General features: G+C 67.0%; 46 protein-coding genes and 2 pseudogenes (2 of these 48 cut by a window edge). 24 read left to right on the top strand and 24 right to left on the bottom strand.

What is annotated here, in order from left to right:
* A protein-coding gene (locus tag CYFUS_RS27570; RefSeq protein ID WP_095987947.1) for a trifunctional serine/threonine-protein kinase/ATP-binding protein/sensor histidine kinase crosses the window boundary here: on the top strand, positions 1–3,056 show its 3' portion. It extends 2,233 nt beyond the left edge of the window; only the last 3,056 of its 5,289 coding nucleotides appear in the window; its start codon lies beyond the left edge, outside the window; it ends in the stop codon at positions 3,054–3,056.
* A gap of 30 nt (positions 3,057–3,086) precedes the next feature.
* Here CYFUS_RS27570 and CYFUS_RS27565 read toward each other — a convergent pair whose 3' ends face one another.
* From CYFUS_RS27565 to CYFUS_RS27545, 5 genes are all read right to left on the bottom strand, one after another.
* The gene (locus CYFUS_RS27565; RefSeq protein ID WP_095987946.1) at positions 3,087–4,193 is read right to left on the bottom strand and encodes a VWA domain-containing protein; all 1,107 of its coding nucleotides are present in this window, start codon (positions 4,191–4,193) and stop codon (positions 3,087–3,089) included.
* Positions 4,194–4,300: 107 nt separating this feature from the next.
* Entirely contained in the window at positions 4,301–5,125 is an 825-nt protein-coding gene (locus CYFUS_RS27560) for an SRPBCC domain-containing protein (RefSeq protein ID WP_095987945.1), read from the bottom strand.
* Entirely contained in the window at positions 5,122–5,478 is a 357-nt protein-coding gene (locus CYFUS_RS27555; protein WP_095987944.1) for an ArsR/SmtB family transcription factor, read from the bottom strand. The genes CYFUS_RS27560 and CYFUS_RS27555 overlap by 4 nt, the downstream gene beginning before the upstream one ends.
* A 140-nt stretch (positions 5,479–5,618) precedes the next feature.
* Positions 5,619–6,866 (bottom strand): imm11 family protein, encoded by a 1,248-nt coding sequence (locus tag CYFUS_RS27550; protein ID WP_232536834.1) that lies wholly within the window; start codon positions 6,864–6,866, stop codon positions 5,619–5,621.
* Positions 6,867–6,868: 2 nt separating this feature from the next.
* Positions 6,869–8,191: an AHH domain-containing protein gene (locus CYFUS_RS27545; RefSeq protein WP_095987943.1), complete on the bottom strand. Its 1,323-nt coding sequence runs from the start codon at positions 8,189–8,191 to the stop codon at positions 6,869–6,871.
* Between the two features lie 272 nt (positions 8,192–8,463).
* On the opposite strand from CYFUS_RS27545, the gene CYFUS_RS27540 reads away from it, so the two are divergent.
* Together CYFUS_RS27540 and CYFUS_RS27535 are read left to right on the top strand one after the other, a co-directional pair.
* A complete protein-coding gene (locus tag CYFUS_RS27540; protein WP_095987942.1) occupies positions 8,464–11,499 on the top strand; it encodes an error-prone DNA polymerase in 3,036 nt (1,011 codons plus the stop codon).
* Positions 11,500–11,530: 31 nt separating this feature from the next.
* A complete protein-coding gene (locus CYFUS_RS27535; protein WP_095987941.1) occupies positions 11,531–12,373 on the top strand; it encodes an alpha/beta hydrolase in 843 nt (280 codons plus the stop codon).
* A 71-nt stretch (positions 12,374–12,444) separates the two neighbouring features.
* Here CYFUS_RS27535 and CYFUS_RS27530 read toward each other — a convergent pair whose 3' ends face one another.
* Positions 12,445–12,981 carry a hypothetical protein gene (locus tag CYFUS_RS27530; RefSeq protein ID WP_232536833.1) on the bottom strand — a complete coding sequence of 179 codons (537 nt, stop codon included), beginning with the start codon at positions 12,979–12,981 and terminating at the stop codon, positions 12,445–12,447.
* A 269-nt stretch (positions 12,982–13,250) separates the two neighbouring features.
* On the opposite strand from CYFUS_RS27530, the gene CYFUS_RS53020 reads away from it, so the two are divergent.
* From CYFUS_RS53020 to CYFUS_RS27505, 5 genes are all read left to right on the top strand, one after another.
* Positions 13,251–14,669 (top strand): hypothetical protein, encoded by a 1,419-nt coding sequence (locus CYFUS_RS53020; protein ID WP_232537912.1) that lies wholly within the window; start codon positions 13,251–13,253, stop codon positions 14,667–14,669.
* Positions 14,662–16,002 (top strand): hypothetical protein, encoded by a 1,341-nt coding sequence (locus tag CYFUS_RS27520; RefSeq protein ID WP_095987939.1) that lies wholly within the window; start codon positions 14,662–14,664, stop codon positions 16,000–16,002. Before CYFUS_RS53020 ends, CYFUS_RS27520 begins: the two co-directional genes overlap by 8 nt.
* 16 nt (positions 16,003–16,018) lie before the next feature.
* A complete protein-coding gene (locus CYFUS_RS54035; protein WP_269770158.1) occupies positions 16,019–17,437 on the top strand; it encodes a hypothetical protein in 1,419 nt (472 codons plus the stop codon).
* A gap of 607 nt (positions 17,438–18,044) precedes the next feature.
* Entirely contained in the window at positions 18,045–18,767 is a 723-nt protein-coding gene (locus CYFUS_RS53010) for a hypothetical protein (RefSeq protein WP_232536831.1), read from the top strand.
* Positions 18,768–18,924: 157 nt separating this feature from the next.
* On the top strand, positions 18,925–19,482 hold the full coding sequence (locus tag CYFUS_RS27505) for a Uma2 family endonuclease (RefSeq protein ID WP_095987938.1): 558 nt from the start codon (positions 18,925–18,927) through the stop codon (positions 19,480–19,482).
* Here the strand turns inward: CYFUS_RS27505 and CYFUS_RS27500 are convergent, their stop codons facing one another.
* Positions 19,483–21,144, bottom strand: a complete 1,662-nt coding sequence (locus CYFUS_RS27500; protein WP_095987937.1) for an acyl-CoA dehydrogenase family protein — start codon at positions 21,142–21,144, stop codon at positions 19,483–19,485. It abuts the gene before it with no gap.
* Between the two features lie 59 nt (positions 21,145–21,203).
* Here CYFUS_RS27500 and CYFUS_RS27495 point away from each other — a divergent pair, with 59 nt between their 5' ends.
* Positions 21,204–23,126, top strand: a complete 1,923-nt coding sequence (locus CYFUS_RS27495) for an ATPase (protein WP_095987936.1) — start codon at positions 21,204–21,206, stop codon at positions 23,124–23,126.
* Between the two features lie 24 nt (positions 23,127–23,150).
* Here CYFUS_RS27495 and CYFUS_RS27490 read toward each other — a convergent pair whose 3' ends face one another.
* On the bottom strand, positions 23,151–23,954 hold the full coding sequence (locus tag CYFUS_RS27490; protein ID WP_095987935.1) for a WbqC family protein: 804 nt from the start codon (positions 23,952–23,954) through the stop codon (positions 23,151–23,153).
* A gap of 5 nt (positions 23,955–23,959) precedes the next feature.
* On the bottom strand, positions 23,960–25,096 hold the full coding sequence (locus CYFUS_RS27485) for an endonuclease/exonuclease/phosphatase family protein (protein ID WP_095987934.1): 1,137 nt from the start codon (positions 25,094–25,096) through the stop codon (positions 23,960–23,962).
* 378 nt (positions 25,097–25,474) lie between these two features.
* On the opposite strand from CYFUS_RS27485, the gene CYFUS_RS27480 reads away from it, so the two are divergent.
* Complete coding sequence (locus tag CYFUS_RS27480; protein ID WP_232536829.1) at positions 25,475–27,889, top strand: ATP-binding protein; 2,415 nt, start codon at positions 25,475–25,477, stop codon at positions 27,887–27,889.
* Positions 27,890–27,898: 9 nt separating this feature from the next.
* Here the strand turns inward: CYFUS_RS27480 and CYFUS_RS27475 are convergent, their stop codons facing one another.
* From CYFUS_RS27475 to CYFUS_RS27455, 5 genes are all read right to left on the bottom strand, one after another.
* Positions 27,899–28,471: a hypothetical protein gene (locus tag CYFUS_RS27475; protein WP_095987932.1), complete on the bottom strand. Its 573-nt coding sequence runs from the start codon at positions 28,469–28,471 to the stop codon at positions 27,899–27,901.
* Between the two features lie 162 nt (positions 28,472–28,633).
* Positions 28,634–29,962: a sensor histidine kinase gene (locus CYFUS_RS27470; RefSeq protein WP_095987931.1), complete on the bottom strand. Its 1,329-nt coding sequence runs from the start codon at positions 29,960–29,962 to the stop codon at positions 28,634–28,636.
* Between the two features lie 28 nt (positions 29,963–29,990).
* A complete protein-coding gene (locus tag CYFUS_RS27465; protein ID WP_095987930.1) occupies positions 29,991–30,344 on the bottom strand; it encodes a DUF4180 domain-containing protein in 354 nt (117 codons plus the stop codon).
* Entirely contained in the window at positions 30,341–31,138 is a 798-nt protein-coding gene (locus CYFUS_RS27460) for a phytanoyl-CoA dioxygenase family protein (RefSeq protein WP_095987929.1), read from the bottom strand. The genes CYFUS_RS27465 and CYFUS_RS27460 overlap by 4 nt, the downstream gene beginning before the upstream one ends.
* Positions 31,139–31,140: 2 nt before the next feature.
* Positions 31,141–32,142 carry an aldo/keto reductase gene (locus tag CYFUS_RS27455; protein WP_095987928.1) on the bottom strand — a complete coding sequence of 334 codons (1,002 nt, stop codon included), beginning with the start codon at positions 32,140–32,142 and terminating at the stop codon, positions 31,141–31,143.
* 70 nt (positions 32,143–32,212) lie between these two features.
* Here CYFUS_RS27455 and CYFUS_RS27450 point away from each other — a divergent pair, with 70 nt between their 5' ends.
* From CYFUS_RS27450 to CYFUS_RS27425, 6 genes are all read left to right on the top strand, one after another.
* A complete protein-coding gene (locus tag CYFUS_RS27450) occupies positions 32,213–33,178 on the top strand; it encodes an alpha/beta fold hydrolase (RefSeq protein WP_095987927.1) in 966 nt (321 codons plus the stop codon).
* A gap of 49 nt (positions 33,179–33,227) precedes the next feature.
* On the top strand, positions 33,228–34,016 hold the full coding sequence (locus CYFUS_RS27445; RefSeq protein WP_095987926.1) for an exodeoxyribonuclease III: 789 nt from the start codon (positions 33,228–33,230) through the stop codon (positions 34,014–34,016).
* A gap of 19 nt (positions 34,017–34,035) precedes the next feature.
* A complete protein-coding gene (locus tag CYFUS_RS27440) occupies positions 34,036–34,818 on the top strand; it encodes a lysophospholipid acyltransferase family protein (RefSeq protein ID WP_095987925.1) in 783 nt (260 codons plus the stop codon).
* Between the two features lie 110 nt (positions 34,819–34,928).
* A complete protein-coding gene (locus CYFUS_RS27435; protein WP_095987924.1) occupies positions 34,929–36,086 on the top strand; it encodes an SAM-dependent methyltransferase in 1,158 nt (385 codons plus the stop codon).
* A 181-nt stretch (positions 36,087–36,267) separates the two neighbouring features.
* Positions 36,268–36,750 (top strand): hypothetical protein, encoded by a 483-nt coding sequence (locus CYFUS_RS27430; protein ID WP_095987923.1) that lies wholly within the window; start codon positions 36,268–36,270, stop codon positions 36,748–36,750.
* A 24-nt stretch (positions 36,751–36,774) separates the two neighbouring features.
* Positions 36,775–37,167 carry a hypothetical protein gene (locus CYFUS_RS27425; RefSeq protein ID WP_095987922.1) on the top strand — a complete coding sequence of 131 codons (393 nt, stop codon included), beginning with the start codon at positions 36,775–36,777 and terminating at the stop codon, positions 37,165–37,167.
* An 11-nt stretch (positions 37,168–37,178) separates the two neighbouring features.
* Here CYFUS_RS27425 and CYFUS_RS27420 read toward each other — a convergent pair whose 3' ends face one another.
* A complete protein-coding gene (locus CYFUS_RS27420) occupies positions 37,179–37,637 on the bottom strand; it encodes a universal stress protein (protein ID WP_095987921.1) in 459 nt (152 codons plus the stop codon).
* Positions 37,638–37,828: 191 nt separating this feature from the next.
* Between CYFUS_RS27420 and CYFUS_RS27415 the strand changes: the two genes are divergently transcribed.
* Positions 37,829–38,716 carry an SDR family NAD(P)-dependent oxidoreductase gene (locus CYFUS_RS27415; protein ID WP_232536828.1) on the top strand — a complete coding sequence of 296 codons (888 nt, stop codon included), beginning with the start codon at positions 37,829–37,831 and terminating at the stop codon, positions 38,714–38,716.
* A gap of 27 nt (positions 38,717–38,743) precedes the next feature.
* Here the strand turns inward: CYFUS_RS27415 and CYFUS_RS27410 are convergent, their stop codons facing one another.
* Together CYFUS_RS27410 and CYFUS_RS27405 are read right to left on the bottom strand one after the other, a co-directional pair.
* Positions 38,744–39,340, bottom strand: a complete 597-nt coding sequence (locus CYFUS_RS27410; RefSeq protein WP_157758684.1) for a DKNYY domain-containing protein — start codon at positions 39,338–39,340, stop codon at positions 38,744–38,746.
* A gap of 275 nt (positions 39,341–39,615) precedes the next feature.
* Positions 39,616–40,857 carry a hypothetical protein gene (locus CYFUS_RS27405; protein WP_095987919.1) on the bottom strand — a complete coding sequence of 414 codons (1,242 nt, stop codon included), beginning with the start codon at positions 40,855–40,857 and terminating at the stop codon, positions 39,616–39,618.
* A 994-nt stretch (positions 40,858–41,851) separates the two neighbouring features.
* Here CYFUS_RS27405 and CYFUS_RS27400 point away from each other — a divergent pair.
* On the top strand, positions 41,852–43,459 hold the full coding sequence (locus CYFUS_RS27400) for a cytochrome c family protein (RefSeq protein ID WP_095987918.1): 1,608 nt from the start codon (positions 41,852–41,854) through the stop codon (positions 43,457–43,459).
* A 27-nt stretch (positions 43,460–43,486) separates the two neighbouring features.
* Here the strand turns inward: CYFUS_RS27400 and CYFUS_RS27395 are convergent, their stop codons facing one another.
* A complete protein-coding gene (locus tag CYFUS_RS27395; RefSeq protein ID WP_095987917.1) occupies positions 43,487–44,374 on the bottom strand; it encodes a LysR family transcriptional regulator in 888 nt (295 codons plus the stop codon).
* A 78-nt stretch (positions 44,375–44,452) separates the two neighbouring features.
* Between CYFUS_RS27395 and CYFUS_RS27390 the strand changes: the two genes are divergently transcribed.
* Together CYFUS_RS27390 and CYFUS_RS27385 are read left to right on the top strand one after the other, a co-directional pair.
* The gene (locus tag CYFUS_RS27390) at positions 44,453–45,244 is read left to right on the top strand and encodes an SDR family NAD(P)-dependent oxidoreductase (protein WP_095987916.1); all 792 of its coding nucleotides are present in this window, start codon (positions 44,453–44,455) and stop codon (positions 45,242–45,244) included.
* Between the two features lie 184 nt (positions 45,245–45,428).
* On the top strand, positions 45,429–46,727 hold the full coding sequence (locus tag CYFUS_RS27385; RefSeq protein ID WP_095987915.1) for a hypothetical protein: 1,299 nt from the start codon (positions 45,429–45,431) through the stop codon (positions 46,725–46,727).
* A 42-nt stretch (positions 46,728–46,769) separates the two neighbouring features.
* Here CYFUS_RS27385 and CYFUS_RS27380 read toward each other — a convergent pair whose 3' ends face one another.
* The gene (locus tag CYFUS_RS27380; protein WP_095987914.1) at positions 46,770–47,624 is read right to left on the bottom strand and encodes an NmrA/HSCARG family protein; all 855 of its coding nucleotides are present in this window, start codon (positions 47,622–47,624) and stop codon (positions 46,770–46,772) included.
* Between the two features lie 122 nt (positions 47,625–47,746).
* Between CYFUS_RS27380 and CYFUS_RS27375 the strand changes: the two genes are divergently transcribed.
* Entirely contained in the window at positions 47,747–48,304 is a 558-nt protein-coding gene (locus tag CYFUS_RS27375) for a TetR/AcrR family transcriptional regulator (RefSeq protein WP_095992256.1), read from the top strand.
* A 178-nt stretch (positions 48,305–48,482) separates the two neighbouring features.
* On the opposite strand, the gene CYFUS_RS27370 is transcribed toward CYFUS_RS27375, so the two are convergent.
* A complete protein-coding gene (locus CYFUS_RS27370) occupies positions 48,483–49,388 on the bottom strand; it encodes an NmrA/HSCARG family protein (RefSeq protein WP_095987913.1) in 906 nt (301 codons plus the stop codon).
* Positions 49,389–49,633: 245 nt separating this feature from the next.
* On the opposite strand from CYFUS_RS27370, the pseudogene CYFUS_RS53005 reads away from it, so the two are divergent.
* Positions 49,634–49,783: pseudogene (locus CYFUS_RS53005) on the top strand (transposase); the annotation flags it as partial.
* Positions 49,784–49,971: 188 nt separating this feature from the next.
* On the opposite strand, the gene CYFUS_RS27360 reads toward CYFUS_RS53005, so the two are convergent.
* A complete protein-coding gene (locus CYFUS_RS27360) occupies positions 49,972–50,727 on the bottom strand; it encodes a DUF5953 family protein (RefSeq protein WP_095992255.1) in 756 nt (251 codons plus the stop codon).
* Positions 50,724–51,431, bottom strand: coding sequence for a DUF6310 domain-containing protein (locus CYFUS_RS27355; protein WP_232536827.1), 708 nt, complete (start codon positions 51,429–51,431; stop codon positions 50,724–50,726). Before CYFUS_RS27355 ends, CYFUS_RS27360 begins: the two co-directional genes overlap by 4 nt.
* A 454-nt stretch (positions 51,432–51,885) precedes the next feature.
* Here CYFUS_RS27355 and CYFUS_RS27350 point away from each other — a divergent pair, with 454 nt between their 5' ends.
* Entirely contained in the window at positions 51,886–54,231 is a 2,346-nt protein-coding gene (locus CYFUS_RS27350) for a recombinase family protein (RefSeq protein ID WP_095984307.1), read from the top strand.
* A gap of 26 nt (positions 54,232–54,257) precedes the next feature.
* Here CYFUS_RS27350 and CYFUS_RS53000 read toward each other — a convergent pair.
* Together CYFUS_RS53000 and CYFUS_RS27340 are read right to left on the bottom strand one after the other, a co-directional pair.
* Positions 54,258–54,548: pseudogene (locus CYFUS_RS53000) on the bottom strand (hypothetical protein); the annotation flags it as partial.
* A gap of 841 nt (positions 54,549–55,389) precedes the next feature.
* Positions 55,390–56,532, bottom strand: a complete 1,143-nt coding sequence (locus tag CYFUS_RS27340) for a PQQ-dependent sugar dehydrogenase (RefSeq protein WP_095987912.1) — start codon at positions 56,530–56,532, stop codon at positions 55,390–55,392.
* Positions 56,533–56,761: 229 nt separating this feature from the next.
* Between CYFUS_RS27340 and CYFUS_RS27335 the strand changes: the two genes are divergently transcribed.
* Positions 56,762–57,224: the 5' portion of a dienelactone hydrolase family protein gene (locus CYFUS_RS27335; protein ID WP_095987911.1), read on the top strand. It continues 278 nt past the right edge of the window; the window shows 463 of its 741 coding nt (coding positions 1–463); the start codon lies at positions 56,762–56,764; its stop codon lies beyond the right edge, outside the window.

The raw sequence follows: 57,224 nt of genomic DNA, 5'->3' as shown, positions 1-57,224 counted from the left end.
CCATCGCGCATCGTCCCGCCATCATCTACTTCACCAAGGCGTTCGCGCTCATCCCCGGAGAGCCCTGGGAGACGGATGGCTCGCTGGCCTTCAAGGTGAGGCTCGAGCGCGCGGCGTGCGAGCTGCAGAGCGGCAATGTCGCCGAGGCGAGCCGCCTGGCCGAGGAGCTCCCTCCCCGCGCACGGACCCTCGCGGACATGGTGGCCGCCTGCCACGTGCGCAATGACATCTTCGTCGGGACGGGGCGCATCCAGGAGGCCTGTGCCTGCATGCTGGAGTGTCTGGCCCTGCTGGGCATCGAGATTCCCGCACAGCCTTCCCAGGAGGAGGCGGCCGAGGCCTACGCGGAGGTCTGGGCGCTGCTCGGGACGCGTCCCATCGCGAGCCTCATCGACCTTCCGCCCATGGTCGATCCGGACGTGAAGATGAAGATGATCGCCCTGTGTTCGCTCTTCGCGCCGGCGTACTTCACCAACATCCACCTGCTCGTCATCGTCCTGAGCCGGATGGTCGTCCTCTCCCTGCGTCACGGCTTCACGGAGTCGTCCGTGCCCGGCTTCAGCTGGTTGGGAGTGGTGGCCGGCCCCTTCTTCAAGCAATACCGGGAGGGCTATGCGCTGGGCATGCTCGCCCGCGAGTTCGTCGAGCGCTACAACCTGTCCCATCGACGGTCCAATGTCCTCTACAGCCTTCAGTACATCAGTTACTGGAGCCAGCCCTTCTCCGTCACCCAGGAGATCACCCTCGGCGCCTTCCATCATTCGGTCCAGACCCGTGAGATCCTGACGGCCTGTTACAGCATCATGTCCATCATCCTGAACCGCATCGTCATGGGGAACAACCTGGACGACGTCTATCAGGACTCGGTCGTGCGAGCCGACTTCGCGCGCAAGGCCGGGAACGTGGATGCACAGGACATCCTCCGCGTCTATCAACGCTACGTGCAGCAGTTGCGCGGCAACTCGCTCTCGTTCGACACGCTGAGCGGGGAGGGCTTCGACGAGAAGGCGTTCGAGGCGAACCTCACGTCCACGCGCATGTCCGCCATCCGCAGTGCCTATTTCATCACCCGGCTCCGGTCCCGCTACATGTGCGGCGCCTACGCGGAGGCGCTCGCGTCCGCGGATCAGGCGGTGGGGGTGCTCTGGGTCTTGAAGATCAGCATCAACATGCTGGACTTCCACCTCTTCCGGGCGCTGTCGCTGGCCGCGTGCTGCGAGGAGCAGGGGGCGGAGGCACGGGAGAAGTCCCTGGCGGAGATCCGGCAACACCACGCGCAGCTCGTGGAGTGGGTGGAGAGCTGCCCCGAGACCTTCCGCGCTCCCGAGCGGATGGTGTTCGCCGAGCTGACCCGCCTCACGGATCCGACGGATGCGGCCAACCGCGTCTACGAAGAGGCCCTTCGCGCCGCCCGCGAGAACGGCTTCATCCACTACGTGGGCATGGCGGCGGAGCTCGCGGCGAACTTCTGGCGGGCGCGGCAGTCACCCACCCTGGCCCTGGCCTTCGCGCGCGAGGCCCGGACGGCGTACCTGCACTGGGGCGCCCGGGGCAAGGTGCAGCAGATGGATGCCCGGTGGCCGGGTCTTGCACCGCCCGTGCGCACCGGCGCCGAGGACATCACCAGCAGCACGGACTCCACCCAGATCGACGCGCTCACGGTGGTGAAGGCCCAGCAGGCCATTTCCCGGGAGATCGTGCTGGAGCGGCTGGCGGCCACCCTGATGCAGGTGGCCATCGAGAACGCCGGCGCCCAGCGCGGTGCCCTGCTGCTGCCTGGCGGCGACACCCTCTCGGTCGCGGCCGTCTCCGGCGCCGCGCCGGACGGCGCCGTCCAGCAGTTGCCGTGGACGCTCATCGCCTATGTCAAACGCACCCAGGAGCACGTGCGCATCGACGATGCCACCCAGCCCCATCCGTTCTCGACGGATGAGTACCTGCGGTGCGGTACGGTCCGCTCGGTGCTGTGCCTGCCGTTGATGCGGCAGGAGGTCTTCGCCGGGGTGCTGTACCTGGAGAACAATCTGGCCACCAACGCCTTCGGTCCGGCCCGCATCGCGTTGTTGAGCCATATCGCCTCCCAGGCCGCCATCTCCCTCGAGAACGCGCGGCTGTACGAGGACATCCAGAAGGGAGAGGCGGCCCTGCGCCGCGCCAACGACGAGCTGGAGCAGCGCGTGGAGGATCGCACGCGCGAGTTGAAGGAGGCCCAGGCCCGGCTGGTGGACACGGCGCGTGAGGTGGGGATGACCGAGGTGGCCTCCAACGTGCTGCACAACGTGGGCAACGTGCTCACCAGCGCCGTCATCAACGTCGAGCTGATGCGGCGGTCCGTCGGTTCCTCGCGCGTGGGCCGGGTGAAACAGGCCTCGGCCCTGCTGCTGGACAACCGCGATGATCTGGTGGACTTCCTCACCCGGGATCCACGAGGCGTCCAGCTACCGGACTACCTCGCCAGCCTGTCCGCCGAGCTGCTGCGCGAGCAGGAGAAGCTGATGGGCGACGTGGAGACGATGGCCCGGCACATCGAGCACATCCGCGCCATCGTCCAGGTGCAGCAGACGTATGCGAAGACGTCGGTGCTGGAGGTGGAGTGCGATCTGGCGCAGTTGATAGACGACGCCCTGCGCATCCAGATGGGTTCGCTCAAGCGCCACGGCGTGTCCATCATCCGCGAGGTGGCGGTGCTGCCCAAGGTGCAGGTGGACAAGCACAAGGTGTTGCAGATCCTCATCAACCTGCTGAGCAACGCGAGGAACGCGCTGGATGTGCTGCCCGAGGACCAGCGGGTGCTGCACGTGCGGCTGTCCTCGGATGGAGCCGTGGCGCGCATCCAGGTGGTGGACAACGGTATGGGCATCGCGCCGGGGGTGCGCGAGAAGCTCTTCTCGCACGGCTTCACCACGCGCAAGGACGGCCACGGCTTCGGCCTGCACTCGAGCGTGCTGGCGGCGCAGTTGATGGGGGGCCGCCTCCGGCTGGACAGCGAGGGCCCCGGTAGGGGCGCCACGGCCACCCTGGAGCTCCCCCTGCGGCGCGAGGCCGCCGCGTCCTGAGGGCGGGCCCCCCACGCGGGGAGCTGGCCGTTACGGGGTGCCCGTCCCGCCGCTGTCCACCGAGCAGGTGCCTCCCACGGAGCGGGCGACGTCGAACGTCAAATCCTTCTGCGCGGTCACGCCCTCGTGGCTCACCTTGATGGTGAGCTTGTTCCGGTTGCTCTCCAGCGGCGAGCAGTAGCGCAGTTGGAAGTAGCTGTTGGAGATGTTGCGGATGTTGCCGGCGATCGACTCGAACTTGCTTCCGAGATCCTCGAGCTTCTCGGCCAGCCCGAAGCCACTCTTGCCGAAGCCCTGCAGGCTCTTGACGCTCTGGGTGTCCATGTCGGCGCCCTTGAGGCCGATGGCGAAGATGTTCGCATCGCTCTTGTTCACCGCCTCCTGGGCCTCCGCCTCGGTCGGAACGTTGATCGTGTCGCGGCCGTCCGTGAAGAGCACCACGCTCGCGGTGGTGAAATCCAGGCCCGCGCTCTTGCCCGCGTCCCGGGCGACCTTCACGTCGTCGATGCCCTGCTTCAGCGCGCCGTTCAAACGTGTCCGGGAGTCCTGGCAGATCAGGTTGGCCTTGCAGCTCTGCTCGTCGCGGATCTTCGCGAGCGTGGTGCCGATCAATGCATTGGCATCCGCGGAGAAGTCAGACAGCTTCTTGATCTCACCGTCGAAGGCATAGATGGCGATGCGATGGACGGTGGCCTCCGGGGCGGTTCCCTCGGGGATGAGGATGCGGATGAAGCGGGCCGCGGATTCCACGAGTCCCGGAAGTTGCTGGGACATACTGCCGCTGACATCCAGCAGCAGGACGGAATAGCTGGCGAAATGCTTGGGCTCCGGAACGATCTTCAACTGGCTCTCGGAGGAGATGCGGCGGTCACGCTCGAAGATCTCGAAGGCGTTCGACGGAACCTGACTCGCCAGGGGCCTGTCCAGGCAGTCGAGCACCCGGAAGTTCACCACCACCTTGCCCTCCTGGGCGGTGAGGGTCGTCCCGCTGGTGACATCGAGCTTGATGCACGCGTTCGGTTGGGGCCCGGTGGGTGGGGGGTTGTTGTTGCCACTTCCTCCCCCACACGCGGTGACAGCCGATGACAGCAGGGTCAGCAGCGCGAGCGTCGGGAGCGGGGTTCGGGGGTTTCGCATGAACACTCCAGTGTCTGTCGTTGGGGCGGGCACCTTAGTGTCTCGGAAGGGGGAACGAAAGGCGCGAACACCCTTCCTGGGTCCTTTACGACACCTGGAGCACCCCCCTATACCTGGGGCCTGGCCCGCTCGAGACCCCGGCCGCCGAAGGCATGGAGGGTGCGCGTACCAGCGGCGAACCGTCCCGAGATTCGCGCGCCCTTGGGGACGACGAACTCGCGGCCGGCGTCGAGCTGGATCTCCATCCCATTGATGGTCAACACGTAGCAGCCCTCGAGGACGGTGAGATACTCGTCGAAGTCCCGCCAGTGCTCGCCGGTATCCGCGTCGCTCCTCGCGTGGCAGAGGGTGAGCTGGGTGCCATCGGCGCCGTTGAACACGAAGGACTCGACGCCCGGCAGGCGCAGCGAGGCCTCCGCGACGCGGTTGGCCGGGCCCGTCATGAAGGCGGGGAAGCTGCCCAGGCCGAAGCGCGCGGCGTACTCCGCGTTGAGCGCGGAGAAGCGCTCCTTGTCGAACCCGGCGGCGGGATTCCCGGCGATCGCCGCCTCCAGGTTGTCGAGGCAGAAGTGCCAGCCCGTGGTGTCGCGGGCGACGTGGGCGCGGTCACCGGGAAGGGTGGTGAAGACGAGCAGGCAGCCCGTGCCCTCGGGGTGCAACTCCCACCGCAGGAGGTCTCCGTCCCACGTGTATTCGAGGACGCGCGGCGGATCGAACACCGAGATCTTCCCGGTGCCCGGCTCGCCTTCCGCGAAGAAGAAGCGCAGCTCGGCGCCGCTCTGGCGGGCGCCCTCGATGCGCGCGGGGAACCAGTGGGCCAGTTCCTGGCCGTCGGTGAGTGCGCGCCAGACCTTCTCGGGTGGGTGGGCGAGACGACGCTCGAACCGGAGTTCGACGCGGTCGCCCCGGGTCGTCAGGGTTCCATGCTTCATGGCTTCCTCCTTGGGGCCGGGCTCCGGCGGGTGGGGGCGGGCGGGTCGTCCGCCATGGTGTCCAGGTGGCGCTCGAGCGCATCGAGTCGCCGGGACCAGAGTTCGCGGTACGGCGTGAGCCAGTCGTCCAGCTCGGAGAGGGGCTCCGGACGCAGGCGGTAGAGCCGCCGCTGGGCGTCCTGCTCCACGTCCACCAGCCGAGCATCCTTGAGCACGCGCAGGTGCTTGGACACGGTGGGTTGCGTCAGCCCGAGTCGGTCCACCAACTCCCCGACGGGGCGGCGCCCCTCGCGCAGCAGATCCAGGATGCGGCGGCGGTTGGGCTCCGCCACGACTTCGAACGCGCTCATCATGACCTTTATATGCCGAGTGGGGCATATATCTGTCAAGGCATGTAAAGGCGGCCATCGGGTCGGAGTGGGCGGGCTTGTGCTCAAGCAGGGAAGGGGGCAGGGGCTTTGAGTCGCCTAAGCCCAGCAAGGGGGCCGCAGCCTCACACGACTGGCTTCCTCCACGAGCGAGATAGATGTGGCTCGCCACTTTCCGCAAGTCGGCGAAGCAGTTCCGCTTTGCCTCGCTCCAGGAGGAACGCCAACTCCTTGGGCAGCAGTGCCTTGACAGTCACCAAGCGAACATCTCCGGCCGGCGTGGGAAAAGAGGTGGGCAGCGTGGTGGCCTCCACGCCGAGCAACACTCCCACTCGTTCATCCCTTGTCACGAGTGGTTCGGGCATGTCCTTGCCTGGGACCTCCATCGACAAGACTCCTTTCAAGAGAGCCTTGCTCAAGTGCTCGTGCTGCGCCACTTCGTCGGAAACCCGCCTCAGCAACAGGAGCGTCCATCCCCCATCATCGGTGACAGGTTCGTCTGTTTCGATGGCGAGTTCGAGACCGTAGCCGCATGACGGATCCGTGCTGCCATGGAACGGATCTGAAAGCCCATCGCTTACGCACAAGGTCCATCCATTTGGACGCCGGATGATGCGCCACGCCTGCCGAGCGCTCGGCCATGTATCACCATACGGAACAATCGGGGTGATACTTTCCTCACTCAACTCCCCAAGATTGCGGAAGGCGGCTTTCCGAGCAGATTCCACCTGCCGCAGCAGCTCGGGGTTCTTGTGCGTCTCGGGCAACAGATTGCCGCCAGTTGCTACGGCCTTGGGGCCAGTGACCTCAACGAACCGGCCTCCCGAAATTCCCGTTCGTTCCAGAGCCTCCTTGATGCTCGCATCGACGATGATCGGATGGTAGTAGCCCCAAAGCCGGAACACGCGGGCCTCTCCGACCTTCGACGTGTCGATGCGCAGGCCCATTACCGATCGATACTGACCCGCCAGATCAGACCGCACATCGTCTTGGGTGAAGTATTGCACCTCCTCACAGGCCGCGTCGTCGATGCACCGAATCTCTCGTGTGACGTTCAGGATGTAATAGGGGTCGGCTTGCCCTTCGACCTCGACTGGAAAGAGCTGCACATCGTTCGGTGCCATCTCGCGAAACACCGACGCTACCCGTTCGTTGACAACGGGTGTATTGCCCACGCCGGCAAACTCGATGTCGAGCGGCTTGCCAGGCTTGAAGATGGGGATTCGTAGGGGCCCTGGAGCCGCGACGGGTCTTCCCGCCGAGAACATCCACGGGTCTTCTATCTCTTCTCCCGACGAGGTAGCAGGCTCTGCGAGATACCAGCGGCCGGGAACGTACACGTCGACCCACAAGTCAAAGAAGCGTTGCTCCATGTTCACTCCTCGGCTTTCTTCGTGACGAGCTTACGCAGCTTGGTACCTGCCGTGGAGAGTTCTTTGGCGATCTTCGACAGCTCTTCCACCAATGCAGCCCGGCACTGCGCCTTGCCTCGACAGCCTTGTGTGGCGCTGGTGATACGCTGAAGCACTTCCTCGTGGTACTCACGTGGGTGCGGACCCTGATGCGATTGGATACGCACTCTGTTCGCCAGATCGTCCAACGTCATACCGGCCCGATTGAAGACCCGTTCGAACTGCGGTGTCCACGGGCCACCCGATGCTTCGGAAACCTCGTTTTTGTCCGTGCAGATGTGGTGGATGTTGCCCTCGGGATCTCCCTGAATGGCGCTTCCGGGCCCCATCGCAACCGCTGCGACAGCTGTCGGAGCGAGCGCGACGTTCAGCACCGACGCGGAAGAAAGGGCGATGGACTGCACCTCGCCCGCCAGCGCCCCCGATAGCTGGAAGCCTCCTTCGGTTTGCGCTCGCAAAGCCGCTCGAGTGAACCCCGGCATCTTCGCTCCCCGCGCGGCCATGGCGTTCTCGCCGCCAAGCGCGGCCAAGGCGACGATGACCAGGACACGAGCACCGTTGTCCCCGAGCACCTTCCCGAAACGGTGCCCGGAATCCTCCAGTTCCGAGATGTCGTGGGCGTTCTTCGCTTCTTCCATGAGCCGCAGGAATCCCTGCCCGAGGTTCCACACGGGACCGGTGCCGAGATACGCAATCAGGGATGCCGTCAGCCCAATCGCGATGAGCTTCGTGATGGGCTCGGGTGCAACGAGCATGACGAGCGCGGTTCCGACCATTGATACAACCATCGCGCGGAGGGCGGCCGGATTCGTCAGGTCGCCCACCGCCTCCTCTACCCCGTCCCAGACGGTGTCGAAGGCGAAGAAGAGCGCCATCATGCGCCGCTCCGCGAGCTCCTTCGTGGCTCCACCTGTGAGCAGGCTCAGGCACCCCTTCGGATCGCTCTGCTGTTGGCACATCCGCTCAGATGAAGGGGGCACCGTGCGACCGTGAGCTCCGTCCACGATCCCACCGGTGCTGGCGGACGCGAGCAATGAGAGTCGGTCTCCCTGCTTCGAGTACTCGAGACCCAGGTCCAGCTTCATGTCGAGCACGAGCTGCGCGACAGCGGTCTTGAACTCCGATCCCTCTATCTTGATCGGCTGGGTGTCGACAGGCTTGTAGGTGATGGGCGCTCCCTGTCCGATGTCCAGGTTCACGACCCGCGTCGTTGCGCACCCTGACGCGAGGAGCAACCACAGGAAGGCGCGCAGGCAGGCGGAAGACCAGGGATGGCGGAGTGTCATGGGCACCGGCACTCTAGTCCACGCACATGCGACTGCCCGCGGCGAGCCCCGCCGTCCTGGCGACATCCGTGGCTGCTCGCGGGATCAGGGTTCGTGGTGTCGTCTTTCTCGCGTTGCTCATCGCCCCATGGCTCGCGTATTGGGCGCTGCGTCTTCTGGTGGTGGAACGGAAGTCGGATCCGCCAGGCCCACTTCCGAAGTGACGAGACACACCGGGTATCCTGTCCATACCTACTGGGGCGGACCTTCCGCCTGAACGGCTGCTCAGTAGGGTGGCGGGCGTGTACGCCGAGCTGCTGTGCCGATCGAACTTCTCGTTCCTCCGGGGCGCCTCGCACCCCGAGGAGTTGATCCTCTCGGCGGCCGAGCGGGGGCTGGCGGCGGTGGCGTTGGCGGATGGGGATGGACTCTATGGCGCGGTGAAGGCGCACCTGGCGGCGCGGGCGGCGGGCCTCAAGTACGTGCTCGCCAGCGAGCTGACGCTGATGGATGGGCCCCGGGTGGTGGTGTACGCCCAGGACGCGCGTGGCTATGCCCACCTCAGCCGGCTCATCTCCAAGAGCCGGATGTTGCACCCCAAGGGCGAGGCGGGCCTGCCCTGGCGCGAGCTGGCCGAGGGCAACGAGGGGCTCCTGGCGATGCTCCCGTACCCGGTGCCCACCGCGCAGGTGGCCCCGCTGGCCGAGTCCTTCGCCGATCGCTTCTACGTGGGCGTGTGCCGCACGCTGTCCTCGGGGGACGAGGCCCGCGTGGCCCAGGCCCGGAGCCTCGCGCGGGAGCTGGGCGCGCCGCTGTGCGCGCACAACGACGTGCACACGCACCACCGCGCCCGCCAGCCCCTGCAGGACGTGCTCACGGCCATCCGCTACAAGACGACGCTGGGACAGCTCGGCACGCGGCGCCTGCCCAACGCGGAGCGCACGCTCAAGGGGCCCGAGGAGATGGCCCGGCTGTTCGCCGATTGTCCCGAGGCCCTGGAGCGCACGCTGGAGCTGGCGGGCCGCTGCCACGCCACGCTGGATGGACTGCGCTACCACTTCTCCGAGGAGGATCTCCCTCCGGGACACTCGACGTCCACGTGGCTGCGCGAGCTGACGTACCAGGGGCTCCAGGTGCGCTACCCCTCCGGCGTGCCGCCCGAGGTAGTGAAGCAGATCGAACACGAGCTGAAGCTCATCGCCGCCCTGGACTTCGCGGGCTACTTCCTGGCCATCTGGGACATCGTCCGCTTCGCGCGCTCCAAGGGCATCCTCTGCCAGGGGCGCGGGAGCGCGGCCAACTCGGCGGTGTGCTACGCGCTGGGCGTCACGGCGATCGATCCGGTGCGCATGGGGCTGCTCTTCGAGCGCTTCCTGAGCATGGAGCGCAAGGAGCCCCCGGACATCGACGTGGACTTCGAGCACGAGCGGCGCGAGGAGGTGCTGCAATACGTCTACGAGAAGCATGGCCGGCACCGTGCGGGCATGGTGTGCGAGGTCATCTGCTACCGGGGACGGCTGGCGCTGCGCGAGGTGGGCAAGGCGCTCGGGCTGTCGTTGGATCAGGTGGACCGGCTCGCCAAGGTGGCGGGCTCGCACGGCGGCGAGATGTCCCCGGAGCTGCTCAAGGAGGTGGGGCTGTCCGAGGAAGACCGGCGGGTGCGGCAGACGCTCGCGCTCGCTCGGGAGATCGAGGGCACGCCGCGGCACCTGTCCATCCACGTGGGCGGCTTCGTCATCACCCGCGAGCCCCTGGTGGAGATGATCCCCGTGGAGAACGCGGCGATGAAGGGCCGCACGGTGGTGCAGTGGGAGAAGGACGACCTGGAGGCGGTGGGCGTCCTGAAGGTGGATCTGCTGGGGCTCGGGATGCTCACGGCCCTGGCCAAATGTCTGGAGTTCATCCGGGTGCATCACGGCCGGGAGCTGACGCTGGCCACCATTCCGGCGGAGGATCCGAAGGTCTACGAGATGCTGAGCAACGCGGACTCGATCGGCGTGTTCCAGATCGAGAGCCGGGCGCAGATGAACATGCTGCCGAGGCTCCAGCCGCGCTGTTTCTATGATCTGGTGGTGGAGATCGCGCTCATCCGCCCGGGTCCCATTGTCGGGGACATGGTGCACCCGTACCTGCGGCGGCGCGAGGGGCTCGAGCCGGTGGTGTACCCCTCGGAGGACGTGCGGAGGATTCTGCAGAAGACGCTGGGGGTGCCGCTCTTCCAGGAGCAGGCGATGAAGCTGGCCATGGCGGTGGGCGGCTTCTCGGCGGCCGAGGCGGATGGGCTGCGCCGGGCGCTCTCGCACAAGCGCGCCGAGGAGCGGCTGGGGCCGTTCCACCAGCGATTCATCGACGGTGGCGTGGCGCGTGGGTACCCGGCCGAGTACGTGGACACCCTGTTCAAGCAGTTCCGCGGCTTCGCGCACTACGGCTTTCCGGAGAGCCACTCGGCGAGCTTCGCGCTGTTGGCCTACGCGTCGGCTTGGCTCAAGTGCCACTACCCGGCGGCCTTCACCGCGGCGTTGTTGAACTCGCAGCCCATGGGCTTCTACGCGCCCCATACGCTGGTGGCGGATGCCCAGCGGCATGGCGTGCGGGTGCTGGAGGTGGACGTGAACCACTCGGACTGGGACTGCACGTTGGAGGAAGGAGGGCTGCGGTTGGGATTGCGGATGGTGCGCGGGCTCCAGGAGGCGGCGGGACGGCGGATAGGCGCGGCGCGAGGCGGGCAGCGCTTCACGAGCATTGGAGATCTCGCGCGGCGCACGCGCACGCCCCGGCATGAGCTGGCGCGGCTGGCGCTGGCGGGCGCGCTGGGGAGCCTCAGTGGCTCGCGGCGCGACTCGCTGTGGGAGATCCAGGCGCTGGGCCCGCTGGAGGAGACGGACCTCTTCTTTGGCATGGCGATGGATGGGACGCCGGTGGAGCTGCCCCGGATGAACGTGGTGGAGCGGGTGAGCACCGACTTCGAGACCGTGGGGGTGTCGCTGGAGAAGCACCCGTTGGAGCTGCTGCGGCCCGCGCTGCGCAAGCGGGGCGCGGTGACGGCGGCGGGCCTGGAGCGGGTGCGCGCGGGCAGCCGCGTGGCGGTGGGCGGGATGCTCATCTGCCGGCAGATGCCGCCCACGGCCAAGGGGTTCTGCTTCCTGTCGCTCGAGGACGAGACGGGGATCGCCAACCTCGTGGTGCCGCCGGACGCGTATGCGCGCTTCCGCAAGGACATCCATGGCGCGCTGTTCCTGGTGGGGCAGGGGACGCTGGAGAAGACGGGCAAGGTGATGAACGTGAAGGTGCAGCAGTTGGAGCCGATCGTTTCCTCGGTACGCGTGTAGGGGCGGGCCTCACGTGATAAGGACCCCACCCATGCGACGTGTCTGGCTTCGGGTGAGGCGGGTGATGCTCAAGATCGTGGTGACGCTCGTCATCTGCTACCTGGCCGTGTGCGCCCTGCTGTACTTCAACCAACGCCACCTGGTGTTTCCGGTGCCTCCGGGCGCGCTCGAACCCCAACTGCCCGGAGCCGCGCTCCTTCACATTCCGGGCCCCGAGGGCACGACGGTCTACGCGCTGCACGTCCCGGCGCCGCCGGAGGCCCCCACGGTGGTGCACTTCCACGGCAATGGCGAGCAGCTCGCCCACGAGGCGTGGCTGGCGCAGCGCTACCAGGAGGCGGGGCTCGGGTTCCTCGCGGTGGAGTACCCGGGGTATGGGCTCGCGAAGGGGAAGGAGGATCCCTCGGAGCAGGGCATCTACGCCGCGTCCGAGGCCGCGCTCGGCTACCTGCACCAGGAGCTGGGAGTGCCCCGGGAGCGGACGGTGTTGCAGGGGCAGTCCATCGGCTCGGGGGTGGCGGCGGAGATGGCGAGGCGGGGGCACGGCGCGCGGCTGGTGCTCATCACGCCCTACACCTCCATCGTGGAGCTGGGCGCGAGGCTCTTTCCGTGGGTGCCCGCGCGGCTGCTGGTGAAGGACCGGTTCGACACCGCGTCCAAGGCGCCGGGAATCCACCTGCCGGTGTTCATCGTCCATGGGACGCGGGACCAGGTCGTCCCCGTGGACATGGGAGAGAAGCTGGGCACGCTGTTTCCCCAGGTCTCCGTGCGCATCCTCGAGGGCAAGCACCACAACAACGTGCTCGACACGCACGAGGTTCGTGAAGAGCTGTTCCAGTTCACCCGGGGAGAGGTGCTGCGCGCCGGGCCTTGAGGTGCCACGGGTCCGGCCCGCGCGCGAGGCACGGGCCGGACCTTCGGGGACTCACGCCCGGATGGCGCGTATTACAGCGCGACGCTCGGGGAGGTCACGGAGGTGAACGCGCACGGCACGTTGCTGGACAGCGTGCCGCAGGTCGACGGCTGCGCCGGGGTCCACGTCGTCGCGTTGAGCTTGATCGCCGCCTCGGAGCGCTGGCGGTACGTCCCCGCGGGGTTGGTGGTGGGGGTGGCCGTCTGACCGCCGAAGTCGGTGTTCGTCTCGCCATAGCAGCTGCGGCTGCCCGGCACCGCCGTCCAGGTGACGACGCCCGTGCTGCTCACCGACTTCTTCTCGATGATCGAGCACACGTAGATGATCGGGTAGTCCTGGCTGCAGTCCCAGACAGACGCCTGGGCGCTGATCTGGCCCGTGTACGGACCGCTGTCGTACTTGTAGGGCTCCGTCGCCTCGACCACGCACGTCGTGTTCGGAATGGGAGCCGTCAGCGCTGACTCGGTCCGCGCGACGCCCTCGGCCTGCTTCGACCCTTCGGGAGCGGGACCGCACGCGCTGAAAGCGATTGCCACCATGGCGAGACCACACGTCTTGAAATGATTCATGTTCATTTTCTCGGGGGATGAGATGCTTGGGGGCGGAATTGACCTGATGCGTCAGGGATTACCAACACCATCGGTGATATCGGTGTGGCTGTCCATGAGCGTGGCGGTGAATTAACACATCATCTTTCCATCGTCCATGCGCTCACGGGAAAACCCGACAGCTCGTGGAGCAGGCGAGGCCCCGCATCCTGGTGTGGAGGAGCATGGCCGGGCGGGTTAACGTTGCTGCCCACACGGCTTTTTTTCGGAAGGGCGGGATGAGGTTCCGGTTGAACACCCATTGCGCTTCAGGGCCCCTGTGGCGGGCATGGCTGGTGGTGCTCTCCGTGGTGTTGATGGGGAGCCGATGCGGCGGTGTGGATGCCGTGCCGTCGGAAATGTGGCGGAGGGATGTGGCTCCCCCGTTCGACTATGGGCTGTACAGCGATGCCCGGGGGCGATTGGTTGGCGAGACCTCGGGAGTGCTGCTGGTCCATCGCAGTGCGCATCTTGAAAAAGTCTATGCGGATGCACAGGCCGGGGACGCGCGGGCCCGGAGGCTGCTGGACCAACTGGAGGTGGCGACCGAGGCCGCGGGAGTGGAGCTGGCGGACAAGGCGCTGGGGCTGGGCTGTAGCGCCTTGCCCACGTGTACGGTGCGCTGGGCGGAACTGGGCGAGTTGATTCCCTCGCCGGGCCCGGGGGGCACCCGGCTGCGGGGATTGTTGGCACGAGGCTTCGAGCGGCAGGCCCGGCGCGAGCAGGTGGAGAGCGCCGTCATCACGGCGGCGTTGAATGCCCTGCTCGTGGGGGGCGTGGCGATGGCGGTGGAGGGCCGCGCCGCGAGTGGGGAGGTGAGGGCGGGAGCGGCGGAGGCGGAGAAGCTGGCCCGGGAGGGTGTGGCGCGGCAGCGCGCTCTGGGCCAGGTGGAAGAGGCGGCGGCGCTGGAGGAAGCGGCGGCGCTGGAAGTCCGGCTGCGGGAGGCCGAGGCGGTCGCGGGCGGCGCGCGCCAGTCCAGTGACTTGAAGATGCTGGAACGTCGGCGGCCCTCCTTGCAGGAGCCACCCCCTGGCGTGGCCGCGGACCACCCGAGGTGGGTGGACTACGTCTCCTACTGGGAGAAGCGTTATGAGGAACTGGCGGGGAACCGATCGAGATCGGCGCGGTTGCCCGAGGTGAAGCCGCCGCTGGAGTGGCCGGACTACGCTGTCTTCCGGAGTCAGGTCCAGGGAGGAGTGGACTTCCAGCAGGGGGTGACGCGTGCTCTCCAGAGGGAGACCACGCTGGCCCAGTCGGAGCGGGTGTATCTGCGAGGCATGTCGCGGGCTCGGGTGGATGGGAACCTGGGACTGTCCCATGAGCCTGGGCCCGTGCTGACCTTTGTGGACCAGCTCGCGGTGGACGAGGCATCCTTGGTTCATGGAGGGAAGCCCACGGTGCATTGCTTCAGTAACAAGCAACGTGACTTCACGCGCATGAGCGAAGTGGAAGCACGCTATTGGGTTTCCATGGATGCCAGGGAAGCACTGGAAAAATATGGAGGAATGGTTGAAATACGTCGCCCTGGCCATCCCCTTTTTGGACGCAAGGTCACCATAAGCAAAGTGCATCTTATCTACGATGGTCGGCTCGTTCCTCAAAAAAGGACCAGGGTCGCGATTCAGCAGATCGCCAGAAAATTCAATGTCGAGATCCATTTTCATGAGTAACGATGAGTGGAACGAAGAAGATGATTTTTATCTCGAAATTCACTCTCCAGACAATCCGCTCGACAGAGGATTCGAGGGGCTTGAAGAACTGCTGATCATGATTGAGTCTCTCGATGAGCGCTGGAGACCAGATCGGATCTTCTCCGGAAGACGCAAGCGAAAATACTCTCGTCAGGTTCTGTGGAAGCATCTACAGGAGATGGCCGTTGGTTCATGTATCATGTTCACACTGGACAGGACGGAGCCTCCTGATGTCAGCGTGCACTTGAGCTTCCAACAGGAGCAAAAACCCGATCGTCTTTCTCTCGAATTGAGGGTCAGCCCCTTTTCCCTCGTCCGTGAAGAACTCTTGGCAAAAACGTATGTAGAACAGCTCTTGAGCTTGGTGCGGGTCTTTGCCCAGCGATATTCCATTTCGCATGGCTTGGGCCATAGCTGGGTCGACTACTGTATGGGGGTCGACCTGAACGCCGAGAATCCCTTTGATCGATCTTCTGTTCTTGAGGAGTACTGGTTGAGCGTGTATGGCTCGCGATTATTGGAACAGTTCGGACACGATCGAGTCCTTTCCACTCCTGCCTCACATATCGAGACCCTACCAGGCGGAGCCGTGCTTCTTCTCACCCGGCCGACGCCGGCGGACTTCGACTCTGAGGAAGCACGGCTGGCCCAGGCCCGGGCCCTGGTTCATCTGCGGCCCGAGTTGAAACTGGAAACCACCCTGGACACCCTGCGCCAGCGCAGCCGCGTCTTCGTCCCCATCCCCGTGCACTTCGACGAAGACGTGGCCGACATCCTCCACAAGAAGATCGCCTTCGAGGGACTCGAGAACAAGCGCCGCTTGGTCGAGCGCTTCAACCTCTACCATCCGCCTCCCGTCTTGGAGTGGCTGCCAGCGGAGCAGGCGCCTCCACCGGACGTGGAGGACGTGAAGCAGGCCATCGACACCTACGAGCGACTCTATGCCGAGCAGCTCGTCGCGCTGATGCACTCGCAGCAGGTGCCCGAGGCGACGGAGGGAACGCTGGAGGCGCTCGCCGCGGTGGACTTCGCCCTGTGGCACCTGGGCTGGGGGAAACGCTTCTCGGCGGAGGAAAAGGAGGCGTTGATTCCCGCCCTGGGGGCCTGGCTGGGGATGTTCCTGGTGTCCGCGTTGGGAGGGCAGTGGGTTCCGAGGCGCAAGCTGGAGGAGAGCGCGGTGCGGGTGGGGGACAAGGCGTGGCTGCCCTTCTTGCGTGCCCGCCATGCGCTTGGGCACGGGGAGGCCCCTCTGGACTACTCCTGCTCCCAATTCTTCCGGCAGGCGCAACGCTCCATCCGGCCGGTGGCGTGAACGGAGGAGGTTCCGGTTGAACACCCATTGCGCTTCAGGGCCCCTGGGGTGGGTCTGGCTGGTAGTGCTCTCCGTGGTGTTGATGGGGAGCCGATGCGGCGGTGTGGATGCCGTGCCGTCGGACATGTGGCGGAGGGATGTGGCGCCCCCGTTCGACTATGGGCTGTACAGCGATGCCCGGGGGCGATTGGTTGGCGAGACCTCGGGAGTGCTGCTGGTCCATCGCAGTGCGCATCTCGAAAAAGTCTATGCGGATGCACAGGCCGGGGACGCGCGGGCCCGGACGCTGTTGAGCCAACTGGAGGTGGCGACCGAGGCCGCGGGAGTGGAGCTGGCGGACAAGGCGCTGGGGCTGGGCTGTAGCGCCCTGCCCACGTGTACGGTGCGCTGGGCGGAACTGGGCGAGTTGATTCCCTCGCCGGGCCCGGGGGGCACCCGGCTGCGGGGGTTGTTGGCACGAGGCTTCGAGCGACAGGCCCGGCGCGAGCAGGTGGAGAGCGCCGTCATCTCGGCGGCGTTGAATGCCCTGCTCGTGGGGGGCGTGGCGATGGCGGTGGAGGGCCGCGCCGCGAGTGGAGAGGTGAGGGCGGGCGCGGCGGAGGCGGAGAAGCTGGCCCGGGAGGGCGTGGCGCGGCGGCGGGCGCTGAGCCAGGTGGAAGAGGCGGCGGCGCTGGAGGAGGCGGCGGCGCTGGAGGTCCGGCTGCGGGAGGCCGAGGCGGTCGCGGGCGGCGCACGCCAGTCCAGTGACTTGAAGATGCTGGAACGTCGGCGGCCCTCCTTGCAGGAGCCTCCCCCTGGCGTGGCCGCGGACAACCCGAGGTGGGTGGACTACGTCGCCTACTGGGAGAAGCGCTATGACGAGCTGGCGGGGATCCGGTCGAGATCGGCGCGGTTGCCCGAGGTGAAGCCGCCGCTGGAGTGGCCGGACTACGCCATCTTCCGGAGCCAGGTCCAAGGAGGGCTGGACTTCCAGCAGGGGGTGACGCGAGCCCTCCAGAGGGAGACCACACTGCCCCAGGCGGAGAGGGTGTATCTGCGAGGCATGTCGCGGGCTCGGGTGGATGGGAACCTGGGACTGTCCCATGAGCCTGGGCCCGTGCTGACCTTTGTGGACCAGATCGCGGTGGACGAGGCATCCTTGGTTCATGGAGGGAAGCCCACGGTGCATTGCTTCAGTAACAAACAACGTGACTTCACGCGCATGAGCGAAGTGGAAGCACGCCACTGGGTTTCCATGGATGCCAGAGAGGCGCTGAAGAAATACGGGGGACGGGTGGAGATTCGTCGGCCTGGCCATCCACTATTCGGACGCGAAGTCTCCGTCAGCCAGGTTCATCTTGTTTATGACGCGCGGTTTGTACCAGAAGTTTTCAGGAAAACCCTTCGGTTCGAGGCAAGATCTCGTGGTGTCGAGCTTCATTTCCATGTCGAGTGATGAATGGAACAGCCAAGACGAATTCTGGCTCCATCTCCATTCGCCAGCCTATCCAGTGGAGCAGGGTGCGAAAGGGTTTGAGACGATACTCGATTTCATCGAATCCATGGAAGGAAGCAGTTCGCTAGACACCCTCCTGAGTGGAAGAAGGAGGCGAAAATACTCTCGCAAGGCTGTCCGCGAGATATTCCTCGAGCAATCCAGCGAAGGGCATACGTCGTTCGCCCTTGAATGCTCCAATGCTCCCTGGATGGGGTTGTGGATCAGCCTTTCCGAGAAAGAAAGGAGTGGGCGACTCTTCGTGAGTGTGAACCTCACTCCCTTCTCGATTGTCCGGCAACCGGTGGCCGTTGAGGACCACACGAGACGGATTTTGTCGTGGGTGAGGGGTTTTGCCTCGCGATTCCCCATGACCTATGGCTTCGGGCATAGCTCCACTGACTTTTCCATGGGAACCAATCCCCTGGCGGAAGATCCATTCGCGCCCTACCGGGTGGATGAAGTCTACTGGCTCAATGTGTATGGGCCTCAGATGGTGTCGGAGATGGGGCGTGAGCATGTGTTATCCACGCCCGCCTCGATGGTTGAGGAGTTGCCAGGCGGAGCCGTGCTTCTTCTCACCCGGCCGACGCCGGCGGACTTCGACTCTGAGGAAGCACGGCTGGCCCAGGCCCGGGCCCTGGTTCATCTGCGGCCCGAGTTGAAACTGGAAACCACCCTGGACACCCTGCGCCAGCGCAGCCGCGTCTTCGTCCCCATCCCCGTGCACTTCGACGAAGACGTGGCCGACATCCTCCACAAGAAGATCGCCTTCGAGGGACTCGAGAACAAGCGCCGCTTGGTCGAGCGCTTCAACCTCTACCATCCGCCTCCCGTCTTGGAGTGGCTGCCAGCGGAGCAGGCGCCTCCACCGGACGTGGAGGACGTGAAGCAGGCCATCGACACCTACGAGCGACTCTATGCCGAGCAGCTCGTCGCGCTGATGCACTCGCAGCAGGTGCCCGAGGCGACGGAGGGAACGCTGGAGGCGCTCGCCGCGGTGGACTTCGCCCTGTGGCACCTGGGCTGGGGGAAACGCTTCTCGGCGGAGGAAAAGGAGGCGTTGATTCCCGCCCTGGGGGCCTGGCTGGGGATGTTCCTGGTGTCCGCGTTGGGAGGGCAGTGGGTTCCGAGGCGCAAGCTGGAGGAGAGCGCGGTGCGGGTGGGGGACAAGGCGTGGCTGCCCTTCTTGCGTGCCCGCCATGCGCTTGGGCACGGGGAGGCCCCTCTGGACTACTCCTGCTCCCAATTCTTCCGGCAGGCGCAACGCTCCATCCGGCCGACGGCGTGAAGGGAATGAACAGTGAAGGGTGACGAGTGACCTGAGTGGGCAGCCAGGGCTACCTCATGTCAGAGGTAGGGTGTAGCTTGTTCGGATGAACCCTGAATCCAGCGGCACTCCGTGGACCGCCCTTGAAGAGGCACGTCCGGCTGTTCATCCTCCAGGCATGAGCGGCCAGCGGCGCGAGGCGACCGACGCGGACCTGGAGGCAGTCCCTCCACACCGCGTGGCGGAACGGGTGGACGGCGAGCTGTACGTCAGTCCCCGGCCCGCCTTGCGCCATGCGCGCGCCCAGGGCGCGTTGCACAACGCCCTCTACAACCCCTTTGACCAGGGGAGGGGAGGCCCTGGTGGCTGGCTACTCCTCTTCGAGCCCGAGCTGCACCTGGGAGAGGACATCCTGGTGCCGGACCTCGCCGCCTGGCGCCGCGAGCGCATGCCGGAGATGCCCGAGGAGGTAGGCGTCACCCTCGCACCGGATTGGATCTGTGAGGTGCTCTCCCCGTCCACGGCAGTGCTGGACCGGGAGAAGAAGATGAAGGTCTATGCCCGAGAGGGCGTACGCCACCTGTGGTTGGTGGACCCGCCGCGGCAGGCCCTGGAGGTGTACGGGTTGGAAGGTGCCCGCTGGGCACCCTTGGGTACGCACAGCGGACAGGCCCTCGTGCGCGCCGAGCCCTTCACGCCGCTCCTGTTGGAGCTGGGTGGGCTCTGGGCGCGCTGACTACTCCACGAGCAGCCGGGACTCCTCCAGGTTCATGTCGGCGAGCAGATCCACGCCATGGCGCGTGAGCCGCCGCGCCGCCGCCATCGCCCTCGGGCCGTATCCGTGGTCCAGGCACCACTGCGCGTGCTCTACCAGCAGCGCCAGCTCGTAGGCGCGGCCCAGCGTCAGCGCGAACCGCCGCGCTCCCGCCTCCACCCCCGCCGGGTCCTTCATCGCCTCCATCACCCACGCCCGCGCCTTCCCGAGCGCGTCCTCCACCGCCACCACTCCCGGCCGCAGTCCCGCGTCCTTCGCCGTCGCCAGCCGCCGCCGCGCGTCCACGTCCAGCGCCTCCAGCGCACCCCCCCGGGCCATCGCCCGCAGCGCGTCCAGCGAGAGCACGTTCGTCGTCCCCTCCCAGATGGACAACACCTGCGCGTCCGCCAGCAGCCGCGGCACGCCCGTGTCCTCCACGTACCCCGCGCCGCCAAACCCCTCCACCACCTCCGACGTCACGTGCACCGTCTGCCGCCCCAGCGTCAGCTTCGCCAGCGGCGTCACCAGCCGCTGCAGGAGCAGCTCCTCCTCCGTCGCCGTGCCCGCCTCCATCCTGCCCAGCAGCTCCGCCGCCCGGAACGCCAGCAGGAAGCCCCCGTGGAACTCCGCCTCCAGCCCCGCCAGCGTGTCCACGTGCAGCGGCTTCTGGGCCAGGGGCGCGCCGAACTGCACCCGCCGCTTCGCGTAGTCGCGCGCCAGCGCCAGCCCCCGCCGCATCATCCACGCGGACGCCACGGCGTTCCACGTGCGCGTCACGTTCAGCATCGACGCCATGTTGCGGATGCCATCCGTCAGCCCCGCCACCGGCACCGCCCGCGCCCCATCCAGCGTCAGCTCCGCCGTCGGCACCTTGCGCGTGCCCAGCTTGTCCTTCAGCCGGTTGATCTGAATCCCGTTCATCCGCCCATCCGCCCCCCGCGTCTCCACGTAGAAGAGCGCCAGGCCCTTGCCCCCCTCCCCATTGCCCTCGGGCCGCGCCAGCGTCAGCGCCATCTGCGCCGTCGTCGCCGAGGTGAACCACTTCGTCCCGTACAGCTTCCACCCCTCGGAGTCCCGCCGCGCCACCGTCTGCGTCAGCCCCACGTCCGAGCCGCCCGTGCGCTCCGTCATCCACTGGCCCGACGTCCAGAACGTCGCCGGCTCCCTCGACGTCAGGTGGGGCAGGGCGCGCTCCACCAGCTCCTTGTTGTCCAGCGACAGCAGCGTGCGCGCCGCCCCGTCCGTCATCGCCAGCGGACACGAGTAGATGTCCAGCGACGGTTGGATGAGGTAGTTGAGCGCGAACTGGTGCACGCGCGAGCGGTCTCCGCTCTTGCGCTCGTACGCCACCGCCACCAGCCCCCGCCTGGCCGTCAGCGCCTCGGCTTCCTTCCACAGGGGGGACACCTCGATGTGGTCCACCCGCTGGCCCCAGGCGTTCCACTGGGTCAGCTCGGGCTCGTTCAGTCGATCCCTGAGCTGGAATTCGTAGAAGTAGCCGCCCGACAGCTCGCCCAGCTCCCGGAACTCGTCCTCGAGCGAGGCCTTCAGGTCGGGGGGTAGCACCCGCTCGAGGTAGCTGCGCAGCAAGACGTCCTCGTCATACTGGTTGCCCAGCCGGGGCGGTTCCTGGAAGAAGCTCATACGCCACAACCTAGCACCGCCCGGTCCTGATAGAGTCGGTGTCTCAACCCGGAGCATGCATGGCCGAGCAGCGGAGGCCGGGGGCGAGTCCCCCCGGATTCGAGTCCCCCGACGACAGCGAGCGAGACACCAGCCGCACCCTCACTCCCCAGGAGATTCCCACGGTCGCGGTGGGCCCTTCCTCCTCGCCGCCCCGGACCCGGCCGACTCCTGGTCTCGGAGCGCCCCCGGGACCGCCGCGGACTCCGCCCACCTTGACGGCCACCGAGCGCCGCCCCGCCGGCCCCAGTGCCTTCCTCGAGCGCCGGCCCGCCCCCCCGGCCGAGCCCCGTCGGAGCCTGCCGTCCGTGGAGAGCGTGGCCGAGCGCCGCGCCCCTCCGCCTCCCCCCGTCTCGGAGGTCCAGGGCGGGCCCCCGGAGAAGCGGACGACGCCTCCCGCGCCGCGCCTGGACACGCCTCCTCCCTTCACCGAGCCGCCGCGCCGCGCCACCCCGCCGAGCCCCGGCGCGGATCAGCCGTCGGTGGTGGTCGACTCGCGCCGTCCGGGTCCTCCTCCAGCGCCCCCCTCGGAGCCGTCCCCCGGGGTCGCCGAGCGCCGCACGGGCCCCTCGAGCGGCAACCCGGCCGGGCCCGAGCGCCGCACCAGCACCGGCACGGGGCGCCGCGCCCTCCCCCCCGAGGCGGGAGAGTCGCCGGAGGGCGCTCGCTTCTGGCCCGCCCAGCCGCGCACGCTCGAGGAATCCGGCCTCACCGCCAGCATGGTGGAGGAGCTCGTCCTCAAGGCCATCTTCTACGCGGGCGAGATGCGGGGCATGGACATCGCCAACCGCCTCAAGCTGCCCACCTCCGTGGTGGATGACGTGCTCGAGGGCCTGCGCCGCCAGAAGTACATCGACATCCGCGGCGGTGGTGGCTCGGGCCTCGGCAAGTCCACGATGATCTACCAGCTCACCACGTTCGCCACGGACGTGTTGCGGCAGATCCTCGATCGCAACCGCTACAACGGCCCCGCTCCCGTCACGCTCCAGGAGTGGATCGGCGCCGTGAAGAAGCAGACCATCCGCGGCAACCGCATCACCCGCCAGCGGATGGAGGACAAGTTCGGCGACCTCATCATCCGCGACTACATCTTCGACGGCATCGGCCCGGCGATGAACTCCGGACGCGCCATCTTCTTCTACGGGCCCCCGGGCAACGGCAAGACGGCCATCTGCCAGGGCATGGTCAACTGCTTCGACGGGGACATCTTCATCCCCCACGCCATCCTCATCGACGACTTCATCGTCCGCATCTACGACAACATCCTGCACAAGCCCGTGGAGGACGATGCCGGTGCCCAGCCCTACGACAGGCGCTGGGTGCGCTGCCGCCGGCCCCTCGTCGTCGTCGGGGGCGAGCTCACGCTGGAGATGCTCGATCTCGTGTACTCCCCCGAGGTCAAGTACTACGAGGCGCCCTTCCAGATGAAGGCCACCAACGGGATGCTCCTCATCGACGACTTCGGCCGTCAGAAGGTGTCGCCCAAGGACTTGCTCAACCGGTGGATCGTCCCGCTGGAGAGCGACGTGGACATGCTCACGCTGCACACGGGCAAGAAGGTGCAGGTGCCCTTCGACGTGTTCTCCGCCTTCTCCACCAACCTGGATCCGAGCGCTCTCGTCGACGACGCCTTCCTGCGCCGCGTGCGCTACAAGCTCGAGGTGCAGCGGCCGGACGAGGATCTGTTCCATCAGATCTTCGAGGTGATGTGCCGCAAGCGCGGCGTGGACTACGACGCCGACGTCGTGCAGTACCTCATCGACACCCACTACACGCCCAACAGCCGCCTCTTCGCGGCGTGCCAGCCGCGCGACTTGTTGGATCAGATGATCGACATGGCGCACTACCAGGGCGAGTCTCCCCGGCTCACCCAGGAGCTGGTGGATGCCGCGGTGCGCAGCTACTTCGTGCGCTTCGACAAGGACGGCGGCGCGGCGTCCTGAGCGGGCTTCACGGAGCCTGGAGCCTCAGCGCTCCGGCTCCGTGGCGGGCCGGGCGAAGGGCCCCCAGGGACTGGGCGCGAGCCACTCGCGCACCGTGTCCACGGGGACGTTGGACAGCACGTCCACGATGGACAGGCCCACCACGAAGCGCTCGCCGGAGCGGCCCTGGTCGTACGAGGGATAGCGGAACTTCTGCCACAGCAGCCGTACGTCGCGCTCCCGGAAGGGGCCCGGCCGCAGGTAGAGCGAGCCCACCGCCGAGTAGTACGTGTCCTGGCCGAGCTGGACGCAGTAGTCCGCCAGGCGCTCGGTCTTGTCCGGCAGCGAGCGCGCGAGGCTCGAGGCGAGGACCACGCGCGGCGCGAGCCCCAGGGGCTCGGCGAAGAGCGTCATGCTCGAGAGCAGCGTGCGCAAGAGCGAGCCGGGGCCGCGCTCATCGGCCGCCGCGGCGTAGAAGTGCTCCAGCCGGGGCAGCACCTGGGAGCGGAAGTAGGGCCTGCGGCCATAGAGCATCGTCAGCGTGGCCAGGTGCTTGCGCGTCCAGGGCTGGCTCGTGTCCACCACCAGGTCGCCAATGCGCGTGTCGCGGTGGGCGCCCTCGAGGGGAATCGTCAGCCACTGGTAGGCGGGCTCGGTGGGCGGGGGCAGGGGAGTGCCGGAGGGCAGGGCCACCCGCGCGCGGCGTTGCCAGCCCCGCCGCAGCCACTGCACGTTGTCCAGCACCACCAGCGTGTCCGCGCGCGCCAGTTGCTCGTGGAAGTCCAGCCACGGCAGGTAGTGGGGTTGCTCGGCGACGAGGACTCGAGGCGGCGCGCTCACGGCCGCCACTGTACTCAGTTGCGCGCGGACACGGGCATGCGCAGGCGCGCCACCACGCCGGACAGGTCCGTGCGCCACGGCCCGAAGCGCCGCCGCTCGCGCAGCTCTCCCACGCCATAGGCCAGCACCGGGCCGAGCTGACGGGGCGCGGGCGACACGGGCGTGCGCACCAGCACCAGGTTGAGCCGCTCCTCCATGGCCGTCATCCCCAGCGTCAGGCCTCCTCCCGAGGCGAGCGCGCCTCCCAGGCGGCGCGTCCACACGTCCACGTAGCCCGCGAGCAGCAGCTCCCGGTAGGTGGGCGCGCCCACCAGCCCCAGGTTCGCCGGCGAGTTGAAGTCCCCCACCAGCACCACCGGCAGCGTCTCGCCCCGCAGCAGGCCGATCAGCTCCTCGGCCTGCCCGAGCTGCACGCGCAGCCCCTCCTCGCCCGGCGCGGGCTCCAGGTGCGTGCTGACGAAGCGGTAGTGCTGCCCCTCCACCTCGGCCGCCACCGACACCCACCCGCGCGTCAGCTCCACCGGCTCCATGCGCGGCAGCTTCACCTCGCGGCGCGCCAGATAGTTGCCCGTGCGCACCTGGCTCACCGTCACGTCCGAGCGCGCGAGGATGATGTCGTAGTCCGTCAGGCGCAGATCGTCGAAGGTCGGCGCCTGTCCCCGGCGCAAGGGCACTTCCACATCCGTGTTGCGCACCCGGGCGACCTCCCGATAATGCAGGCCCCGTGCCTCCAGTTCGCCCAGCAGCAGGGGGAGCGGATCCAAATAGGGCGTCCGCGCCGGCTCGGTGCCCCCGAAGAGCGCGTCCCCGGGGGATTGGAGCCTCAGCTCGGTTACCTGCTGCAGACCAATGAGGTGTGGCCGGGCGTATTGGACCTCATCGGCGAGCGTCCGGGCGCGTGAGGAGGCATCCGGTTGGCGGCCAAACAGCTCCGCCGCGCGTGCGGGCACGTACGCCGCGTGAGGGGCTTCCAGGACCCGCTCCCCGCTCAGCTCCGTGCCGAGGCTGCGTGTCATGACCGTGAGGGCACCCGGGACGAAGAGGACGGCGGACGCGCTCTCCTCGTGCGGGTCCACCGCCTGGGGCAGTGTCGACACCTGGATGGCGCCGAACACCATCATCGAGATCCCCACCACGAGGATGTACTTCATTCTGTCACCTTCCCCCGGACCCGCCCCCGTCCAGAGCCATGCACCCAGCCCCCGCGACACCAGCACCCACCGCGTGGGTCGGCTTGAGATAGGCCGTCCGGTCCGGGTGCGCAGGCAGGCCGCGTCATTTTCCGCCACCCCGCGTGCCCCAGTGCGTAGGAGGAGACGGCTCGAGCGTCGGCCACAGAGCACTCGTGGGGGGGGGCGGCTGGCTGGCGATCATCTGGATCGACCAACGTCCACTCCCCTCGGACCGGAGAACGGGGGTAGGCTTGCGTGAAAACAGGGGTCTCCCCCCCGGAATCCGGCACGCCGGGGTGGACGGCAAGGGCCTTACTCCTTCAATCTTCCGCTCTCCCCGGATTCGCCTCCGCTTCCATGCGCTTTCTCCTTCTCAGCCGCGACGGTGACCATCCGATCGGGTCGGAACTCGCCCAGATGGGGCACGAGGTCGTGGTGGCCTCGGGACCCGAGGTGACGGCCGCCACCATCTCCCTGGTGGACGTCCTGGTGGTCGGCGCCGAACAGGTTCGCGAGAAATCCGAGTGGTTCACCCGCCTGCGCGCGCAGATCCGCGCCGCCGAGGTGTCCATGATCGGCATGGCCTCGAGTCTCGCCGATGAGGAGTTGTCCCCGCTGATGGAAATCGGCGTGGACGACTACCTGGTGGCGCCCTTCCACGCGGCGGACATCCGCGCGCGCATCACCCTGTTCGAGCGCCGCTGCTACGCCTTCATGCGCCGGCAATCCCACGAGGAGTCGGCGCGCGGGGAGATCGAGCGGCTGGCGGCCATCATCCAGACCCAGAACGACATCGCGCTGGCGGGGTTGGATCTGGAGGTGGTGATGCGGCTCATCTCCGAGCGGGCGATGATCCTCTGCGGCGCGGGCGGCGCGGCGGTGGGCATCATCGAGGGCGACGAGATGTACTACCGCGTCTGCACGGGCTACTCGAAGCAGTTCGAGGGCGCGCGGCTGCCGGTGGGCAGCACCATGGCGGGCTCGAGCGTGCTGCGCGGCCAGGTGATGCGCACGGACGACGCCGAGCGCGACCCGCGGGCGAACTTCGACGTGGCGCGCCGGCTCAAGGTGCGCTCCATGCTCAACGTGCCGCTCAAGCGCGACAACCAGACGGTGGGCGTGCTGAGCATCGTGTCGCAGGTGCCCTATGCCTTCGTGGACTCGGACGAGCGCACGCTGGAGCTGATGGCGGGCCTGCTGGGCGCCGCCATGGGCAACGCCGCCGAGCACGCCGCGAAGCAGGCGCTGATGACGGAGGTGGCCTCCATCGTCACCGCGCTCCAGGAGAGCCAGCACCTCTTCGACTCCTTCCTCAACAACAACCCGGCGCTCGCGTACATGAAGGACGAGGGCGGCCGGCGCGTCTTCGTCAACGAGCCCTTCCGTCGCTTCTTCGCGCTGGCGCCCGGCACCGACGTGAGCACCATCCCCGACGAGCAGCTCATGCCGCCGGAGACGGTCGCCCTCTTGAGCGAGCAGGACGATCAGGCGTTCAAGTCCGGTCAGCCCTCGGTCTCCGAGAGCATGATCCCCACGCCCGAGGGCGAGCCGCGCCAGTTCCTCACCTACCGCTTCATCGCCCGCGACAGCTCGGGCCGGCGCTTCCTCGGAGGCGTGTCCTTCGACATCACCGAGCGCAAGGCCGCGGAGGAGGCGCTGCGCCGCTCCGAGGAGAGCTTCCGCGCCCTCATCGAGGGCTCGCCCGAGGCCATCTTCGTGCACCGCGGCGGGCCGCTCTTGTACGTGAACCCGTCGGCGTGCTCGTTCCTGCGCCTCAAGGCCAGCGAGCTGGTGGGCCGCTCCCTCCTGGACTTCATCCACCCGGACGACCGTGCCGCCGCTGCCGGCACGCTGGATGGAGGCATGCTGCCCGGCCGCACCTCGCTGCGCGTGCGCGAGGTGCGCTTCCTGCCCCCGGACGGTGGCGTGCTCACCGCGGAGATCAGCAGCCTGCGGCTCGTCTTCGCCGGCCAGCCCGCGACGATCGTCAGCGCGCGCGACCTCACCGAGCGCAAGCAGATTCAAGCGCGGCTCGTCGTCGCCGACAGGCTCGCGTCGGTGGGAACGCTCGCGGCGGGCGTGGCGCACGAAATCAACAACCCGCTCGCCTTCGTCATCTCCAACCTGTCCTTCCTCACCGAGGAGCTGCACGCCATCACCGAGCTGCTGCCCCCGGGCCGCCTGAGCGAGCTGGAGGAGGTGCTGGAGGAGACGAACGAGGGCGTCAACCGGGTGCGGCTCATCGTGCAGGACCTGAAGACGTTCTCGCGTGGAGACGAGGAGCTGCCCACGGCGGTGGACTTGCGGCGCGTCATCGACTCGGCACTGGCGCTGGCTCGCGGCGAGCTGCGCCACCGCGCCACGGTGGTCAAGGACATGTCCGACGTGCCGCTCGTGGAGGGCAGCGAGGCGCGCTTCGGTCAGGTGGTGCTCAACCTGCTCATCAACGCCGCGCATGCCATCAGCGCGGGTCAGCCGGACAAGAACGAGATCCGCGTCGTGCTGCGCGCGGAGAGCGACCACGCCATCCTCGAGGTGCGCGACACCGGGTGCGGCATGGCGCCCGAGGTGCTCAGCCGTATCTTCGATCCGTTCTTCACCACCAAGCCGGTGGGCGTGGGCACGGGCCTGGGGTTGTCCATCTGCCACGGCATCATCACGGGCTTTGGCGGGGAGATCACCGCGAGCAGCGAGGTGGGCAAGGGCAGCACCTTCCGCATCAGCCTGCCGGCCATCCGCAAGAGCAAGCTGAAGACGGCGTTGGGAGGGTAGGGCGCGGCGTCACAGGTCGAGGGAGTCCCCGTCGAAGCCGCCCCCGGCGTCGTCGAAGCCACTGTCGTCGAAGCCGCCCCCGTCGTCCTCCAGGCTCGAGGCATCCGCCTGGGCGGCGTCGAGATCGCCCGGCTCGTTCCCATCGAAGCCGCCGAGGAACTGGTGGGCGATCGCCGTGCCGATGAAGTTGCCGGCGATGCTCCCCAGCAGGCTGCCGGCCAACATGCTCCCGAAGCCGCCCCCTCCGAAGGTGCGCTCCATGAAGCCCGGCTGGCGCAGCTCGGCACGGGTCGCCATCCGCGCGAGTGCCCGGGGATCGGCGTCCTGGGAGGCCATGCCCCGTTCCGACGCGGGCAGTTGCTCGCTCAGCTCGCGCAGGGCGCGAGTGCGTTGCTCGGGCGTGAGCTGCGCGAAGGCCTCGGCGTGAGCCTGCTCGATCGCCTCGGGAGGTGCCGTCCGGAGCAGGTAGCGATAACGGGCCAGCGCCTGGTCATCGGCGGAGCCCGTGCTCGCCGTGGCCGGGCGGGCCGAAGGCACCGAAGGCGAGGAACCTCGTCCGAAGATGCGATCCATCAGTCCCATGGCAGCGCTCCTGTGTGGCGGTGACAGGCCAGGGTAGGTCTCCTTGTCCCCAGGTGCCATGCCGTGGCCGCTGGATGCCAGGAGGCGGGGCAAGCGAGCCAGGGGCCGCTACTTCCAGAGGGTCACCAGGGCGCTGGCGGGCGAAGCCGGGTGGCCTCGGAGTCACTCGCTCGCCGGGGGGCTCTCCCGGGACACGGGCAGTGTCAGGACGAAGCGGGCACCGCCCTCGGGGCGGTTTTCCGCGTGAAGCGTGCCGCCGCCGCGCGTGACGTACTCCCGGCACAGGGTGAGCCCCAACCCGGTGCCCTTGCCCGGCGGCTTGGTGGTGAAGAAGGGCTCGAAGAGCCGCGACATCACCTCGGGAGGCAGCCCCGGGCCGTTGTCCTCCACCACCACCCGCACCCCTCCTTCCACCCGACGCGCCCCCACGCCGATATGGGCCGGACGCGAGGGCGTCACCAGCTCCACTGCGTCCGCGGCGTTGATCAGCAGGTTCAGGAGCACCTGCACCATGTGCCGATGCCCCAGCTGGACCGGCGGCAACCCCGGAGACACATCCATCGTCACCTCGGCCAGGTTGCGCAGGCGCACCGAGGCCAGCCGCCTCGCCTCGTTCAGCGCTTCTTCCGGCATCCCCGCCTCCTGGGCGCCCTCGTCGCCACGGGAGAAGCCGCGCAGATCCGTGACGATCTGCTCGATGCGCGTCACTCCCAGCCGTGTCTCGGCGAGTACGTCACACAGCTCCGCCCGATCCAGCTCCGTGTCGAAGGCCCTCGCCTCGCGCTCCAGGTAGTTCAGGTTGGACTTCACGAAGGACAGGGGATTGTTCACCTCGTGGACCACCCCGGCGGCCAACTGCCCCACCACCACCAGCCGCTCCACCTCGGCGCGCTCGCGCTCGACGCGCACCCGGCGGCGCTCGCTCTCCGCGAGCTGCTCCAACGCGTGCATGTGCTCCTGCTGCGCCGCCTTCTGCGCGTCCCACATGCGCCGGTAGGTGCGCGAACCAAAGAGGGCCACCCCACCAATGATGGCGAGGGCGAGCAACTGCGGCACCATCACCTCCACCGGCAGGTGGGCCATCGTGTCCAGCAACGCCACCGAGCCCAGCATGGCCGCGCCACTCACCAGTGTGGGCCACCAGGCATCCGGGGTGTACATGGCGATGAGCAACGGCATGGTCGCGAGCGCCGGGAAGAAGGGGCTGTTCAGCCCTCCGGTGAGGTGGACGAGCCACGTGTTGGCGAGGATGCCGATGAGGCCCGCGCACACGCCCGAGACCTTCACCGGAATCCATCCGGCGCCCACCCCCGCTCCGAGCGCCAGGAAGCCCGCCGCCCAGGCGAGCAGCATCGGCGCGAGCCGGACATAGGCGGCGAACACCGGCAGGTGGAGGAGTCCGCCGCAAATCAACAACAGGGCCGCGCAGCCAAGGTAGTTGTTCCTCTTCACCTGGAACAGGGCACGGGGCGCGGAGCCGTCTGACTTCATTCGGCGCTGAAGTCTACCACTTTCCGGCTCAACGCAGACGCGCCGCCAGCGCCTCCCGATCTTCCAGGAACCAGAGCTGATGGCCGCGGTTCGCCTCGATGACGAAGCCGCGCAGGGCGTTGCTCTCCGCCACCTGGGCGGAGATGTCGCCCAGGATGGCCAGACGCAGGCGGTAGTTCACGAACTTCTGGACGAGCTCTCCGGCCACGCCCGAGGCCAGCTTGAAGAAGGCCTCGTCCAGGCGCCCGACGGGGATCGCCACCAGGTCGGCCTGGTGCTCGGAGGCCAGGGAGATGAGGTCGAGGGCTTCCCGGAGTCGGGGGCCCTCGGCGGGCAGTTCGAGGACGCGGACTCCGTTGAGTTCGAAGGTCTGGGCCGTCATGGGTGCTCTCCAGCGCGGAAGAGGGGGAAGAAGTCCCGGGGCGTCTTCTTCTTGCGCACGCAGCGCGTGGCCGCGTCCATATAGCAGGCGGAGAAACCCCGACGGCGTTGGCCCGTGCGGCTTGGCCCCGAGCGATGCCAGACATAATTGTGCAGCAACACCACTTCCCCGGCCTCCACCGGCAGGGCCACCCCGAGGCGCTCGGCGCCCCGCGCCGCCACCTGATCCGTGGGCACCACGCCTCCGAGCGGCGTGGCCAGGCCCCAGCGGTGGCTGCCGGGCACCACCTCCAGACAGCCGCCTTCCCGGGGTGCGTCATCCAGCGCCGTCCACACCTGGAGCTCGGGGTCCCGGGTGAGGCCCCACAGCTTGCCTCCGTCCTGGTGCCAGGGCACCTCGCTGCCGCCGCGCTGGCCCTTGTGGAAGAGGATGGCCCGGTAGAGCGAGATGTCTCCGGGCGGCAGCAGCGCGCGGGCGATGCGCTCGAAGAGGGGGTTCCGCATCCACGCGAGGAAGCGCTCGTCCTTCTCCAGCTTCTCCAGCTTGCGGTAGTCCAGCGAGGGCCCCTGCCAGCCGAGCCCCAGCGGCGCGTCCTCGTAGCGCCCGGTGGGCGCGTCCATCTGCCAGAAGAAGCCCGGGTAGCTCACCCGGCCGAGCATCAAGTCGTCCGCGCGCTCGCGCAGCAGCTCGAGCCCGTGCGCGTCGAGCACCCGGCCCAGCCGCGCGTAGCCGTGCTCGGCGTAGTGCGCCAGCACGCCCGTGAGCTCGAAGGTCTTCGCGTCCACCGCCAGCATGTTCACCTCACGTAACTGGCGTCCGTGCCCTGCCACTCCCGGTAGAGCTCGTCCACGCGCCGGGCCACGTCCTCGGGCAGGGGTCGGGCACAGGCGTCCAGCGCGGCGTCCAGGTGCTCCACCGTCCCCGGGCCCACGAGCACCGAGTCCACCCCGGGCCGTCCCACGAGCCACCCATAGGCGAGCCCCACCAGTGACAGTCCCGCCTGTTCGGCCACGTCGCGCAGGCGCGCGGCCATGTCCAGCAGCCGCGGGGACCAGTAGCGGTCCTGGTACAGGCGGTTGCCCTCGAAGCGCGAGCCCGGGGCGATGGGGGCGCCCGGCGCATAGCGGCCGGAGAGCAGCCCGCCCGCCAGCGGGTTGAAGACGGTGGTGTGCAGGGGATGGCGGCGCGTGAAGGGCAGGTACTCCACCTCCACCTGACGCACGAGCGGGTTGTAGAGCACCTGGGAGATTACCGGGCGGGGCATGCCGCGCGCGGCGCACAGCCCGTTGATCTCGAGGATCTGCCAGGCGGCATGGTTGGACACACCCCAGTGCCGCACCTTGCCCGCGGTGAGCAGGCCCTGCACGGCCTCGAGCGTCTCCTCCACCGGCGTGGCCGCGTCCGGCGCGTGCAGGTAGAGCACGTCCACGTACGGCGTGCCGAGCCGCTTCAGGCTCTCCTCCACCGAGCGCACCAGATGCGCTCCGCCCAGGCCCTCGGGTTTGCCCCGGATGCGCGCCAGCCCCACCTTGGTGGCGATTCCCACCTGCTCGCGCCGGCCCCGCAGCGCTCCGCCCAGCAGGCGCTCCGCCTCGCCGTTGTTGTAGGAGTTGGAGGTGTCGAAGAAGGGCACGCCGCGCTCCAGGGCGCGCGCCACGAGGCGCCGGGCCTCGGGCGCGGGCGTGCGGCCTCCGAAGTTCATCGTTCCCATGGCGACGACGGCCGGAGGGGCGTCCGTGCCGGTGGGTCGGGGTTCGAGCCAGCGCGCGAGGGGGGACGGGAAGGTGACGGAAGCCATGAGGGGGGACGCACGATAATGAAAGTGGGGCCTTGCGGCGCCGGGAAAGCGTCAGAATGGTGGGGAACCCATGCCCTACAGCTATCTCACCCGCTTCATCACCGCGCCCGATGGTACCCGCGTCGCCTATCACACGCACGCGGTCGCCCAGGGCGAGCCCGCTCCGGAGCTCCTGTCCCGCCCGGCCGTGCTGCTCACCAATGGCATCGGGACGACGGAGAACTTCTGGCGCCACCTCGTCATGGATCTGGAGCGCGACCACCGGGTGGTGCACTGGGACTACCGGGGCCATGGCCGGAGCGAGCTGCCCCCGGGGGAGGACTACTCGCTGCGCGCCCAGGTGGACGACCTGGAGCGCATCACCGAACAGATGATGGCCGAGGGCAATGGGCGCCCTCCCCACCACGTGGCCTTCTCCATGGGGGTCCGGGTGTTGTTGGAGTTGTACCGACGCCGGCCGGCGCTGGTGGCCGCCGTCTCGCTCGTGGCGGGAAGTCCCTCCGTGCCGGACCCGCGCAACTGGGTGCTTCCCCTGCCGGGGGGACAGGCCACCCTGGCGCGGGCCTTCGCGGGGTTGACGCCCCTGGTGCCCCGGCTCGCCCCCGTCGTCCAGCCGCTGCTCACCTCACGCTGGGCCCATTCGCTCGCCCGCGTCACGGGCTTGTTACGCGCCCGGGCGCCTCGCGAGGAGATCCAGGTGTTCCTCGAGGCCCTGCGCCTCATGGATCCGCGCACCTACTGGTTGACGATGCGTGGTCTGCTCGAGGGGCCGCTGTCGTGGGATGTGCTGCACAAGCTCCAGGTGCCCACGCAGATCATCGCCGCCCGGAATGATCTGCTCGTGCCGCTGCGTGAGATGTCGCGCATGCGCGAGTTCCTGCCCGGCGCGGACTGGGTGCTGGTGGAGGACGCGGGCCACGCGGGGCTGTTGGAGGCGGGCGAGGAGATCGCCCGGAGCATCCGGGCCTTCCGTCAGGCGCACGGCGTGGGGCCCGCCTGGCCGGGCAGGGCGAGCGGGGTGCCGAGCGGGGCATAGACAGAGAGCCTTGCCGTGTCCGGGTCGCTCGGGCAATGAAGCCAGTACCGTGCGGATCGTCTCCTGGAACGTGAATGGCTTGAGGTCGGCCCACAAGAAGGGCTTCCTCGACTGGTTGGCCGCCGAGAAGGCGGATGTGGTGGGCGTGCAGGAGGTGCGCGCCCGGGAAGAGCAGCTCCCCGAGGAGGTACGCCAGCCCGAGGGGTGGCGCGTGGCGCACATCGTCTCGGCGAAGCGTCCCGGCTACAGCGGGGTGGGGTTGTTCTCGCGCAAGACACCGGACGACGTCGTGTCCGTGCTGGGCGTGGAGGAGATGGACACGGAGGGCCGGCTGCAGGTGGCCCGCTTCGGCCGGCTCACCGTGGTGAACTGCTACTTCCCCAATGGCAACGGCAAGGAGCGCGACAACAGCCGCGTGCCCTTCAAGCTGGCCTTCTACCGCCGCCTCTTCGACTTCCTGGAGAAGGGCCTGCGCGACGGCGAGCGCATCGTGGTGGTGGGCGACTTCAACACGGCGCATCAGGAGATCGACCTGGCGCGGCCCAAGGACAACCGGGAGACGAGTGGCTTCCTGTTGGAGGAGCGCCAGGAGTTCTGCCGTTGGCTGCGCGCGGGGTGGGTGGACACCTTCCGCCACTTCGAGAAGGGGAGCGGGCACTACAGCTGGTGGAGCCAGCGCTTCGGGGTACGCGAGCGCAACGTGGGGTGGCGCCTGGACTACGCGCTCGCCTCGCCCGGGGCCATGCCCTACGTCAAGCGCGCCGCCATCCACCCGCACGTGCTCGGCTCGGATCACTGTCCGGTGAGCGTGGATCTAGACCCCAAGGTCCGTCGCTGATAGGGCGGAGGTCACTCCCATGAACGCTCTGCTCTCCATGTACGCGTGGTTGGAAACCGGCCTGGTGTCGTTGACGGGCTTCTGCATCCAGGCCCCCCTGGCGGTCATCACCTGGCCGTTCGACAAGCGCAAGGTGGTGACGGGACGCGCCTTCCGGCTCATGGGCACCACCGCCGCCCGGCTCAACCCCTTCTGGAAGTTCGGCATTCATGGCACGTACGTGCGCCCCGCGCCCCGCACCGTGGTGGTGAGCAACCACGAGTCCAACGCGGATCCCTTCATCATCTCCATGCTGCCCTGGGAGATGAAGTGGATGGCCAAGGCGTCGCTCCTGAAGATTCCCGTGGTGGGCTGGAGCATGTGGCTCGCGGGCGACATCCCCGTGCGCCGGGGCGAGAAGGACTCGGCCATGCAGGCCATGGGCACGTGCAAGCGTTGGCTCGACAAGGGCATGCCGATCATGATCTTCCCCGAGGGCACGCGCTCGAAGACCGACGAGCTGTTGCCCTTCAAGGATGGTGCCTTCCGGCTGGCCATCGAGACGGGCGCGGACGTGCTGCCCCTGGCGGTGAGCGGCACGCGCCGCGCGCTGCCCAAGCACTCCTGGCGCTTCGCCACCGCGCGCGCCCTGGTGACGGTGGGCACGCCCATCTCCACCAAGGGCATGACGCTCGCGGACCTGGAGCGGCTCAAGACGATGGCCCGCGAGCAGATCCTCCAGATGCGCGAACAGTTGAAGCCGCTCACGAGCGCGGGAGACGCCCCCGCCAGCGAGCCCGCGCGGACCGCCGAGTCCTCCTGAAGCGGGGTAGAAGCTGTTTTCCGCACGCCGCAGTGCGGCTTAACCTACAGTGCGCGCCCCACCGGCTCCCGTCCCCTCGCGGACGAGGAGCCCCCTTCACAAGAGGTTGCATGGACGCGCCCGTGTCGTACCGACTGTCCCCGAAAGACCCATCCATCACCGCTCGTTACGCCGGGGGCAAGGTCCCCATGGCGACCCTCATCGAGGACTACATCCACCAGCGCCTCGACATCGAGGGGGATTTCCTCGCCTTCATCCGCGAGCGGCAGAAGGTGGTCGACTACACGCCCGTCGCCGAGCACTTCAAGTTCCTCTTCACCCGCTTCCTGCCCGAGGTGCTCATCCACTCGCAGGAGCAGGACGTGCGCATCGCCCGCGAGCACTACGATCGGGGCAATGACTTCTTCGGCTGGTTCCTCGGCCCGCGGATGATCTACACGGCGGGCTTCTTCACCTCGCCCAACCAGACCCTGGAAGAGGCGCAGGATCAGAAGATGCAGCTCGTGGCGGACAAGCTGCATCTGCGCCCGGGCGAGCGCTACCTCGACATCGGCTGCGGCTGGGGAACGCTGGTGGCCACGGCGGCGAAGAACCAGGGCGTCGACGCGACGGGCGTCACCATCGCGAAGCAGGGCGCCGCGTACGCCACCGAGCAGATCTCCCGCATGGGCGTGAGCGATCGCGCCCGCATCCTCACGCTGGACTACCGCGACATTCCCGCGGGCCCCTACGACAAGATCTCCTGCTTGGAGATGGCCGAGCACGTGGGCGTGAAGAACTTCCAGGCCTTCATGCGGCAGATCCACGGGATGCTCACCGACGACGGGCTGTTCTACCTGCAGATCGCCGGACTGCGCGCGAAGAAGGGCGCGCTGGGCTTCCACTTCGAGGATCTGGTGTGGGGCCTGTTCATGAACAAGTACATCTTCCCCGGCGCGGATGCGTCCATGCCGCTGTCCTTCGTGGTGAGCAACCTGGAGAGCGCGGGGTTCGAGATCCACAGCGTGGAGAACGTGGGCATCCACTACTCGCTCACCATCTCGCGCTGGTATGACAACTGGATGGCCAATCGCGCCGAGGTCGTGAAGACCTATGGCGAGTGGTGGTTCCGCACCTGGCAGATGTTCCTGGGCTGGTCCGTGCAGATCGCCGCCCAGGGCTCGTCCACGTGCTTCCAGATCGTCGCCAACAAGAACCTGGATGGCTTCAACCGCATGCGCTGGGTGGGAGCCACCAACCTCGGCGAGCGCGACCTCAAGAAGTCCTGACGGACGCGATGTGAGAACTCTTCCGCCCTCCTGTTTCCTCGGAGGGCGGGGTGTTGATTATTGCTCCGAATATTGGTGCATGTGGCTCTGCTCCCTGGTGACCTGTGATGAGAGAAAAGGCGAGAGAGGTGGTGCGGCATGGGAGGGCGATTTGATGAGCCCAGTAGCACCCACACGGTTGATGGTTCTGCTCATGGCTTTGGCGACAACCAGCCTCGGATGTGCCCATACGCAACCGCCAGAGCGCGAAGTCTACGTTATTTCTGAGGATGCGAGCGGAGTGGGGTCCAGCGCCGAAAGCGGAACTGGCGGCGCAGGTGCCGACGCCTATTGTAACGAATTACAAAAGCAGTGCTTCACGAAATGCTGGCGGAGGAAGCCCAGCCTTTCAAGCATTGACAAGCACTCGGAGAAACACCGAAAACACTGCACGAGCGAGTGTCTCAAGGTGTTTATGACTTGTGTCGAGGAGCAGGAGGAACTGGAGAGGCAGGAGTCACAAAAAAAGGAGCTTCATTTCCCAACCATGGATGCCGCGCTCGCCTGGTTGAGGGAACACAAGGCCGAATTGGTGCTTGGAACTGTCGTCATAGTGGGGAGCATGGCTGCCGCTCCTTATGTTATTGCCGTGCTGGGTGGTGCGCTGGTGTTGGCGCCATTGTAGACAGGATGCCGATTGGGTGGAGAAATGGCGTATATCGCGGGACTCGATTTTGAGGACGTTCTCTTTGCCTTGAACCCGTTCATTGATGTTCATGAAAAGGGCTCGAAAGAGAGGGAGGTGCTCAGTATCGCTCAAGCTGCGTTGCTCTACATACGCGACCACGCAAAGGAAGAAGACTTCGCCGAGTACTACAAGACCTTCTCCAATACATCATTCGCCGTCGATGTCGCTCATGAGTTCGCGACACGAGAAGAAGCGGAGCAATGGCTTGCCCTTGGAAAAGCCGAGCACACCGAGCGCGTGAAGATCGCTGGTAAGGGCTTCATGGTCGTTCAAGTGACAGGAAGGCTGGTTTTCATGAGTGCCCCTCTTCCAGAAGAGTTGAAGACGGATGAACAGAGGGGCGACTCCGAGTAGTTGGCGCGCGCCTACTTGGCCGTGGGCACGTGCAGCGTGAGGACGGGGCAGGGGGCCCGGGAGACGACCCGCTGCGCCACGCTGCCCAGCAGCAGGCGCGGCAGACCCCGACGTCCATGGGTGCCCATGACGATGAGGTTGAAGCCGCCCGACTCGGCCACCTGGATCACCGCCGCGGACGGCTCGCCCATCACCAGCTTCTGGGTGAGGTTGCCCACACCCTGGAGGGTGCCCACGAAGTTCTCCAGGGACTGTTTGGCCGCCGCGAGCGCCTCCTTCTCCAGCGGCTGGGGCGTCCAGCCCGGTGCGGCCACGAGGAGATCCGGCGCCACGTACTGGGGTGGCTCCCACACGTGCAGCACTTCGATGGCCGCGTTGAACGGCCGGCCCAGTTCGATCGCATAACCGACGATGGCCTGCGAGCCCTCCATCAAATCCACCGGCACGAGGATGCGAGTAGGCGTGCTCATGGACGTCCCTCCGGGTGTGCCTGTCCTCCATCAGGGAGGGGGCCCTTCTCAATCTACTCCTGGGTACGACTCGGAGTGAACGCAATGTTGCCACTTTCGACTGGCAGGGAGGACCTCCAGGCAGGCGAGGGGCCTGCACCCGGGAGGCGTGCGCACTAGCTTTCCCATCTGCCCGAGCCAAAGAGGAGCCCATGCGTCCACCAATCGATTCCGGCACCGTGCTCATCACGGGTGTCTCGTCGGGAATTGGCCGCGAACTCGCCCGTCAGCTCGCCAGGAGGGCGAGGACGCTCGTGCTCGTCGCCCGCAGCGGCGAGCGGTTGGAGACCTTGCGAGAGGAGTTGCTCGCGCTCAATCCCACACTCGGGGTGTGGGTGGAGCAATGTGATCTCTCCCAACCGGAGCACGTGGACACGTTGTTGGATTCGCTGCGCCGTAACCTCATCCGGGTGGACGTGCTGGTGAACGACGCGGGCATGGGGGACTACGGCCTCTACGAGCAGGAGAGCTGGCCGCGCATCCATCAGATGGTGCAGGCGAACATGACGGCGCCCCTGTTGCTGACGCACCGGTTGGTGCGGCGCATGGTGGAGCGCAAACGGGGAGGCATTCTCAACATCGGCTCGGGCGGGGGGAGCGTGTTCGTGCCGGGCCTGGCCGTCTACGCCGCCACCCAGCGCTTCCTGGATGGTTTCACCGAGGCGCTGCGGTTGGAGCTGCTGGGCACGGGGGTGGTGGTGACGCAGGTGGCGCCCGGGCCCGTGGACACTGGCGGCGACGAGGCGGCACAGCCTCCGGAAGGCCCGTTGGCGGCGTGGCTGCGCATCCCGGTGGCCCGGTGCGCGAGCGAGGCGCTCGCCGGCTTCGAGCGCGCCGAGCCCCTGGTGTACCCCGGTCGGGCGCACCGGTGGATGATGCGGCTGGCCGCGCTCATGCCCCGGAGGATGAAGCGGGCCGTGTGGCTGTCCGCCGCGAGACGGCTGCGCTACGGCACCGCGCTGCTGGGGCCCTCGCACCCGGAGTCCGCTCCGGGGCTGCTGCTGGCCGGTGGGCCCGGGAACGTGCGCGACGAGGCCTAGCGCGAGGGGAGGGTAGAACACAGCGTCTCACCGGGTGCGCTCTTCGGCCGCTTCTTCGTCGCTGATGAATACGCCGTTTTCCATGCGGCCGCGCTCTTCCAGGCGGTAGTGGGCGTTCTTGTCCTTCGCCATCGTTCCGTCCTTCGCGACCAGCTCGAAGGTGTCGGGGTCGGCTCCCTCGATAAGCCGGCCAACGCCATACACGGACCTTCCGTCCGTCCCGTAATAGGGGCCAAGAAGCCGGAACTTCGAAGCGTCGACACCCGGTAGGGCGCTGGCGCCGTAGAACACCGTGCCCTTGTCTTTCGACCAGTACGAGTTCCCGGTCGGAATCGTGAAGCTGTCACGGTCGGCACCATGGATTCTTTTCTCATGGAAATAGATTCCATTCTTGTCTTCACCGTACCCGTGATGGCCCCTCCTCATTTCCTTGAAGGTCGCGGCGTCCGCACCCACCACCTCGGACGAGCCGATTCCCGCCGCGTGATAAAAAACCCTTCCATTCTTGATTTCGTAGCTGTTGTTGAAAATGGAGGTGAGAAAGCCACCAGCGACAGCCATGACGACGACACCCACGAGGACGAGCACGCCCATGGCCAGAAAAACGAGCTTGATCAAACTCATGAAGCCCAACTTAGCTTGGGCCACCGTCAGCTCGTAGCGAAACGCGAGGCCCGAGAGGACGTCGGGTGGAGGACTGGTGGGCCGGGGCGAGGCTCCTCCGAAGGTACCCCAAGGCGGCGCACAGTCCTGGCGGCCCCCTGCTTGAAGTAGCCATTGAGGGCGTTGGCACGGTTGTGCTGTTCGACGAGATACGGGGGCCAGGCCGCGTCCGCGAGCACCTGGTGCCTGGCGCCCCCTCTCGACGCGCCAATACGGCAACGCGCCGCCGTTCGGGCTCAATGCACCAGGGAGACAACCTGGCAGAGGGACACCCGCACGTTCTCCAGCGAGCCCACGGCGATGTACGCCCGGTAGTCGTAGCTGCCCGGAGGTGTCGAGCCGCGACGGAAGACGACGTTCCACTTGTGGGTCGCATTGGCCGGTCTGCCGCTGTCGGGGAAGGCGAAGCGCCCGTAGCCGGAGCCGGACAGCCCGGACTGTGGCAGGTCCGGCGACCAGGCCCCCATCGCCGCCGTCCCGTCCGGCGTCGACAGCACCACCGGCAGTCCCTGCTCTCCAGGTCCCGCGGACAGGGGCGCGAGCTGACAGGTGCTCGGGTTGAAGGTGTAAAAGGCGGAGAACTCCCCGCCCAGGTAGCCGGTGGGCGCTTCGACCACCATCGAGCCGAGCGTCTCGGGAACGGTGACCAGGGTGAGGAACTCGATGACGTGGCTCAGGCCGCCGTAGCCCACCGTCACCTGCTTGTTGAGGGTGTAGTTGGAGAGCGCGGTGGTGTTACGGGCGCCGCCGCAGGGCCCCGCGCCCGATTCCTGTCCGGGCAGCAGCCAGAAGGCGGCCTTGGACTGCGTCCTATACACGCTGCCCGAGGCGCTGACGCCCTGGAGCAGGCTGGTGGAGGTGGCATTCAGCCCGTCGTACTCCCCGCCCGCCTCGGTGGGGTTGTAGCACTCGCCCCAACCGTTGCCGGAGAGCGCCATCTGGAGCTGGCGGCCGTGGTCCCACGAGCTGATGAACTCGCGGCCGCCCCAGTAGAGGCTGTCCACCGCGCCCGCCACCCGGTTGGAGCCGCCCACGGCGATGATGTCGTTCTTCACCGTGTACCGGCCGTCATAGGCCCCCACGGACACGCCCACCCGCCCTTCCGACCGTCCATGGTTCAGGTAGTGCTGCAGCGCCGCGCTACAGTCGCCGCCGAAGGCGCTCTTCAGGTCCGGGTAGATCTCCAGGTACTGCCGGGTGTGGAAGAGCGGGTGGGCGCGGCGGCACTCACTGATGCCGGTGCTCTGCCAGTGGTTGCGCGCCCCCTGCTCGGTGACGATCCCCGCCTGCAGCAGGTCGGCATGGGCGTTGAGATAGAAGCGCCAGTTGAAGACGTCGGAGGCGAAGATGTCTCCGGTGATGGCCTGCGTCCTGGTCACTGGCCCGGACTCTTCCCTCGCGCCGCCTGGCATCTCGCCACAACCCAAGGCCACGAAACTCAGCACCACTCCCAGGCCCAGCCCTGACTTCTTCCGCATAGCGGTATCTTCCTCGTTCGATGATTCGACCTTGAATCCAGTGTGCCAGAATACTGGAATTCGTGATGAGCTGGCTAGAACAGTTTCCGTACAGCCACGGGTTGCTGGCCGGCACGAACGAACTCACACGTCGGCAGACGCGCGGCCTGGAAAGGGTGCCGGGCGAGCACGGCCGCCACGAGCAGCAAGCTGTTCCCTGGACTGCCGCCCCTGGAGCGTGGCAGAACTTCCGTTGCCGCTCCGCACCGCGCACGGACGTGCTGGCCCGTGCTTCAGAGGCGATTCCTGGATTCTATCCAGACGACATCACCATAATCCCCGCTGACACCAATCACCTGGCTGAAGAAGCGCCATTCCCCCCTCCGCACGCCAACCACCGTCGTGCACTGTCCGGAGTTGGAATGCATGATGGCGGCTGGATGGGGCGAAACCCTGGTGTGTCGAGATCAGAGGGCGGCACACTGACGATCAGGGGAATCGTGGAGAGGAATCCAAAGGGATCTTCCATGAACGCGCTATTCTTGTCGCCCTGCATGGTGCGCCTCCCGCGCTCGTCACGTGTCCTGACTGGGGGAGCGCGGGGGAATGCGGATGTGACGAAGCCTGGAGGCCCTCGCTCCCCAGCATCCCCTCCACCTGGCAGCCGCCCACCTCCTCGCCCGACCGGGCCACGTCCGCGGCCTTCCTCGCTCCCCTCCGCTCCACATTGAGGGCATTGGCACGGATGTGGCGCCAGGGTGCGAGCCCGCGCCTCCTGCTGGAGGGCCGAGAAATGTCGAGCCACGCGTCTGGCTGCTCGTGCCCGGCCGGATCATGTGATTTCCGAGACATTGATTGCATGTATTGACTCGTACTACTGGAGTGGGTGGTGAGATGCGGCCTGGGTGCTCATACTCGCCAACGAACCTCGATGTCCGCACGCCATAGGAGACACATGGCGAAGCAATTCATTACCCAGGCCAATCCAATCGATTGGCCAGGAAGGAACATCCTCATGTCCTCACTTCCCGTTTCACTCGGGCGTCTGGTGCTCCCGGGGCTCCTCATGCTCGGAGCTTGCGTCAACCGTCCCACCAACCAGGAACAACCGGCGGGCACCGAGTCCCAGAAGGTGCCTCCGGTGGTCAAGGCTCCTTCGACCGCTATCCGCGCTCCGTGGTTCTCGTGCGGCGGCACCCAGAACATCCAGTTCGGCCCCAGCATCCCGCCGGATATGAGCAATGTCACCAGCCAGTTCGACGCGAACTGCTTCGCCTGGGCGGAGTTCATCGCCCTGAACTGGCCGGCCGCCGCCATGGGTGGAACGACAGACGCTTTCTTCGGCTCACCCGGCGATCTCGGAACGGTCCAATGGCAGACGTTCATGAGCAAGCAGCAGCTCTTCCCACCGGAGGGGGGGACTCCCCCTTCATGGGGCACACCGCAAAGCATCTCGGAGGACTGTCTGGCCGAGGCGAACGTCAGCTCCCAGCAGGCCAGATCCATGCTGGCGCTGAACGTGGTCTCGAAGTTCGAGACCCAGTTCACCTCGGGGAGCGGCAATCAGGCGTTCCCGCTCGATCTCCCCTCATGGCTGGGGGCCGCCAATGGCACCAACGTCTGGTACGACGTCCGGGTCAGCCAGCCTGAATACGCGTACATCGTCGAGAAGAGGCTCTTCAACGCGGCCAACCAACAGGCCCTGGTGGACGGGGGGACGGGTAGCCCCGTGGTGAACCCAATGGGCTCCTGGCAGTCGAATACCATAGGTGCCATGGAGATGAAGGCGGCGTGGATGGAGGTGCCCAATCCCCAGGACAACCGGTGGAATGCGTACAAGCTTTCCCCAGCGGTGGTGGTGGATCCGACGACCCAGAAGTGCCGGGCCACCACGGTGGCACTGGTTGGCTTTCATATCATCCACAAGACGGTCTCCCAGCCCACCTGGATATGGGCGACCTTCGAGCATGTGAACAACGCGCCCGATCACGGCGCGGATCCCGGGACGACGAGCTGGAACTTCTACGATCCCCAATGCAGGCCGCGGACGATCGAGCTGGACGAGTCGTGCTCGGTGGATGGTCGCACCTCGGTCACGGTGGACTGTACGCCGAACGTGTCCCCTCCCTACTGGCTCGGCGAGGGTTGCCCCGCTCCCGTCCCCATCCAGGTGACCCGGCTGACACCCATCGATCCGGTCGCGCGGGCCACCAACCAGACCATCCAGACCGCGATCGCCCGGAACTACCCGGACTCCGTCTGGAAGAACTACGTGCTGGTGAACACGCTCTGGTCCAGGACGCCAGGTCCAAATCCCACGACGCCCGTCAAGACCCCGCTGCCCTTCACCGGTGCGACTCCGCCCCTCAACGTCCCCATCGCCAACACGACAATGGAGACGTACCTCCAGACGGGCACGCCGGACGAGGCGAGCAACTGCATCAATTGTCACAAGAACGCGAGTATCGCCGGGGACTCGGGGTGGGCTTCCGACTTCAGCTTCCTCTTTGGGCTGGCGAGCGAGCCGCCGCCGCCCGGCAAGCCGCTGAAGCTCAGGAGCCTCGTACCAGGTGGACCGCAGAAGGTGGTGTACCCACCGACGATGCGGCGGATTCTCCGCTGAGTGCCAGAAGGAGGCTGCCCGGGCATTTCAACGGCGGGTCATGAAGTCGATGAAGGAGCGCACCGCTCCAGTGAGCTGGCGGCGGCTGGGATAGGTGAGGTAGAAGCCATCGAATCGCGGCGACCACGTTTCCAGCACCCGCACCAGCTTGCCCTTCACGAGGAGCGGCTCGACCGAGTCGTCGATGGTGTACGCGAGACCTGCTCCGTCTTGTGCGGCGCGCAACTGGACGGCGAGGTTGTCGACCACCAACGTGCCGTCGACGGGCAGGCTCACGTTCTTGCCGCGCCGCTCGAATTCCCAACGGGTGGCGATGCCATCGGGGCGCCGGGTGCCGATGCAGCGGTGATGCTTGAGCTCGAACGGGGTCTGCGGCGTGCCGCGCGTCCGGAGGTACTTCGGTGATGCGACGACGTAGACCTGCCGACGGCCGCCGAGCCTGAGCGCGACCATGTCCTTCTCGAGGCGTTCCCCGAGCCGCACGCCGAGGTCGTAACCGCCGCCAGCGAGGTCGACCGTCGAGGAGTTCACGCTCAGCTCGACCTTCACTTCGGGATGGCGGTCGAAGAATTCGCCGAGCACCGGTGCAATCAACGACACCGCCGCCGAGTGTGCGGAGTTGATCTTCACCGTGCCTACCGGCCGGTCGCGGAAGTCTTCGACGACGAGCACTGCCGCATCGAGCTCGCGCAGCGCCGGCCTCAGTCGCTGGAGCAGGTGGAGGCCGGCTTCGGTCGGACTCACGCTCCGCGTGGTGCGGTTGAGGAGCCGGACGCCCAAGCGCGTCTCGAGTCGGCGAACGGTGACGCTGAGGACCGGGGCCGTGGTGCGGAGTTCCTGCGCGGCGCGCGCGAAACTCCGGTGCGTTGCGACGGCCTCGAAGGCCGAAAGGTCAGCGAATTCGGGTCCGCGCATTCATTCGTCCTCACGAAAGACAGTCATTCGTGGCGTGCATCTTCCAGAGCCGACGTGCCGGACGCAAATTCAGCGCCCATGAACATGGAACTTCAGGGGAAGCGGGCATTGGTGACGGGCTCCACTTCGGGGCTCGGCGAAGCCATCGCGAAGCAACTGGCGGCGGAGGGGGTGACGGTCATCGTGCACGGCCGCGACGCGACACGGGCCAGACAGGTGGTCGAGGCCATCGGCGCCGCTGGTGGACGCGCGGAGATGGCCCTCGGAGACCTCTCCACCGACGCGGGGGCCGATGCGGTGCGCGCGGCGGTGGAGGGGGATATCGACATCCTGGTGAACAACGCCGGCGGCTACGAACATGTGGGATGGCTGAAGGCGACGCCGGAGCAGTGGGCCGACGTGTGGCAGCAGAACGTGATCTCCGGCGTGCGGATGATTCGGCACTTCGTTCCCGGAATGCGGGCGCGTGGTTGGGGCCGGGTCATCACCATCGGCGGTGGACTCGCGACACAGCCGGCGCCGACGCAGCCGCACTACAACGCGACGCTCGCGGCCCGGCACAACCTCGCGGTCTCGCTCTCGCGTGAGCTCGCGGGAAGTGGCGTGACGTCGAACGCGGTCGCTCCCGGGGCGATTCGGGTGCCAGCGATCGAGGGCTTCATGCGGCACGTGGCCGAAGCGCACGGTTGGGGCACGCAGTGGGACGAGATCGAGCGCGCCGCCGTTCGTGAATTCATTCCCAACGACGTGGGTCGTCTGGGCCGGCCGGAAGAAGTGGCGGATGCGGTGGTGTTCCTGGCGAGCCCTCGCGCGGCGTACGTGACCGGTGCGGTGTTGCGCGTCGACGGCGGGACCATTCGCAGCGTGTGAAGGGCCAAGACTGCGCGCCGCACCGGACAGGCTCCCATTCTCCAATACGGCGAGAAACATGCGCAGATCGTCCCTCGAGAGCGTCGTGCCCATAAAAAATCGTACAGCCGCTGTACGTTGATTTTGATTCCGTTCCAGCCCCTCGTGGCCCATCTTCGCCTCATCAATGGAAAGGAAGCTTCGAATGAAGAATCAACCTGGATTCACACGCCTCTCCTCGCTTCTCAAGACAACACTGGCCTTGTTCATGGCCTTTGCCTTCAATGCCAATGCGGCTCCCTTCGTTGACACCTTCGACCAGTTCAACTCGTCGATCTGGAGCTGCGAGTACTCCTGCCCGACTGTCTCCGGCGGCACCGCGAAGTTCTATGTGAAGAAGGGGATTGCACCCGACAACATGGGCTCCTGGTCGAAGATCCGCTACAAGCCCAAGCGCTTCACGTCGGGAACCTTCAAGGTGCGCTTCAACCTGTCGCACCGTCCCGAGGGTGCCGTGTGGTGGGGCATCGCGCTGTGGGACAATGGTCCCACCTCGGACAAGAAGAGCTTCCACGAAATCAACTTCGGCTACACGACCAACCAGTCTCTCTCCAACACGCAACTCCTTTTCGAGAGCGCGAAGCTTGGAAAAGCCTTGTCCCTGCCGATCGACACGGGGGTCGATCTCTACGACGGGCAATACCATGAGGCCTCCCTGGAGTACGATGCGGACCATGTCTCCCTCTTCTTTGACGGGAGGCTGCTGCGGACCATCACCGACAAGACCTTCATTCCAACCGACCCGATGGATTTCATCATTGGCCCGCGGCTCGTCACGGGCTCGGCGCCCCTGGTCAAGGACTTCACCGAGACCGTCGATTGGACGGAGATTTCAGACGTCGTGATGACGCCTTCGCTGCCGGACACCGACAACTCCCTGATCACACCTGTCCAGAATGGCTCCTACACCTCGAATCAGGGCGTCCCCATCCGCTTCTCCGCCAGTCCCGCCGTGGCGCGCATCGTGTTGTACTTCTCGGACTCGTATGTGGATTTCGCCACCCTGTCCCCCCCGTTCACCCACACGTGGTATCCCCCCACGGTGGGCAACCACGTGCTCAAGTATGAGACCTACGACAGCGCCCGGAACTTCCTTGGCCGCGGCACGCGAAACATCACGGTGACCAGCTCCTCCCAGGTCTATTTCACGAGCCCCAGCCTGTACCACGACATCGTGCGTGGCACGCTCCACGCCGCGGTGGTCGCGAGCGATCCCTCCCGGGGCACCCAGGACGGAGATGGCATCCAGAACGTGCTCTTCGAGTTGATCAAGGACAACACCGTGGTGTCCTCCCGACTGGAAGGACTGGCTCCCTATGACTGGTACCTCGACACGGAGGCCCTCGCCAACGGCGTCTACACCCTGAGGGCAACGGCGACGAGCACGGCCGCCGCTGGCGGTGATGTGAACACCGTGTCGCTCCCCATCACGCTCCAGAACTGAGCGCACCACGGCGGGCCCGAGGGGGCGTGACGGCGGTTGACGTCACGCCGTCTGCCGCAGCCAGGCCTCGAAGGTGAGCAGGTCGGGCACGAGCTGGCGGAGCGCCGCCACGTCGGCCCCGCCGGTCATGCCTCTGCGGTCGGCGAGGTCGGTCAGGCGGCGCATCACGTCGTTGGCGGCCAGCACCTCGGCCGGGAAGCGCGCGTAGCTGGCCTCGATGCCGCGGGCGCGGCCGAAGAGGGAGGCGATGGCGGGGCCCGTCAGTTCATCACCGACCAGCTCGAGGGTCTGGCCGAGGTGGCGCGCGGGGTCGGCGAACACGCGCGCGACCAGTCGGCCAATGTCGGCGACGGCGATGAGCTGGAGCGGCTGCTCGGGACGCATGATGAAATGGAAATGCCCCTGCGTCAGCCCGAGGTGGGGCTCGAGCAGCAGCTCCATGAACGCCGCGGGCCGCACGATGGTCGCCGGCAGGCGGCTGCGCCGGATGTGCTCCTCGATGCGCCACTTGCTCTCGAAGTGCCCGACCCCCGTGTCCGGCCCCAGCCACGCCACCGAGGAGTAGACGAGGTGCGCGACTCCCGCTCGGCCGGCGGCGTCGGCGACGGCGATGCCCAGGCGCTCCTCTTCCTCATCCGTGACGCCGTACTTCTGCTGGCCCGAGCTGGGCTGGACGCTGAAGACGCCGTACGCCCCCGCCATCGCCGCGGCGAGCGCGCCGGCATCGCCCATGTCACCCGCCACCAGCTCCACCCCCTCGAGCGCTCGCGCCCGCGGGCTCGCCGGATCGCGCACCAGCGCTCGCACCCGCCAGCCGTCGCGCACCAGCGCCCGCGCCGTCGCGCCCCCCTGCTGCCCCGTCGCCCCCAGAACCAGGATTGTCCTCGTCTCTGCCATGGTCGCTCCCTCGTGTAGTGCTAGGAACGGAAGGTGACTCCGGTTAAATACGGAGGAACCCTCCGGAAAATGCTCCGGTTGAATACGGAGGGACCCTCCGGTTCGCAAGGGAGATGAACGAGATGGAGAAACGTCCCGAAGAGCGCCCCCTGCGGGCCGACGCCGCGCGCAACCGGGCGCGGCTGCTGACCGCCGCCCACGAGGTCTTCTCCGAGCGTGGCGCCGACGCCTCGTTCGAGGACATCGCCCGGCACGCGAAGGTCGGCATCGGCACGCTCTACCGGCACTTCCCCTCGCGGGAGGCGCTGCTGGCGGCCTCGTGCGACGAGCGTCTGCTGGAGATCGCGCGGGCGAGCCAGTCACGCGAAGGGGAGGAGGGCGACGCGGCCGAAGCGCTGGCGAGCTACATCGAGCAGCTCGTCACCTCGGCGGGCCTCTACCGCGGGCTGGCCACCTCGATTGGAGTGGTGCTGCGGAGCGGCACGCCGGGCTGCCACGCGACAACGCAGGAGGGTGAGCGGCTGCTGGCTCGGGCGAAGCGAGAGCGCGTCATCAAGCGCGACGTCCAGCTCGACGATGTCGTCTGCATCGTCACCGCGGTCGCCCTGGCCGCCACGGGCGACCCGGCCCGCATCCGGCGCCTGATCGCGATGTTCTTCGATGGCATGAGGTGCGCCTGACCTCGGCTCTCGACAGCCGAGGCGCATTGCCGAGTGCCAGGGCCGCCGTGTCGCGCGGCTTTGGGTCTCCGGAACCTTCGGAGGAGTCCAGTCGAGCCGTCCGGGCCGCGAGGCATGGCGCGCAGGGTGGCACCGAGTAACACCCCTCCACCTGGACATCACCTCCTGGAGGGGAGCTTCATCGTGCCTGAGTCGGAGGCAGAACTTTCATGATGTCTCCCGCGTAACCCGCTGCAAGCCATTGCTCGAAGGTCAGCAAACCGGGATACAACGCGCGCAGTGCCGGAAGGTCCGCATGGCCCGTCAGCTTGCCATGGGTCATCGCCTGCAAGAGGCGGGCGAGCATCGGGCTCTGTGCAGCGGCTTCGGCTGGAATCTGTTGGTAGGGCACGTGCCGGCCCGTCGCTCGGCTGATCTTCGCCGCGATGTCGTTGCCCGAGAGGGCATCGCTCGCGATATCGAGGGTGCGGCCCAAGCTGGGGGTTGGATCGACAAGCAGCTTCGCCGCGATGGCGCCGACATCCTGGACCGCGATGAACTGGACGATCTGGTCCGGCGCCCCGAAGAACGTCGCCACGCCGTGGCGCAGGCCAAAATAAGGAGACAGCAGGAGTTCCATGAACGGCGCCGGCCGCACGATGCTGAACGGCACGCCGCTCTGACGAAGATACTGCTCGATCTGCCACTTGCTCTTGTAGTGGCCGAGGCCGAGGTCGGGACTCGCACCGATGGTTGAGCTGTAGAGCAGGTGCTGCACACCGGCCCGCCTGGCGGCGTCGATCACGGCAATGCCGAACCGCACCTCATCGTCGTCGGTGAGCCCGTATTGGGCATCCGCGGAGCTGGGCAGTGCCGTGAAGACCCCGTGGACGCCGCTCATGGCCCGTTCGAGGGAAGCAGCTTCTCCGAAGTCGCCACGCACCAGCTCGACCCCCAGAGCTGCCAGCTCGCGCGCCTTGCTGCTTTGCTCGTCCCGCACCAATGCCCGAACGCGCCGGCCCTCCGACACCAACGCCCGTGCGGTTGCGCCGCCCTGCTGTCCGGTCGCCCCCAGCACCAGCACCGTCTCACTCTTCTTTGCCATGATCGTCCCTACAAGTGGAGGATTGCTCCACTTGAAATACGGAGGTAGTCTCCACTTTGCAAGCAATGATTTGAAGCGAGGCATTCCACGACGACCGACCCGCCCCTGAGAAAGGGGCCACGTACCGGGGCAGTCCGCGTCCCAGCTCGCCTGCCTCCGCACGACCCGCTGCTCGCGGCCGTGGTGGGCAAGTCGGAGCCCCAGAAGCAGCCCTTGGCCAGCCCGAGCACACTCAACCGGCTGGACAGGAGGACCGCTTCTTCCACGGCTACTACGGCAACTACTGCTACCTGCCGCTCTACATCTTCGCCGGCGACTTCCTGCTGTGCGCCAGGCTGCGCACCGCTGACCTCGACGCCGCCGCGGGCTCGCTGGAGGAAGTGCAGCGGCTGGTGTGCTCCGTCTCCCGCGAAGAGCGCAAAGGCACTCCGGTGCGGGCGTACCGGGAACTTCGCTACCGCACGCTTACGTCCTGGATGTGGGAGGCAGGGGGGGCCCCGTACAGTCACCCTCGGGAACGTCACCTTCCCCGAGGGGAATGCGAAGGGGCCCTGAGCACGGCCAGCGCGAGCCGTGCCGAGTCTCAAGGGGTGGAGCGTCCGCCAATCTCCGGGAAGCGCTCGTAGGCCCGTTTAAGCGCGTCCAGGTGGGCAGGGTTGTCGAGGTCGAGCGGCGCATCGGTGAGCTGCACGACCCACCCGCCCGTCGCGGTACGCCGTGAGCGTGACAGTAGCTCCGCGTCGCGGGCCGGGTCCGGAAAGCCGAGAGCCCGTGCGGTAGCGGACGACCAGTAATTCAGCCACCCGAGGTGATGTGGAATCACTGGCGAGCGAATGTGCGAGGGAAGATTGAGCGCTGGAAGCCCCCGGGGCGGAGCATGGGGCTGCTCCACCGAATGACGAACCTGCTGCGCCATCTCCGCCGCAACTCCGTTCGGCAGCACGCGCCCCCAAAATGCGCGCGCCCCTTCCGCCATTCCTTCCAGCACATTTGCTGCTGCTGCGATCGCGGGCTCGCCTAGTGGCAGTTTTGCATGCACTTCAAACTGGTCCTGACCGCCTGCGCTGATGAGCCCTGATCTTCCCATTCCCCAAGCTGTCACGGGGTAATTCTCGTCCCCGTTGCACAGAAGGGGAAATCCCCCGTCCTCAATGCCTTTTACGAGCCACGCGTCGCGCTGCGGCAAGGCGATGGGTCGCCCGCTTTCGGAGAGCTGCCACTCCAGGCGCAAACCGGGGAGCGCCTTTTCCATTCCATGGATGCTATTGAGCGCGCGGCGGTCGTTTCCCAAAAGCGCAGGCGCGTAGGCAATGAAAATGAGTGTCCTCCGCCTAGTCATCGCTTGCACCCTGTAACAACAACATTGAGAGTGAGATCTTCATCGAGTAGCGCGGATTTGTGCGCTTCGGTGCTTACCCCAACGACATAACCATATCCACATGTCGCCGCAGCTTTTCGCTGCTTTTCTATTTGGATCATCTCTTTCTTGATTTCCTTGTCTTGGATGAAGTCAGGGTACGTGTCGAACCGATGAGTCTTGATTTCCCACAGCACACGCACGCCGACTTGCAGCGCATCGAAGCTCACACCGTCCACGAGCACGTCCATTCCGGGATAGCGGTTGGGCGGAAACTGATCGGCGCACTTGTTATGCGCGTCATCCTTGCCCTCGTGCGGCACCGGGATGGGTTCGCACCTGCGGCGACGCTCTCGCTCCAAAGCCTCGGGTGGCTCCAGCGGCGGGAAAAAATCCGGCCCCTTGGGCTCCGGCTTGGGCCCTTTTTCCGGCGAGGTCTCCTGCGGGGCGGGCTTCGTTACAGGCACGGGCCGCGCTTCCGGCACGGGCTTCACTTCAGGCACCGGCTGCGTCTCCGGCACCGGCAGCGTAGGCGGCCGAACCTGGGGACGGCCCCTCTTCTCGTAAGCCTCCAGGGCCTCTTTGATGGCGAAGCCCACCACCACCACGCCCGCCACAACTACCGCGCCCACCACGAGCTCCGGCGCCGCGAGGACGCAGAAACCCATCTCAAAAGACCCCGTCATGGACGCAGCCGCCGTTAGATTCGGTGAGCATCACCCACCCGCTCCATCCATTCGCAGGCCGTGAGCTTGCGCTGCTGGGGTACCAGCGCAAGCTCGGCCGCCCCTGTGTCCGCGTGCTCTTCCCGGACGGACATCCGGCGTTGCTTCCTGTTGACTGGACCAACCTACGCCCCCGGCCACCGCCGCTCAAGGTCGGTAGGAAGTGTCCAAAGCTGCACCCGGGCGCACTGCGCGAACTACGCGCCCTCGTCGATGACCTAAGCAACAGGTCCGATGGGAAAGGCCAAGAGGCCAGCGCGGCGCACGAGCGGCACCGGGAGTCCGCCCCGGGCGGGCTCACCCGGAGCGCTCTACGCCGCACTCCCGGAACCGATGAAGCACGAGTGGCTCGGCGTCGTGGCCAGCGTGCTGCTGAAGGCCCTGGCAAGGCCCCACTCCCGACGCGAGGCATGCGATGAGCGAAAAGGTTCGGCCGAAGCACCTGGACAGGCCGGCGCTGGTGTACATCCGCCAATCCACCCTGATGCAGGTCCATGAGCACCAGCAGTCGACCGAGCGACAGTACGACCTGGTCGAGTTCGCCAAGAAGCTTGGTTGGGATGCCGCTCGGATAGAGGTCATTGATGAGGACCTCGGCCAGAGTGGCACCAGTGCCGCTCAGCGCGCTGGCTTCCAGCGGCTGGCCGCCGACGTCAGTCTTGGGAAGGTGGGGGCCATTTTCTCGCTGGAGGTGTCGCGCCTGGCGCGCTCCTCTGCCGACTGGCACCGACTGATGGACCTGTGTGCACTGTCGGACACGCTCATCGTCGACGAAGAGGGCATCTATGACGCCAGCGACTTCAACGACCGGCTGGTGCTCGGCATGAAGGGAACCATGAGCGACGCCGAGATTCACCTCATGCGCCAGCGGCTGCGGGGTGGCATCCTGCACAAAGCGAAGAAAGGCGAGCTGGCCTTCCCCCCACCAACAGGCTACGTCTTCGACAACGGCGCTCTCGTCCTCGACCCAGACGAACAGGTGCAAAAGGCCATACGCCTTCTGTTCGAGCGCTTCCGCCTGGATGGCAGCGTGGCCCGCGCCGTACGTTATTTCACCCGCCATGGGCTGCTCTTCCCCTCGCACCATGCCCATCGAGACGGCCACGCCGAAATCCAATGGCACCCGCTCACCACCCACCGCGCGCTGACCATTCTGCGCAATCCCACCTATGCAGGTGCCTACGCGTGGGGACGAAATCGCGAGCGGTGTGCCCTCATCGATGGAGCGGTGCGGTGCAAGCAAGAGAAGCTCGCCGCGCCCGAGCAGTGGCAGGCCTTCGTGAAAGACGCCCACCCGGCGTACATTACCTGGGAGGAGTACACGGAAAACTTGAAGCGCATCGAGGAGAATGCGACTCGCATCCCTGGAGTCTACATGCGCGGTGCGGCTCGCAGTGGCAAGGCGTTGCTGCAGGGACTCGTCCTCTGCGGCAGGTGTGGACGGAGGATGCACTCGAGCTTTCCCGTTGCCAGTACCCCAGTCTACGAGTGCATCCGGACTGAATACGGTGAAGGCCGCTGCTGGTCCACCGGCGCTCGCCGCATTGACGACAAGGTAGTTGAGACCTTTCTCGAGGCGATGGCCCCGCCCGAGTTGGACCTCTCGCTCGCCGTCCTCAAGGAGGTGGAGCGACAGGCCAACAGCCTGGCCCGGCAGTGGAAGCTGCGTCTGGAGCGGGCGCGCTACGAGGCCCAACGCGCCGAGCGCCAGTACAATGCCGTCGAGCCGGAAAACCGAATCGTCGCACGCACGCTGGAGGCGCGTTGGAACCAGAAGCTCCAGGAGCTTGCTCAGGTGGAGCAAGAGTACGAGGAGGCCAAAGGCAAGCAGAAGCTCGAGCTGTCGGCCCAGGACAAGAAGGCCATCCTCGCGTTGGCGCGAGACCTGCCAGGGCTGTGGAACGCCCCCACCACCACCACCGTGGACAAGAAGCGGATGCTTCGGCTCCTCATCCAGGATGTCGTGCTTTCGCCAGTGGACGCGCCTGAGCGAGCAGTCCGCATCCGCATTCTCTGGAAGACGGGGGCCATCAGCGAGTTGCAGACACCCCGGCCCACCGCGGCGGATTCCCGCAAGGCGCCCGAGCCAGTCATTGCTGTCGTGCGTGAATTGGCCGGCAAGAAGTACAGCGACCCGCAGATAGCGGCTGAGCTCAACCGGCTTGGCCTGAAAAACAGCCTGGGCCGTGCCTTCACGAGCACGACCGTGGGGCCGCTTCGCCGAGGACACGCAATCCGCGCGGGGCGCCCCCCTGGGGTGTCCGCCAGTCCCCTGCCCGAGCAAGATGAGCAGGGGCGCTATTCCATGCGGGGTCTGATTTCGCGCTACGGGGTATCGGCTCCGATGGTCCGCTACTGGGTGAAGCAAGGGCGTATCACACCGGTGCGCGACAAAAAGAGGGGTGCTTTCTGGTTCGAGATGACGCCCGAACTGCAATCGCTGCTGGCCATGGCGCGCAGTCGTGGCTACAGACCAGGAAGGCAGCCGGGCCGCTCTGGCAACCCGCGATTGCCAGCGCGCCTCCCAGATGGCCGTTACACCACCCGTGGGCTCATTGAGAAATACGGGGTTTCTGAAAGCACGGTGCGTTACTGGGTGAAGGCCCACATCCTCACTCCCGAGCGCGATCTGCCAGGGGGGTTTTTGTGCTTCCGGCTGACCCACGCGCACGAGCGGCGCATCAAGGAGGCTCTCGCCAGAGGACGGAGCGCACGAACTCGCAGACAACGCCACCGTAGTCACCCCCATTCCAACGAATAGAGGTATTTCAATGCAGGCTCCCAGACCCCGAGCCCCATGGCCGCGGCGCCCGCGGAGGCCAACGCGCATCGTCCCGTGAGGTCGTGAAACTCGAGCCGGTCATGGTCGAGGGCCTGATAGCACCGCTCCGCCAGCACGGGCCAGGGCTCGGAAGCTTCGCGGACGGCGCACCTCCCCCCGTCCGTCCAGGGCAGCTTCGCCGCTCGCTGGAGGTTGGCGAGCCTCGGGTCTCGGGCCGCTGGCTCTCTTGGGCCAGGCGCTGACGTAGCGCAGGCGGAAACGTAGAGCAGCAGGGCAATCCACGCTCGGAAACGCATGGCTACATCCTCCGATGAAGTCAGGACCTGGCGGGTCCTGGTGGGGCTGTTCGGAAGATGCCACCCCGTCCCGACAGCAAGGGACGAGCACGCGGGGGGAGCGGCAGAGGGGCAAGGTGCAGCAGCCGCAACTCGAGCCAGGGGGGCGTGCCAATGCAGCCAACAGCTCACTCGGGCCCGTGGAGGGCTCCCAGGACGCGAGGTTGCCGGGCCTGTGGAACGGTGAGGCGCGAACCAGGGGCGCGCGAGAGGGCTCCAGCGGCGCGGCTGCTGCGGCTCGGGGCAGGTGGAGGGGGGCACACACGGCAGTCGCAGCTCGGGCCTGTGGGCGCGCGCTCGCGGACGGTGTCGGAACAGGGACCGCTTGCCCGTGACTGGAGGGGGGCCGGGTACCCAGGCCGCTCGCGCCTCGACTTATCCCTCCTATCCCTCCAGCATCGCCCCGTTTGAGCCCTCGCAGCCGTTCGAGCCGATGCCCCTGCCGCAGGGTGGGACGGGACGGGATGACGAACCCGAGGAGAATCAAGGTGATAGCGGGTAACAGCGCGTCCTGCTTAGGGTTTTCTATCGCCTCGTTCACGGGTTCGATTCCCGCCGCCTCCACAGCAAGGGATGTCGCAAGGCCCCGGATTTCTCCTCGGACATCGCGGGGCTTTCGTTTTGGGCCGAGGCCGCGAAGGGGCAGCCGGATGAACTGGTCGCGCTCGAAGGCCAGCAGGCAGCCGCCGAGGGCGGCACGGCTCCACGAGACAGGAGGGTGCAGTCCCGAGTTCCGCACCCAGGTGAGGCCATCACCCAGGTGCGAGTCGAGCCACCCCCTCCGTCTCGGAGCGCGGGTGGATCAGGGGGCGGGACGCAGCCGCAGGAGCTTGCCCTGGGAGCCGCTCTGGCCGTCCTGGAGCAGCCAGATGCTGCCGTCCGGACCCTCCTCGACCTCGCGGATGCGGCTGTTCATGTTCCACTGGTCGCCCTTGGACGCCGAGGTGCCGTTCAGGTCGACGCGCACCAGCGACTGGCTGGACAGGCCGCCGATGAACAGGTCGCCCTTCCACTCCGGCCAGAGCTTGCCCGAGTAGACCATCAAGCCGCCGGGCGAGATGACGGGGTTCCACCACACCTTGGGAGCCTCGTAGCCGTCGCCCGCGCGGTGGTCGGGGATGTCACGGCCGTCGTAGTGGCTGCCGTTGGAGGCGTTGGGCCAGCCGTAGTTGAGGCCGGGCTGGATGAGGTTCACCTCGTCGCCGCCCTGGGGACCCATCTCCTGCTCCCACAGGTTGCCGCTCGCGTCGAAGGCGAGGCCGAGCAGGTTGCGGTGGCCATAGGACCAGACGGCGGGGTGGAAGCCCCGGGCGGCCAGCGGGTTGCCCGCGGCGGGGGTGCCATCGTCATTGAGGCGCAGCACCTTGCCGAGCGTGGCGGTGGGATCCTGGGCGGGATCGAACTTCTGCCGATCTCCGTTGGTGAAGAACAGCTTGCCGTCGGAAGAGAAGGCGATGCGGCCGGAGAAGTGGCCATCTCCGCTCACATACGGCGTGGCCCGGAAGATGACCTGCACGTTGGCCAGTGAGGGCGAGGTGCCGTCGGTGAAGGTGCCCCGCGCGAGCGCCACGCCCTTGCCGCTCGAGCGCGACTCGGAGTAGCTGAAGTAGACGAGCCGGTTCTGCGCGAACTGGGGATGGAGCACCACGTCCATCAGTCCGCCCTGACCCGCGCTGGACACGGCGAGCGTGCCGGTGACGGTCTTGCGCTGCGTTCCGTCCGCCGAGACGAGGTGGAGCGTTCCCGCCTTCTCGGTCACCAGCATCCGGCCGTCCGGCAGGAAGGTCATCGCCCAGGGCGAATTGAAATCCGCGACCTCGGTGATGGAGAAGCCCGCGGCGATCGCCTCGGAGCGGCTCTCCGGGCTGTCGGGGTCGGCGCTCGTCGCGTCGCCGCAGGCGGCGAGAAAGGCGAGGGAGAGCAATGATGAACGAAGAGATGGCATGATGGGAACTCCCGCAAAGGTGGAGAGCCACGCTATAACGGACCCGCACGCTCCGTAGGTGACAAAAAAGCCAATCGCCATCGAGACAACACACGGTTGAACAGACGACACACGGGGCCTGATATGGGGCACCTGGCGTCACGCGGATGACCGACGATTCCAGGCATGAGCGGCGCCCTGTTTCTTCCTGACACCCACCCCCTCTTGTTCAACCCCGAGGTATCATTCCATGCCCGTGCAATCGATTGACATCCAGACTGCCGACGGAACGATGGACGCGAAGCTGTTCTCCCCCGAGGGCCAGGGCCCATGGCCGGGCGTGGTCATGATCTCGGACGCCGGGGGCACCCGTCCCGCGTTCGAGGCGATGGCGCAGCGGCTGGCGTCGGAGGGCTACGTGGTGTTGCTGCCCCACGTCTACTACCGCGAGGGCCGCGCGCCCCTGCTGGGTCAGGGCTCGATGGCGGACGAGTCCTTCCGCAAGCGAGTCTTCGCGCTCCTCGCCACCCTGACGCCCGAGCGCATCCTGACGGATGCTGCCGCGGAGGTGGGCTTCCTCACCTCGCGGCCCGAGGTGAAGAGGGGAGGCATTGGCGTGGTGGGCTACTGCATGGGCGGCGCCGTCGCCATGCGCATGATGGCGGGCTTCCCGGAGCAGGTGGCCGCGGCGGCCTCGTACCACGGCGGACACC

It is taken from the genome of Cystobacter fuscus (assembly GCF_002305875.1).
GTDB classification, from domain to species: domain Bacteria; phylum Myxococcota; class Myxococcia; order Myxococcales; family Myxococcaceae; genus Cystobacter; species Cystobacter fuscus_A.
The sequence above is the reverse complement of the archived record's forward strand: the minus strand, read 5'-3'. Positions and strand labels throughout refer to the sequence as shown.

Excerpts from the sequence above, each read along its gene's own strand:
- CYFUS_RS27565 (WP_095987946.1), bottom strand. The coding sequence starts at position 4,193 with ATGCGAAACCCCCGAACCCCGCTCCCGACGCTCGCGCTGCTGACCCTG.
- CYFUS_RS27560 (WP_095987945.1), bottom strand. The coding sequence starts at position 5,125 with ATGAAGCATGGAACCCTGACGACCCGGGGCGACCGCGTCGAACTCCGG.
- CYFUS_RS27555 (WP_095987944.1), bottom strand. The coding sequence starts at position 5,478 with ATGATGAGCGCGTTCGAAGTCGTGGCGGAGCCCAACCGCCGCCGCATC.
- CYFUS_RS27550 (WP_232536834.1), bottom strand. The coding sequence starts at position 6,866 with ATGGAGCAACGCTTCTTTGACTTGTGGGTCGACGTGTACGTTCCCGGC.
- CYFUS_RS27545 (WP_095987943.1), bottom strand. The coding sequence starts at position 8,191 with ATGACACTCCGCCATCCCTGGTCTTCCGCCTGCCTGCGCGCCTTCCTG.
- CYFUS_RS27535 (WP_095987941.1), top strand. The coding sequence starts at position 11,531 with ATGCGACGTGTCTGGCTTCGGGTGAGGCGGGTGATGCTCAAGATCGTG.
- CYFUS_RS27530 (WP_232536833.1), bottom strand. The coding sequence starts at position 12,981 with ATGAATCATTTCAAGACGTGTGGTCTCGCCATGGTGGCAATCGCTTTC.
- CYFUS_RS27520 (WP_095987939.1), top strand. The coding sequence starts at position 14,662 with ATGAGTAACGATGAGTGGAACGAAGAAGATGATTTTTATCTCGAAATT.
- CYFUS_RS27505 (WP_095987938.1), top strand. The coding sequence starts at position 18,925 with ATGAGCGGCCAGCGGCGCGAGGCGACCGACGCGGACCTGGAGGCAGTC.
- CYFUS_RS27500 (WP_095987937.1), bottom strand. The coding sequence starts at position 21,144 with ATGAGCTTCTTCCAGGAACCGCCCCGGCTGGGCAACCAGTATGACGAG.
- CYFUS_RS27495 (WP_095987936.1), top strand. The coding sequence starts at position 21,204 with ATGGCCGAGCAGCGGAGGCCGGGGGCGAGTCCCCCCGGATTCGAGTCC.
- CYFUS_RS27485 (WP_095987934.1), bottom strand. The coding sequence starts at position 25,096 with ATGAAGTACATCCTCGTGGTGGGGATCTCGATGATGGTGTTCGGCGCC.
- CYFUS_RS27480 (WP_232536829.1), top strand. The coding sequence starts at position 25,475 with ATGCGCTTTCTCCTTCTCAGCCGCGACGGTGACCATCCGATCGGGTCG.
- CYFUS_RS27475 (WP_095987932.1), bottom strand. The coding sequence starts at position 28,471 with ATGGGACTGATGGATCGCATCTTCGGACGAGGTTCCTCGCCTTCGGTG.
- CYFUS_RS27470 (WP_095987931.1), bottom strand. The coding sequence starts at position 29,962 with ATGAAGTCAGACGGCTCCGCGCCCCGTGCCCTGTTCCAGGTGAAGAGG.
- CYFUS_RS27465 (WP_095987930.1), bottom strand. The coding sequence starts at position 30,344 with ATGACGGCCCAGACCTTCGAACTCAACGGAGTCCGCGTCCTCGAACTG.
- CYFUS_RS27460 (WP_095987929.1), bottom strand. The coding sequence starts at position 31,138 with ATGCTGGCGGTGGACGCGAAGACCTTCGAGCTCACGGGCGTGCTGGCG.
- CYFUS_RS27455 (WP_095987928.1), bottom strand. The coding sequence starts at position 32,142 with ATGGCTTCCGTCACCTTCCCGTCCCCCCTCGCGCGCTGGCTCGAACCC.
- CYFUS_RS27450 (WP_095987927.1), top strand. The coding sequence starts at position 32,213 with ATGCCCTACAGCTATCTCACCCGCTTCATCACCGCGCCCGATGGTACC.
- CYFUS_RS27440 (WP_095987925.1), top strand. The coding sequence starts at position 34,036 with ATGAACGCTCTGCTCTCCATGTACGCGTGGTTGGAAACCGGCCTGGTG.
- CYFUS_RS27435 (WP_095987924.1), top strand. The coding sequence starts at position 34,929 with ATGGACGCGCCCGTGTCGTACCGACTGTCCCCGAAAGACCCATCCATC.
- CYFUS_RS27430 (WP_095987923.1), top strand. The coding sequence starts at position 36,268 with ATGGTTCTGCTCATGGCTTTGGCGACAACCAGCCTCGGATGTGCCCAT.
- CYFUS_RS27425 (WP_095987922.1), top strand. The coding sequence starts at position 36,775 with ATGGCGTATATCGCGGGACTCGATTTTGAGGACGTTCTCTTTGCCTTG.
- CYFUS_RS27420 (WP_095987921.1), bottom strand. The coding sequence starts at position 37,637 with ATGAGCACGCCTACTCGCATCCTCGTGCCGGTGGATTTGATGGAGGGC.
- CYFUS_RS27415 (WP_232536828.1), top strand. The coding sequence starts at position 37,829 with ATGCGTCCACCAATCGATTCCGGCACCGTGCTCATCACGGGTGTCTCG.
- CYFUS_RS27410 (WP_157758684.1), bottom strand. The coding sequence starts at position 39,340 with ATGAGTTTGATCAAGCTCGTTTTTCTGGCCATGGGCGTGCTCGTCCTC.
- CYFUS_RS27405 (WP_095987919.1), bottom strand. The coding sequence starts at position 40,857 with ATGCGGAAGAAGTCAGGGCTGGGCCTGGGAGTGGTGCTGAGTTTCGTG.
- CYFUS_RS27400 (WP_095987918.1), top strand. The coding sequence starts at position 41,852 with ATGTCCTCACTTCCCGTTTCACTCGGGCGTCTGGTGCTCCCGGGGCTC.
- CYFUS_RS27395 (WP_095987917.1), bottom strand. The coding sequence starts at position 44,374 with ATGCGCGGACCCGAATTCGCTGACCTTTCGGCCTTCGAGGCCGTCGCA.
- CYFUS_RS27390 (WP_095987916.1), top strand. The coding sequence starts at position 44,453 with ATGAACATGGAACTTCAGGGGAAGCGGGCATTGGTGACGGGCTCCACT.
- CYFUS_RS27385 (WP_095987915.1), top strand. The coding sequence starts at position 45,429 with ATGAAGAATCAACCTGGATTCACACGCCTCTCCTCGCTTCTCAAGACA.
- CYFUS_RS27380 (WP_095987914.1), bottom strand. The coding sequence starts at position 47,624 with ATGGCAGAGACGAGGACAATCCTGGTTCTGGGGGCGACGGGGCAGCAG.
- CYFUS_RS27375 (WP_095992256.1), top strand. The coding sequence starts at position 47,747 with ATGGAGAAACGTCCCGAAGAGCGCCCCCTGCGGGCCGACGCCGCGCGC.
- CYFUS_RS27370 (WP_095987913.1), bottom strand. The coding sequence starts at position 49,388 with ATGGCAAAGAAGAGTGAGACGGTGCTGGTGCTGGGGGCGACCGGACAG.
- CYFUS_RS27360 (WP_095992255.1), bottom strand. The coding sequence starts at position 50,727 with ATGACTAGGCGGAGGACACTCATTTTCATTGCCTACGCGCCTGCGCTT.
- CYFUS_RS27355 (WP_232536827.1), bottom strand. The coding sequence starts at position 51,431 with ATGACGGGGTCTTTTGAGATGGGTTTCTGCGTCCTCGCGGCGCCGGAG.
- CYFUS_RS27350 (WP_095984307.1), top strand. The coding sequence starts at position 51,886 with ATGAGCGAAAAGGTTCGGCCGAAGCACCTGGACAGGCCGGCGCTGGTG.
- CYFUS_RS27340 (WP_095987912.1), bottom strand. The coding sequence starts at position 56,532 with ATGCCATCTCTTCGTTCATCATTGCTCTCCCTCGCCTTTCTCGCCGCC.